At 68.7% G+C, this 57,351-nt stretch carries 48 protein-coding genes (2 of these 48 cut by a window edge); 22 read left to right on the top strand and 26 right to left on the bottom strand.

What is annotated here, in order from left to right; translation table 11 throughout:
• The 3 genes from BJ975_RS02285 to BJ975_RS02295 form a co-directional block, all read left to right on the top strand.
• A protein-coding gene (locus BJ975_RS02285; RefSeq protein ID WP_179423237.1) for an ATP-dependent Clp protease proteolytic subunit crosses the window boundary here: on the top strand, positions 1-53 show its final stretch. It extends 547 nt beyond the left edge of the window; the window shows 53 of its 600 coding nt (coding positions 548-600); its start codon lies off the left edge, out of view; its stop codon occupies positions 51-53.
• A 95-nt stretch (positions 54-148) separates the two neighbouring features.
• A complete protein-coding gene (clpX, locus tag BJ975_RS02290) occupies positions 149-1,417 on the top strand; it encodes an ATP-dependent Clp protease ATP-binding subunit ClpX (protein ID WP_179423239.1) in 1,269 nt (422 codons plus the stop codon).
• Positions 1,418-1,437: 20 nt separating this feature from the next.
• Positions 1,438-2,595, top strand: a complete 1,158-nt coding sequence (locus BJ975_RS02295; protein ID WP_179423241.1) for a saccharopine dehydrogenase family protein — start codon at positions 1,438-1,440, stop codon at positions 2,593-2,595.
• A 93-nt stretch (positions 2,596-2,688) separates the two neighbouring features.
• Here the strand turns inward: BJ975_RS02295 and BJ975_RS02300 are convergent, their stop codons facing one another.
• Positions 2,689-3,456: a DeoR/GlpR family DNA-binding transcription regulator gene (locus tag BJ975_RS02300; protein WP_179423243.1), complete on the bottom strand. Its 768-nt coding sequence runs from the start codon at positions 3,454-3,456 to the stop codon at positions 2,689-2,691.
• Positions 3,457-3,560: 104 nt separating this feature from the next.
• Positions 3,561-6,140: a valine--tRNA ligase gene (gene valS, locus BJ975_RS02305; protein ID WP_179423245.1), complete on the bottom strand. Its 2,580-nt coding sequence runs from the start codon at positions 6,138-6,140 to the stop codon at positions 3,561-3,563.
• Between the two features lie 82 nt (positions 6,141-6,222).
• On the opposite strand from valS, the gene BJ975_RS02310 reads away from it, so the two are divergent.
• Positions 6,223-7,197 (top strand): GNAT family N-acetyltransferase, encoded by a 975-nt coding sequence (locus BJ975_RS02310; protein ID WP_179423247.1) that lies wholly within the window; start codon positions 6,223-6,225, stop codon positions 7,195-7,197.
• Here BJ975_RS02310 and BJ975_RS02315 read toward each other — a convergent pair.
• Entirely contained in the window at positions 7,122-9,281 is a 2,160-nt protein-coding gene (locus BJ975_RS02315) for an MMPL family transporter (protein WP_179423249.1), read from the bottom strand. The genes BJ975_RS02310 and BJ975_RS02315 overlap by 76 nt on opposite strands.
• A gap of 156 nt (positions 9,282-9,437) precedes the next feature.
• Here BJ975_RS02315 and BJ975_RS02320 point away from each other — a divergent pair, with 156 nt between their 5' ends.
• The 4 genes from BJ975_RS02320 (at position 9,438) to BJ975_RS02335 (ending at position 12,719) form a co-directional block, all read left to right on the top strand.
• Positions 9,438-10,784 carry a bifunctional folylpolyglutamate synthase/dihydrofolate synthase gene (locus BJ975_RS02320; RefSeq protein ID WP_179423251.1) on the top strand — a complete coding sequence of 449 codons (1,347 nt, stop codon included), beginning with the start codon at positions 9,438-9,440 and terminating at the stop codon, positions 10,782-10,784.
• An 8-nt stretch (positions 10,785-10,792) separates the two neighbouring features.
• Positions 10,793-11,119 carry a DUF4233 domain-containing protein gene (locus BJ975_RS02325; RefSeq protein WP_179427962.1) on the top strand — a complete coding sequence of 109 codons (327 nt, stop codon included), beginning with the start codon at positions 10,793-10,795 and terminating at the stop codon, positions 11,117-11,119.
• A 75-nt stretch (positions 11,120-11,194) separates the two neighbouring features.
• Positions 11,195-11,866, top strand: a complete 672-nt coding sequence (locus tag BJ975_RS02330; RefSeq protein WP_179423253.1) for a metallophosphoesterase family protein — start codon at positions 11,195-11,197, stop codon at positions 11,864-11,866.
• Complete coding sequence (locus tag BJ975_RS02335) at positions 11,859-12,719, top strand: ParB N-terminal domain-containing protein (RefSeq protein ID WP_179423255.1); 861 nt, start codon at positions 11,859-11,861, stop codon at positions 12,717-12,719. Before BJ975_RS02330 ends, BJ975_RS02335 begins: the two co-directional genes overlap by 8 nt.
• A 31-nt stretch (positions 12,720-12,750) precedes the next feature.
• Here BJ975_RS02335 and BJ975_RS02340 read toward each other — a convergent pair whose 3' ends face one another.
• The 5 genes from BJ975_RS02340 to BJ975_RS02360 all read right to left on the bottom strand — a co-directional run bounded on the left by BJ975_RS02340 (position 12,751) and on the right by BJ975_RS02360 (position 18,777).
• Positions 12,751-13,920, bottom strand: coding sequence for an ABC transporter ATP-binding protein (locus BJ975_RS02340; protein WP_179423257.1), 1,170 nt, complete (start codon positions 13,918-13,920; stop codon positions 12,751-12,753).
• A gap of 11 nt (positions 13,921-13,931) precedes the next feature.
• Complete coding sequence (locus BJ975_RS02345) at positions 13,932-14,771, bottom strand: carbohydrate ABC transporter permease (RefSeq protein ID WP_179423259.1); 840 nt, start codon at positions 14,769-14,771, stop codon at positions 13,932-13,934.
• Between the two features lie 4 nt (positions 14,772-14,775).
• Positions 14,776-15,699, bottom strand: coding sequence for a carbohydrate ABC transporter permease (locus BJ975_RS02350; RefSeq protein WP_179423261.1), 924 nt, complete (start codon positions 15,697-15,699; stop codon positions 14,776-14,778).
• A complete protein-coding gene (locus BJ975_RS02355; protein ID WP_218845711.1) occupies positions 15,696-16,982 on the bottom strand; it encodes an ABC transporter substrate-binding protein in 1,287 nt (428 codons plus the stop codon). Before BJ975_RS02355 ends, BJ975_RS02350 begins: the two co-directional genes overlap by 4 nt.
• Before the next feature lie 118 nt (positions 16,983-17,100).
• Positions 17,101-18,777, bottom strand: coding sequence for a glycoside hydrolase family 13 protein (locus BJ975_RS02360; RefSeq protein ID WP_179423265.1), 1,677 nt, complete (start codon positions 18,775-18,777; stop codon positions 17,101-17,103).
• Positions 18,778-18,815: 38 nt separating this feature from the next.
• Here BJ975_RS02360 and ndk point away from each other — a divergent pair, with 38 nt between their 5' ends.
• Together ndk and BJ975_RS02370 are read left to right on the top strand one after the other, a co-directional pair.
• Positions 18,816-19,223, top strand: a complete 408-nt coding sequence (ndk, locus tag BJ975_RS02365; protein WP_179423267.1) for a nucleoside-diphosphate kinase — start codon at positions 18,816-18,818, stop codon at positions 19,221-19,223.
• A gap of 4 nt (positions 19,224-19,227) precedes the next feature.
• Entirely contained in the window at positions 19,228-20,007 is a 780-nt protein-coding gene (locus BJ975_RS02370; RefSeq protein WP_179423269.1) for a 3-keto-5-aminohexanoate cleavage protein, read from the top strand.
• A 6-nt stretch (positions 20,008-20,013) separates the two neighbouring features.
• Here the strand turns inward: BJ975_RS02370 and BJ975_RS02375 are convergent, their stop codons facing one another.
• A complete protein-coding gene (locus BJ975_RS02375; RefSeq protein ID WP_179423271.1) occupies positions 20,014-21,447 on the bottom strand; it encodes a CotH kinase family protein in 1,434 nt (477 codons plus the stop codon).
• Between the two features lie 111 nt (positions 21,448-21,558).
• Here BJ975_RS02375 and BJ975_RS02380 point away from each other — a divergent pair, with 111 nt between their 5' ends.
• Positions 21,559-22,866, top strand: coding sequence for a DUF2079 domain-containing protein (locus BJ975_RS02380; RefSeq protein ID WP_179423273.1), 1,308 nt, complete (start codon positions 21,559-21,561; stop codon positions 22,864-22,866).
• A gap of 54 nt (positions 22,867-22,920) precedes the next feature.
• Here BJ975_RS02380 and BJ975_RS02385 read toward each other — a convergent pair whose 3' ends face one another.
• From BJ975_RS02385 to glpX, 3 genes are read right to left on the bottom strand one after another with little or no spacing between them, the layout of a single operon-like run.
• Positions 22,921-24,315: a class II fumarate hydratase gene (locus BJ975_RS02385; RefSeq protein WP_179423275.1), complete on the bottom strand. Its 1,395-nt coding sequence runs from the start codon at positions 24,313-24,315 to the stop codon at positions 22,921-22,923.
• A gap of 48 nt (positions 24,316-24,363) precedes the next feature.
• Positions 24,364-25,287, bottom strand: coding sequence for an alpha/beta fold hydrolase (locus BJ975_RS02390; protein ID WP_179423277.1), 924 nt, complete (start codon positions 25,285-25,287; stop codon positions 24,364-24,366).
• A 4-nt stretch (positions 25,288-25,291) separates the two neighbouring features.
• A complete protein-coding gene (gene glpX, locus BJ975_RS02395; protein WP_179423279.1) occupies positions 25,292-26,299 on the bottom strand; it encodes a class II fructose-bisphosphatase in 1,008 nt (335 codons plus the stop codon).
• A gap of 77 nt (positions 26,300-26,376) precedes the next feature.
• On the opposite strand from glpX, the gene BJ975_RS02400 reads away from it, so the two are divergent.
• The gene (locus BJ975_RS02400; RefSeq protein WP_179423281.1) at positions 26,377-26,910 is read left to right on the top strand and encodes a DUF4245 domain-containing protein; all 534 of its coding nucleotides are present in this window, start codon (positions 26,377-26,379) and stop codon (positions 26,908-26,910) included.
• On the opposite strand, the gene BJ975_RS02405 is transcribed toward BJ975_RS02400, so the two are convergent.
• Both BJ975_RS02405 and xseA read right to left on the bottom strand, forming a co-directional pair.
• A complete protein-coding gene (locus BJ975_RS02405) occupies positions 26,877-27,101 on the bottom strand; it encodes an exodeoxyribonuclease VII small subunit (RefSeq protein ID WP_179423283.1) in 225 nt (74 codons plus the stop codon). The two genes, BJ975_RS02400 and BJ975_RS02405, sit on opposite strands and share 34 nt — an antisense overlap.
• Positions 27,094-28,317: an exodeoxyribonuclease VII large subunit gene (gene xseA / locus BJ975_RS02410; protein ID WP_179423285.1), complete on the bottom strand. Its 1,224-nt coding sequence runs from the start codon at positions 28,315-28,317 to the stop codon at positions 27,094-27,096. Before xseA ends, BJ975_RS02405 begins: the two co-directional genes overlap by 8 nt.
• Before the next feature lie 64 nt (positions 28,318-28,381).
• Between xseA and BJ975_RS02415 the strand changes: the two genes are divergently transcribed.
• Positions 28,382-29,371, top strand: a complete 990-nt coding sequence (locus tag BJ975_RS02415; protein WP_179423287.1) for a 4-hydroxy-3-methylbut-2-enyl diphosphate reductase — start codon at positions 28,382-28,384, stop codon at positions 29,369-29,371.
• Positions 29,372-29,389: 18 nt separating this feature from the next.
• On the opposite strand, the gene ggt is transcribed toward BJ975_RS02415, so the two are convergent.
• Complete coding sequence (gene ggt / locus BJ975_RS02420; protein WP_179423289.1) at positions 29,390-31,213, bottom strand: gamma-glutamyltransferase; 1,824 nt, start codon at positions 31,211-31,213, stop codon at positions 29,390-29,392.
• A 168-nt stretch (positions 31,214-31,381) separates the two neighbouring features.
• Between ggt and BJ975_RS02425 the strand changes: the two genes are divergently transcribed.
• Positions 31,382-31,777, top strand: coding sequence for a hypothetical protein (locus tag BJ975_RS02425; protein WP_179423291.1), 396 nt, complete (start codon positions 31,382-31,384; stop codon positions 31,775-31,777).
• On the opposite strand, the gene BJ975_RS02430 is transcribed toward BJ975_RS02425, so the two are convergent.
• Both BJ975_RS02430 and BJ975_RS02435 read right to left on the bottom strand, forming a co-directional pair.
• Entirely contained in the window at positions 31,761-32,201 is a 441-nt protein-coding gene (locus BJ975_RS02430) for a DUF6542 domain-containing protein (protein ID WP_179423293.1), read from the bottom strand. The genes BJ975_RS02425 and BJ975_RS02430 overlap by 17 nt on opposite strands.
• A gap of 2 nt (positions 32,202-32,203) precedes the next feature.
• Positions 32,204-33,280 (bottom strand): DNA recombination protein RmuC, encoded by a 1,077-nt coding sequence (locus BJ975_RS02435; protein WP_179423295.1) that lies wholly within the window; start codon positions 33,278-33,280, stop codon positions 32,204-32,206.
• A gap of 179 nt (positions 33,281-33,459) precedes the next feature.
• Here BJ975_RS02435 and BJ975_RS02440 point away from each other — a divergent pair, with 179 nt between their 5' ends.
• A complete protein-coding gene (locus tag BJ975_RS02440; RefSeq protein ID WP_218845712.1) occupies positions 33,460-33,909 on the top strand; it encodes a YdeI/OmpD-associated family protein in 450 nt (149 codons plus the stop codon).
• Positions 33,910-33,912: 3 nt separating this feature from the next.
• Here BJ975_RS02440 and BJ975_RS02445 read toward each other — a convergent pair whose 3' ends face one another.
• The 3 genes from BJ975_RS02445 to BJ975_RS16630 are packed head-to-tail and all read right to left on the bottom strand — an operon-like array spanning position 33,913 to position 36,321.
• Positions 33,913-34,248, bottom strand: coding sequence for an antibiotic biosynthesis monooxygenase family protein (locus BJ975_RS02445; protein WP_218845713.1), 336 nt, complete (start codon positions 34,246-34,248; stop codon positions 33,913-33,915).
• Positions 34,236-34,994 carry a methyltransferase domain-containing protein gene (locus BJ975_RS02450; protein ID WP_179423297.1) on the bottom strand — a complete coding sequence of 253 codons (759 nt, stop codon included), beginning with the start codon at positions 34,992-34,994 and terminating at the stop codon, positions 34,236-34,238. The genes BJ975_RS02445 and BJ975_RS02450 overlap by 13 nt, the downstream gene beginning before the upstream one ends.
• A 37-nt stretch (positions 34,995-35,031) precedes the next feature.
• Complete coding sequence (locus BJ975_RS16630) at positions 35,032-36,321, bottom strand: lipase family protein (protein ID WP_179423299.1); 1,290 nt, start codon at positions 36,319-36,321, stop codon at positions 35,032-35,034.
• 111 nt (positions 36,322-36,432) lie between these two features.
• On the opposite strand from BJ975_RS16630, the gene ychF reads away from it, so the two are divergent.
• Positions 36,433-37,521 (top strand): redox-regulated ATPase YchF, encoded by a 1,089-nt coding sequence (gene ychF, locus BJ975_RS02460; RefSeq protein ID WP_179423301.1) that lies wholly within the window; start codon positions 36,433-36,435, stop codon positions 37,519-37,521.
• 342 nt (positions 37,522-37,863) lie between these two features.
• Positions 37,864-39,735, top strand: a complete 1,872-nt coding sequence (locus BJ975_RS02465; protein WP_179423303.1) for a hypothetical protein — start codon at positions 37,864-37,866, stop codon at positions 39,733-39,735.
• A gap of 150 nt (positions 39,736-39,885) precedes the next feature.
• On the opposite strand, the gene BJ975_RS02470 is transcribed toward BJ975_RS02465, so the two are convergent.
• Positions 39,886-41,001 carry a tyrosine-type recombinase/integrase gene (locus BJ975_RS02470; protein WP_179423305.1) on the bottom strand — a complete coding sequence of 372 codons (1,116 nt, stop codon included), beginning with the start codon at positions 40,999-41,001 and terminating at the stop codon, positions 39,886-39,888.
• 58 nt (positions 41,002-41,059) lie between these two features.
• The gene (locus BJ975_RS02475) at positions 41,060-41,293 is read right to left on the bottom strand and encodes a helix-turn-helix domain-containing protein (protein WP_179423307.1); all 234 of its coding nucleotides are present in this window, start codon (positions 41,291-41,293) and stop codon (positions 41,060-41,062) included.
• 108 nt (positions 41,294-41,401) lie between these two features.
• Between BJ975_RS02475 and BJ975_RS02480 the strand changes: the two genes are divergently transcribed.
• Positions 41,402-42,004 (top strand): helix-turn-helix domain-containing protein, encoded by a 603-nt coding sequence (locus tag BJ975_RS02480; protein ID WP_179423309.1) that lies wholly within the window; start codon positions 41,402-41,404, stop codon positions 42,002-42,004.
• A gap of 5 nt (positions 42,005-42,009) precedes the next feature.
• On the opposite strand, the gene mobF is transcribed toward BJ975_RS02480, so the two are convergent.
• Positions 42,010-44,592 carry a MobF family relaxase gene (gene mobF / locus BJ975_RS02485; protein ID WP_317628219.1) on the bottom strand — a complete coding sequence of 861 codons (2,583 nt, stop codon included), beginning with the start codon at positions 44,590-44,592 and terminating at the stop codon, positions 42,010-42,012.
• Between the two features lie 438 nt (positions 44,593-45,030).
• On the opposite strand from mobF, the gene BJ975_RS02490 reads away from it, so the two are divergent.
• Both BJ975_RS02490 and BJ975_RS02495 read left to right on the top strand, forming a co-directional pair.
• Complete coding sequence (locus tag BJ975_RS02490) at positions 45,031-46,797, top strand: ATP-dependent nuclease (RefSeq protein WP_179423313.1); 1,767 nt, start codon at positions 45,031-45,033, stop codon at positions 46,795-46,797.
• 114 nt (positions 46,798-46,911) lie between these two features.
• A complete protein-coding gene (locus BJ975_RS02495; RefSeq protein WP_179423315.1) occupies positions 46,912-47,766 on the top strand; it encodes a DUF3883 domain-containing protein in 855 nt (284 codons plus the stop codon).
• A gap of 76 nt (positions 47,767-47,842) precedes the next feature.
• Here the strand turns inward: BJ975_RS02495 and BJ975_RS02500 are convergent, their stop codons facing one another.
• Genes BJ975_RS02500 through BJ975_RS02510 form a run of 3 tightly spaced genes read right to left on the bottom strand, consistent with a single transcriptional unit; the run spans position 47,843 to position 53,990 of the window.
• Positions 47,843-50,986, bottom strand: a complete 3,144-nt coding sequence (locus BJ975_RS02500) for a type I restriction endonuclease subunit R (RefSeq protein WP_179423317.1) — start codon at positions 50,984-50,986, stop codon at positions 47,843-47,845.
• Positions 50,986-52,254, bottom strand: a complete 1,269-nt coding sequence (locus BJ975_RS02505; RefSeq protein WP_179423319.1) for a restriction endonuclease subunit S domain-containing protein — start codon at positions 52,252-52,254, stop codon at positions 50,986-50,988. Before BJ975_RS02505 ends, BJ975_RS02500 begins: the two co-directional genes overlap by 1 nt.
• The gene (locus tag BJ975_RS02510; RefSeq protein WP_179423321.1) at positions 52,251-53,990 is read right to left on the bottom strand and encodes a type I restriction-modification system subunit M; all 1,740 of its coding nucleotides are present in this window, start codon (positions 53,988-53,990) and stop codon (positions 52,251-52,253) included. Before BJ975_RS02510 ends, BJ975_RS02505 begins: the two co-directional genes overlap by 4 nt.
• Positions 53,991-54,409: 419 nt before the next feature.
• Between BJ975_RS02510 and BJ975_RS02515 the strand changes: the two genes are divergently transcribed.
• Positions 54,410-56,029, top strand: coding sequence for an ABC-F family ATP-binding cassette domain-containing protein (locus BJ975_RS02515; RefSeq protein ID WP_179423323.1), 1,620 nt, complete (start codon positions 54,410-54,412; stop codon positions 56,027-56,029).
• Between the two features lie 470 nt (positions 56,030-56,499).
• Positions 56,500-57,351, top strand: partial view of a choloylglycine hydrolase gene (bsh, locus tag BJ975_RS02520; protein WP_179423325.1) — the 5' portion only. 96 nt of this gene lie beyond the right edge of the window; only the first 852 of its 948 coding nucleotides appear in the window; it begins with the start codon at positions 56,500-56,502; the stop codon falls past the right edge of the window.

The raw sequence follows: 57,351 nt of genomic DNA on the forward strand, positions 1-57,351 counted from the left end.
TCGAGTACGGGATCATCGACCAGGTCCTCGAGACGCTCAAGACCCCGGTCTGAGCGACACGTCCGGACGCAAACGCCGTTGACGGGTCCCTCACGATGCCTGCATGTGGCATCGTGGGGGGACCGCCAGGAAACGACAGGAAACACGCATGGCACGCATTGGTGAGACCGCCGACCTGCTCAAGTGCTCGTTCTGTGGGAAGAGCCAGAAGCAGGTCAAGAAGCTGATCGCCGGGCCTGGCGTCTACATCTGCGACGAGTGCATCGACCTGTGCAACGAGATCATCGAGGAAGAGCTCGCGGAGGGCGCCGAGGTCAGCCTCGGCGAGCTGCCCAAGCCCGCTGAGATCTACGAGTTCCTCAACACCTACGTGGTGGGTCAGGAGGGCGCGAAGAAGTCGCTCGCCGTCGCGGTCTACAACCACTACAAGCGCGTGCAGGCCCAGGCGTCCGGTCGGATCAACAAGGACGAGACCGTCGAGCTGGCCAAGTCGAACATCCTCATGGTCGGTCCCACCGGCTGTGGCAAGACCTACCTCGCGCAGACCCTCGCGCGGATGCTGAACGTCCCGTTCGCGATCGCCGACGCCACCGCGCTCACCGAGGCCGGCTACGTCGGCGAGGACGTCGAGAACATCCTCCTCAAGCTCATCCAGGCCGCCGACTACGACGTCAAGAAGGCCGAGACGGGCATCATCTACATCGACGAGATCGACAAGATCAGCCGCAAGAGCGAGAACCCCTCCATCACCCGCGACGTGTCGGGCGAGGGCGTGCAGCAGGCGCTGCTGAAGATCCTCGAGGGCACCACCGCCTCGGTGCCGCCGCAGGGTGGTCGCAAGCACCCGCACCAGGAGTTCATCCAGATCGACACCACCAACGTGCTGTTCATCGTCGGTGGCGCGTTCGCGGGCCTCGACCAGATCATCGAGCAGCGCAGCGGCAAGAAGACGCTCGGCTTCAACTCCGACCTCGCGCCCGTCGTCGACGAGAACGACGCGCAGAAGCTGTCGAAGGTCGTGCCGACCGACCTGCTGAAGTTCGGCCTGATTCCCGAGTTCATCGGCCGTCTGCCGGTCATCGCGGCGGTCAACAAGCTCGACAAGCCGGCGCTGGTCTCGATCCTCACCGAGCCGCGCAACGCGCTGACGAAGCAGTACATCCGCCTGTTCGCGATCGACGACGTCGAGCTGGAGTTCACCGAGGAGGCGTGCGAGGCGATGGCCGACCTGGCCCTCGAGCGGGACACCGGCGCCCGCGGCCTGCGCTCGATCGTCGAGGACGCCCTGCAGGACGTCATGTACGAGATCCCCAGCCGTGAGGACGTCGCCAAGGTGATCGTCACGGCCGAGACCGTCCGTGGTCACGCGAGCCCGACCGTGCTGACGCACGACGAGGCCGACAAGAAGGCGAGCTGACCGCGGTATAGCGTCGACCCATGGTCGATCTCACCCTCTTCGGGGCCACCGGATTCACCGGCGGGCTCACCGCCGACTACCTCGCGGTGCACCTGCCCGCCGACGCCACGTGGGCGATCGCAGGGCGCTCGCGCGCCAAGCTGGAGCAGGTGGCCGAGCGGATCGCCGCCACGGGCCGCACCGCGCCGGAGATCGTCGTCGCCGACCTGGCGAACGAGTCCTCGATGGCCGCGATGGCCGAGGGCACGCGCGTCCTCATCAGCACGGTCGGTCCGTACCTCGAGCACGGCGAGCCGGCGGTCAGGGCCGCGGCCGAGGCGGGCATCGACTACGTCGACCTCACCGGTGAGCCGCAGTTCGTCGACGAGATGTGGCTGAAGTACCACGAGACCGCCGAGGCCACGGGTGCCCGGCTCGTGCACGCCTGCGGCTTCGACTCCATCCCGTACGACCTCGGCGTCCTCTACACGGTCCAGCAGCTGCCGGCGGGCACGCCGATCACGATCAAGGGCTACATCCGCGCCAAGGCCAGCTTCTCGGCCGGGACCTATCACTCGGCGCTCGGGCAGATCGGCCAGTTCCGGGGCTCGCGGGCCGCGGCGAAGCAGCGCCGGGCGCGCGAGGGACGTCCCACCGACCGGCGCGTGCGCGGCGGGGGAGGCGTCGGCCGGGCCGAGCCGCCCGCCAAGGGCTTCGGCGTGCCGCTGCCCACGATCGACCCGCAGATCGTGCTGCGCTCGGCGCGCGCCCTCGACCGCTACGGCCCCGACTTCACGTACGAGCATCACGCGCACTTCCGCACGCGGCGCATGATGGCACTGGCCGCGCCCCTGCTGGGCGCGGTGGCCGTGGGCGCGCAGATCCCGCCCGTGCGGGCGCTGCTGGTCAAGCTCAAGTCGGCCGGCGACGGACCGAGCGAGGAGGAGCGCGCGAAGTCGTGGTTCACCCTCACGCTCGTGGGCACCGGCGGCGACACCAAGGTCGTCACCACCGTGCGCGGCGGCGACCCCGGCTACACCGAGACCGCCAAGATGCTGGCCGAGTCGGCGATGTGCCTGGCCTACGACGACCTGCCCGCGGTGTCCGGCCAGACCACCACGGCCGTCGCGATGGGCTCGGCCCTCATCAACCGACTGCAGAACTCCGGCATCGACTTCGCCACCCAGCCCGCCGAGTAGCCTCCGCCCGTCCCGAGATGTGCTCCATTCTCGACGTTTGAACGCCCTTCAATCGTGGAAAATGGAGCACATCTCGTCCCCCGGGGATGGCAGTCAGGCGACGACGACCTCGACGCCGAGCTCCTCGAGCATCGCGCGGCCGCGGTCGCTGACGCCATCGTCGGTGACGACGGCCGTGGCATCGGTGAGGGCCGCGAACGAGAACACCTGGTGCGGGCCGAACTTGGTCGAGTCCGCCAGCACCACCCGCGTGCGCGCCGACTCGACCAGCGCGTGCTTCACGGCGGCCTCCTCGGAGTCCGGCGTGCTGAAGCCGTGGTCGGGCGCGATGCCGTTCGTGCCGATGAAGGCGACGTCCGCGCGGGTGGCCCGCAGCGCCTCCACCGTGGTGTGGCCGACGGCCACGCCGGTGACCTCTCGCACGCGCCCACCGAGGGTGTGCAGGGCGATGCCCTCGTGCCCCAGCAGCTGGTGCGCGATCGCGACGCTGTGAGTGAGCACGGTGAGGCGGCGATCGGTGGGCAGCACCTCGGCGAGGTGGGCCACCGTGCTGCCACCGTCGAGCAGGACGCTGCCACCGGTCTCGGGGAGGAACTTCAGCGCGGCGGTCGCGATGCGCGCCTTGAGGTCGGGTCGCTCGCCCGTGCGCTGTGTCAGGCTCGCCTCGAGCCGTGAGTAGGACGAGGAGAGCACCGCACCGCCGTGCACGCGGCGCGCGGCGCCCGCGCGCTCGAGGACCGCGAGGTCGCGCCGGATCGTCTCGGTGGACACCTCCAGCTCGGCGGCCAGCTCGTTGACGGAGACCCGCCCCTGACTGGCCAGCCGTTCGGCCAACAGCACCTGGCGCTCAGCGGCGTACACGCGACCTCCCCCGACGTCCCTGTGGGACTGTGTGACTTTTCGTGGAAGTCTACGCGGCGCGGCGGACGCCCGACCAGTGTTCGACCGGACGGGCGTCCGAAGGCTCAGGCCTCGGCGAGCGTGGCGTCGACGACGAGGGCGCCCTCGCCGGCGGTGGTGACGACCTCGCCCACCACGCGGCCGGCGGCCCGCACGTCGGGCAGCGCGGCGTCGAGCAGCTCGAGCGCGGCGGCGTCACCCGTGACCGACACGGCCGTGACCTCGGTGCGCTGGCTGACCTTCGCCGTGGACTTGGCGCCGCGGATGCCCGCGAGGGCCTCGCCCGCGATCGCCAGCAGGCGCGCGTCGAAGGTCTCGACCGCGAGGTCGGCGTCGGGGGCGGGCCAGGCGGCGCGGTGGATCGAGCCCTCCTGCCACCACGACCAGACCTCCTCGGTCACGTACGGCAGGAACGGCGCGAGCAGGCGCAGCTGCACCGAGAGCGCCAGCACGAACGTGGCCTTGGCGGAGGTGCCGGCGGTGTCCTCGCCGCGGGCGCGCTCCTTGACCAGCTCGAGGTAGTCGTCGCAGAAGTCCCAGAAGAACTTCTCCGTGACCTCGAGCGCCGACGTGTAGTCGTAGGCCTCGAAGTGCGCGGTGGCCGTCTCGACGACGTCGCGCAGGCCCGTGAGCAGCGCGCGGTCGAGCGGCTCGGTGACCAGTGCGGGGTCCAGCAGCGAGGCGTCGGCGCCCAGGCCGTACTGCTCGACCGGCGCCACGACGAACTTGCTCGCGTTGAGCACCTTCATCGCGAGGCGGCGGCCGACCTTCATCTGCGTCTCGTCGAACGGCGAGTCGGCGCCCGGGCGGGCGCCGGCGGCACGCCAGCGGACGGCGTCGGCGCCGAACTTCTCGAGGATCTCGTCGGGGACGACGACATTGCCCTTGGACTTGCTCATCTTCTTGCGGTCGGGGTCGACCACGAAGCCCGAGAGCGCGGTGTGCTTCCACGGCGCCGTGCCGAACTCCTGGTTGGAGCGCACGACGGTGGAGAACAGCCACGTCCGGATGATGTCGTGGCCCTGGGGACGCAGGTCCATCGGGAACGTGCGCTCGAACAGGTCGAGGTCGCGCTCCCAGCCGCAGATCAGCTGGGGGGTCAGCGACGAGGTGGCCCACGTGTCGAGGACGTCGGGGTCGGCGATGAAGCCGCCGGGCTGGCCGCGCTGCGACTCGTCGAAGCCCGCCGGTGCCTGCGAGGCCGGGTCGACCGGCAGGTCGAACTCGGGCGCGAGGATCGGGTTGTCGTAGTCGGGCTCGCCGTCGGCGTCGAGCAGGTACCAGACCGGGAACGGGATGCCGAAGAACCGCTGGCGGCTGACCAGCCAGTCGCCGTTGAGGCCCTCGATCCAGTTCGTGTACCGCGACTGCATGTAGCCGGGGTGCCAGTCGATCTCGTCGCCGAGGCTCACGAGGTGCTGGCGCAGCTCGGCGTCGCGGCCGCCGTTCTTGATGTACCACTGGCGCGTGGAGACGATCTCGAGCGGCTTGTCGCCGCGCTCGTAGAAGTTCGCCATGCGCTGGGTGGCGCTGGGCTCGCCGTCGAGGTCGCCGGACTCCTTGAGCGCGGCGGCCATCGCCTCGCGCGCGCTGAACGCGGTCTTGCCGGCCAGCTCGGCGTACACGGCCTCGCCGGGGCCGCCCGCGATCCACTCGGGCGTCTCGCGCAGGATGCGGCCGTCGCGGCCGATCACGGTGCGGTTCGGCAGGTCGAACTCGCGCCACCACTGCACGTCGGTGAGGTCGCCGAAGGTGCAGCAGTGCACGATGCCGGAGCCCTTCTCGGGATCCGCGAGCGTGTGCGCCAGCACGGGCACCTCGACGCCGAAGATCGGCGAGTGGGCGGTGGTGCCGAACAGGTGCTGGTAGCGCTCGTCGTCGGGGTGCGCGATGAGCGCGACGGCGGCGGGCGTCAGCTCGGGACGCGTGGTCTCGATGTGCACCTTGCGGCCGTCGGCCAGGTGGTACGCCACCCGGTAGTAGTGGCCGGGGTAGTCGCGCGCCTCGAGCTCGGCCTGGGCGACCGCGGTCTGGTACGTGACGTCCCACATGGTGGGGGCGTCCTGGCTGTAGGCCTCGCCGCGCGACAGGTTGCGCAAGAACGCACGCTGGCTCGTGGCCTGCGCGTCGTGGCCGATCGTGGTGTAGGTCTGCGACCAGTCCACCGAGAGGCCGAGCGTGCGCCACAGCTTCTCGAAGACCTGCTCGTCGCGGACGACGAGCTCGTTGCACAGCTCGATGAAGTTGCGACGGCTGATCGGGATCTGCTTCTTCGGGTCGGGCTTGGCCGGCGGCGTGAAGTCGGGGTCGTACGGCAGCGACGGGTCGCAGCGGACGCCGTAGTAGTTCTGCACGCGACGCTCGGTGGGCAGGCCGTTGTCGTCCCAGCCCATCGGGTAGAAGACCTCGAGGCCGCGCATGCGCTTGTAGCGCGCGATGAGGTCGGTGTGCGTGTAGCTGAAGACGTGACCGACGTGCAGTGAGCCCGAGACGGTGGGCGGCGGGGTGTCGATCGAGTACACCTGGTCGCGGGTCTTGGTCCGGTCGAACGCGTAGGTGCCCTGATCGGCCCATACGCCGACCCACTTCTCCTCGAGGCCTTCGAGGACGGGCTTCTCCGGGACGCGGCTCTGTGGGGTGGTCACGAGCGTCGATTCTACGTGGCGCCCCGGGGGTGCGGCACCGCGCGGCCGTCCGTCCAGCAGGATGGTGCACGGAGGCGATCAGATGAGCGACGGCGACCGGCCCACGATCCACGTGGTGGCCGCATTCACGACGGACGCGCAGGGCCGGATCCTCATGGTCCGCAAGCACGGGTCCGAGGTGTTCATGCAGCCCGGTGGCAAGCCCGAGCCGGGGGAGGAGGCGGTCGGCGCGCTCGTGCGCGAGCTCGAGGAGGAGCTCGAGGTCCGCGTCGATCCCGACGAGCTCGCGTCGTGGGGTCGCTTCGAGGCCGACGCCGCCAACGAGCCCGACCACCACCTCGTCGCCGACGTGTTCGCGCTGCGCCTCGACGGCGAGGTCGTCGCCGCCGCCGAGATCGCCGAGGCGCGCTGGTTCACCCGCGAGGAGGCCCACGCGCTCGGCGACCGTCTCGCCCCGCTGGCGGGCCGGATGCTCGAGCTGCCCGAGGTCCGCACCCACTTCCGTCCCGCGAGGTTCGCCGCGATCGAGACCGAGCGGCTTCGGCTGCGGCTCATGACCCTGGCCGACGTCGACGCCGTGCACTCGTACCAGTCACGCGAGGACGTCTGCGAGTACATGCTGTTCGAGCCGCGCACCCGCGAGGAGGTCGCCGACCGCGTCGAGCACTGGGCGCGGGCCGACCGCATCGGCAGCGAGAGCGACTACCTCCAGCTCGCCCTCGAGCGTCGCGAGGACGGCGCGATGCTCGGGCACCTCTACCTGCGGGTGAAGTCCCTCGACGCGCTCACGGCCGAGCTCGGCTGGACCCTGCACCCCGACTTCCAGGGCGCCGGCTACGCCACCGAGGGCGCGACCGCGCTCATCCGGTGGGTGTTCGACCGGCTCGGCCTCCGGCGCGTGATCGCCGACCTCGACCCGCGCAATGAGGCCTCGATCGCGCTGTGCCGCCGGCTGGGCATGCGCCAGGAGGCGCACTTCCGTCAGGACGTCTGGTTCCGCGGCGCCTGGGCCGACACGGGCATCTTCGCCGTGCTCTCCGACGAGTTCGGCGGCTGATCCGGCGGGGCGCCGTCGTCGCGCCCCAGCCGGCTGGGCCACCAGATGTGGCGGCCGATGTCGAGGTTCAGCGCGGTCACCAGCACGGAGCGCACGATGATCGTGTCGAGCAGCACGCCGATCGCGACCGCGAAGCCCAGCTCGGCGAGGAACACGATCGGCAGCGTGGCCAGCGCGGCGAACGTGCCGGCCAGGACGAAGCCGGCCGAGGTGATCACGCCACCCGTGGCCGCGAGGCCGATGAGGGCGCCCCGGCGCGTGCCGTGCAGGAGCGACTCCTCGCGGACGCGGGTCATCAGGAAGATGTTGTAGTCGATGCCCAGCGCCACGAGGAAGACGAACGCGAACAGTGGGAACGAGGAGTCCGCGCCGGCGAAGTCGAACACGTAGTGGAACACCAGCGCGCTGATGCCCATCGCCGCGGCGAACGACAGCACGACCGTGAGGAGCAGGATCAGCGGCGCGGCCACCGACCGCAGCAGCATCATGAGGACCAGCAGCACGACGGCGAGGATGATCGGGATGATCAGCCGGTTGTCGGCGGCCGAGGCCTCCTGGACGTCGAGGTTCAGGGCGGTGTTGCCGCCGACGAGGGCGTCGGCGCCCTCCACGGAGTCGAGGTCGGCGCGGGCCGTCTCGACGATGTCGCGCGCCTCGGTCGAGTCGCTGGGGACCGTCATCGTCGCCTCGATGTAGGCCACGTCTCCCGAGACCTGCGGCTGCGTCACCGAGGCGGCGTCCACGCCGTCGATCCCGGCCACGACGCTGCGCACCTCGGCGGCCTGCGGCGCGTTCGAGATGATTTGCAGCGGGTCGCCCGCGCCGGCCGGGAAGTGCTCGGCGATCCGCTCCTCGGCCGCCAGCGAGGGCTGGTCGGTGGTGAAGGCCTCGGCGTTGCTCAGGCCCGTGGCGTCGAGCTTCACGATGCCGAACGACAGCGCGATCAGGACCAGCGAGGTCACGACCCACACGACGCGGGGTGCCCGCGCGATCCACGTGCCGACCCGGGCCCAGAAGCCCTTCGAGGTCCGCTGCGGGTCGCCGAAGTGGGGGATGAACGGCCAGAACACCCAGCGGCCGAAGATCACCAGCAGGGCCGGGAGCAGCACGAGCATCGCGAGCAGGGCCACGGCGATGCCCGCCGCGCCGACGGGACCGAGCCCGGCCGTCGAGTTCATCTGCGCGAACAGCAGGCAGAGCAGACCGATGATGACGGTGCTGCCGCTGGCGAACACGGCCGGAGCGGCGCGGTGGAGAGCGTGCGCCATGGCCTCGTGCCGGTCCTCGTAGTTGCGCAGCTCCTCGCGGTACCGGGCGACGATCAGCAGGGCGTAGTCGATGCCGGCGCCCAGCACCAGGACGCTGAGGATGCCGGCGCTCTGCCCGTTGACCGTGAGTCCGCCGTACTTCGCGAGCAGGTAGACCAAGCCCTGCGAGGCGAAGACGCTCATGAGGCCGCAGAACAGCGGGATCAGCCAGAGGATCGGGCTGCGGTACGTCAGCAGCAGCATCACGACGACGACGCCCACGGCGGCCGCGAGCAGGATGCCGTCGATGCCGGCGAACGCCTCGGCCTGGTCGGCGCCCAGGGCGGCCGGACCGCCGACGTCGACCCGCAGGCTCGTGCCCTCGACGGCGTCCTCGGCCGCGTCGGTCACCTCGTCGATGAAGTCGGGGAGGTCCTCCCAGCCCTCGTCGTCCAGGGTGATCGGCACGATGAGCTGCGCGGCGACGCCGTCCTCGCTCGGGATCGGACCGACGACCTCGCCAACCGGGACGTCCTCGAGCGCGCCGATGGCCTGAGCCGCCTGCTGCCCGGCTGCGAGGTCGGCGGGGGTCAGCGGGGCGTCCGAGGTCAGCAGCACGATCGCCGGGGCGGTGTTCTCGTCGTAGAACGAGCCCGCCTTCTCGATGACCTGCGTCGACTCGGCCTCCTCGGGCAGCCAGGACGCGATGTCGTTGTCCTGGACGCTCGTGAGCTTGGCCCCGAACGAGCCCAGCCCGCCCAGGATCACCAGCATGAGGGCCAGCACGACCCACTTGACCCACCGATGGGTGATCCACCCCGCGACCTGACGATTCATGCGTTCAGTCTCTTCCCGCTCCTCGGCCCTGAGAATGGGTGAGAACCCCGAGATTGGAATCATTCGCACCAGGGGTCACTGGTGGCTCCGGAGTCGCTGGGATGTCGGTGCCCCTGGAGGCAGACCCCTGCGGCACCGGCTGGGATACTGGCAGGGATGAGGCCCACCTATCCCGACGTCGAGCTCGCCCTGCTGTCCCGCTGGCCGGAGACCAGGCTCGAGCCGTCCCTCGACCGCATCCGCGCCATCTGCGAGCTGATGGGCGACCCCCAGGACGCGCAGCCGCTGGTCCACCTGACCGGCACGAACGGCAAGACCTCCACCAGCCGGATGATCGACGCGCTGCTGCGTGCCCTCGACCTGCGCACGGGCCGGTTCACGAGCCCGCACCTGCAGCGCATCAACGAGCGCATCTGCATCGACGGCGAGCCGCTCTCGGACGAGCTGTTCGTCGACGCCTACGCCGACGTCGCGGTCTACGCCGACCTCGTCGACCAGAGCCAGCCGCACCCCCTCAGCTTCTTCGAGATGCTCGTCGCGATGGGCTACGCGGCGTTCGCCGACGCCCCGGTCGACGTGGCCGTCGTCGAGGTCGGGATGGGCGGCGCGTGGGACGCCACGAGCGTCGCCGACGCCGACGTCGCGGTCATCACGCCGATCGACGTCGACCATGCGTCCTACCTCGGTGACACGCCCGCCGACATCGCCGTCGAGAAGTCGGGGATCATCAAGCGCGGCTCGCGCACCGTGCTGGCCTCGCAGTCCGAGGAGGTGCTCGAGGTGATGCTGACCCGCGCCGCCGAGATGGGCTCCCCGGTCGTGCTCGAGGGCGTCGACTTCCGCGTCGAGTCGCGCACGCCGGCCGTGGGCGGGCAGATGTTCACGATCCAGGGCGTCAAGGGCCGCTACGAGGACATCCTGCTGCCGCTGCACGGTGCCTTCCAGGCCCGCAACGCGGCGCTCGCGCTCGCCGCCGTGGAGGTCTTCACCGGTGACGCCGAGCTGGACCCCGAGCTCGTGCGCGCGGGCTTTGGCGCCGTCACGTCGCCCGGCCGCCTCGAGGTGGTCCGCCGCAGCCCCACGATCGTGCTCGATGCCGCGCACAACCCGCACGGGGTGCGCGCCATGGTCGAGTCGATCGGCGAGGAGTTCACCTTCAACCCGCTGATCGGCGTCGTCGGCGTCATGGCGGACAAGGACGCCGAGGAGATCCTGCGCGAGCTCGAGACCTCGGTCGCGCACCTGATCTGCACGCAGAACAGCACCGAGCGCTCGCTGCCTGCGGCCGACCTCGGCGAGCTCGCGACGGGCATCTTCGGATCCGAGCGGGTCACCGTGGTGCCCCGCCTCGACGACGCGCTCGAGCGGGCGATCGCCTTCGCCGACGCCTCGGGCGACGAGTTCGGCGACGCGATCGGCTCCGGCGGGGTCATCGTCACGGGCTCGGTCGTCACGGTCGGTGAGGCGCGCACCCTGCTGCGCGGCGCGGGGGAGGAGTCGTAGTGAGGCACATGTGCGCGGCGATGCTGTCGCTCCAGGCGATCATCCTGGGCCTCTCGGTCCCGGTCATGATCGCGGTCGAGGACGTCGATCCCGCGGTGGCCGGTGTGATCGGCGGAGGCCTCGCGGTCCTGTGCCTGCTCACGGCCGGGATGCTGCGGCGGCCGTGGGCCTACTGGGTGGGCCACGGGATCCAGGTGGCCACCTTCCTCACCGGCTTCCTCGTGCCGATCATGTTCTTCATCGGCCTGATGTTCGCCTCGCTGTGGCTCGGCGCGTTCTTCCTGGGTCGCCGGATCGAGGCCGACAAGGCCCGCTGGGCCGCCGCGGAGGAGTAGGTCGGCTGCTGCCAGCGCTTCCCTGACCGCCTGAGATGTGACGTGGCTCACCCGGTTCCCCGGTACGGTGGAGGCATGGTGCGCGTGCTCGTGGTCGCTGACGAGATCTCGCCGGTGATCCACGATGCCGGCGTGCGCCGCATGGACCCCGACCTCGTCCTCGGCGCGGGCGATCTGCCCTGGGACTACCTCGAGTTCCTGTCCTCCATGCTCGACGTCCCGGTGGTGTTCGTCCCGGGCAACCACGACCCCGAGGTGGACGCGCCGCTCTCGGGCTTCCGCGGCTGGCTGGCCGGCAACGGGCTGCCCCCGGAGGATCCTCGTCCGCTCGGCGGGACCAACGCCGACGAGTCGATCGTCGACGTCGCGGGACTGCGCATCGCGGGCCTCGGCGGCAGCATCCGCTACAACGAGGGGCCCAACCAGTACACGCAGGACGAGTTCGCCAAGCGGGCCAAGCGGCTGATGAAGGTCGCGGCCAAGCGCGGTGGAGGCGTCGACGTCCTGCTGACGCACTCGCCACCCCGCGGCCTCGGTGACGGCGACGACCCGCCGCACCACGGCTTCGAGGCGCTGCACGAGGTCATCGAGACGCTGCAGCCCACGTGGCACCTGCACGGCCACATCCACCCGTTCGGCCAGCCGCAGCCCGACCGCGTCGTCGGCGACACCACGATCCGCAACGTGGTGCCCTACAAGCTGCTCGAGATCGCGCCGGTGCTCGACCCGGTGGGCGGTCATGGCTGACTCCGGATCCCCCCGGATCGACGCCGAGAGCGACTTCATGCGGTCGCGTCGCCTGCAGACGCTGTCGGCGCTGGCGGCCCGCCTGCGCGGCGAGGGCGGTGAAGCCACGCGGGCGCTGTCGTTCGACGAGGTCGTCGACGCCCTCGGCCGACGCGGCGAGCGACGCCTCGGGCTGCAGCTGATCCCGCTCGACGCGATCATCGGCTCGGTCGACAAGGTGAAGGACTTCGACCGCCGCTTCCGGCCCACCTCCGACAAGAGCCGGGCGCGGTGGGAGCGCATCGCCCGTGCCAGCCGCGTCGGCGAGGAGATCCCGCCGATCGACGTCTACAAGCTGGGGGACTACTACTTCGTCCGCGACGGGCACCACCGCGTCTCCGTCGCCCGTGCCCTGCGGCTGCGCCTCATCGAGGCCGAGGTCACCGAGGTGCAGACCCTGCTCGAGCCGCGCGACATCGGCCGGCGCGACAGCCTCGAGCTCAAGCACTGGCGCAAGCTCTTCATCCAGCGCGTCCCGCTCCCGAGCACGGTCCGCGAGCGAGTCCGGGTCACCAAGCCCCACGGCTACGGCGTGCTCGCCGAGATGGTCGAGGCCTGGGCGGCTCGCACGATGATGGCCGAGGCGCAGCTGATGGACAAGAAGACGATGGCACAGCGCTGGATGGACGAGGAGTTCCTCCCCGTGCTCGAGCTCATCGAGGAGGCGGGCCTCCAGGGCGAGGACGAGACCGCCGGCGACGCCTACATGCGGGTCGCGGGGGAGCGGTACCGGCTGATCCGCGAGCACGCGTGGGACCGCGAGATCATGAAGCAGGTCGCCGCGGGAAAGAAGCGCGGCCGCAAGTCTCGATGACTCACGGCCGCGCCTGCTGCTGATCTGCGGGTCAGGACCCGTGCGCCAGGTTCTCCCCGGACTGGGCGTCGAACACCTGGATCTTGCTGCTGTCGACGTACAGCTCGGCGCCCTCGCGGGCTCCCACCTTCGACTCCGCGCTGAGGCGGGCGTTGATCTGCGTGCCCTCGCCGGCCATGTCCTGGCCGGTGTCCTTCGCGAGGTCGTCGAGGTCGGCGTTCGCCGCGCCACCCTGCACCGTGAAGTACGCGTAGACGTCCGAGCCCATCTGCTCGACCAGGTCGACGTCGACGTTGACCCGGGCGCCGGGGGCGTCCGCCGCGACGAGTGAGGCGTCCTCGAAGTGCTCGGGGCGGATGCCCACGATGACGTCGCGGCTCGCGCTGCCCGAGCGCAGGGCTTCGCGGTAGGCGTCGGGGACCGGCAGCTCGCCGATCGCCGTCGAGAGCGACTCGCCCTCGATCGTCGCGGGCAGGAAGTTCATCGACGGGCTGCCGATGAAGCCGGCCACGAACAGGTTGTTCGGGTGGTCGTACAGCTCGGTGGGGGAGCCCACCTGCTGGATCTTGCCGGCGCGCATCACCACGACGCGGTCGCCCAGCGTCATCGCCTCGGTCTGGTCGTGGGTGACGTAGACCGTGGTGGTGCCGAGGGTCTTCTGGATGCGGGCCACCTGCGTGCGCATCTGCACGCGCAGCTTCGCGTCGAGGTTCGACAACGGCTCGTCCATGAGGAAGGCCTTCGGGCTGCGCACGATCGCGCGGCCCATCGCCACGCGCTGACGCTGGCCGCCGGAGAGGTTAGAGGGCTTGCGGTCGAGGTGCTGCTCGAGCTCGAGCATCTTCGCCGCCTCGTCGACCTTCTGCTTGATCGTGGACTTGTCCACGCCGGCCAGGGTCAGCGGGAACGCCATGTTCTCGTAGACCGTCATGTGCGGGTAGAGCGCGTAGGACTGGAACACCATCGCGATGTCGCGGTCCTTCGGCGCCTTGTCGTTCACGACGGTGCCGTCGATCTTGAGGTCGCCGGTGGTGATGTCCTCCAGCCCCGCGATCATGTTCAGCGTCGTCGACTTCCCGCAGCCCGAGGGGCCGACCAGGATGATGAACTCGCCGTCGGCGATCTCGAGGTTGAAGTCCTCCACCGCGAGGGCTCCGTCGGGGTACCGCTTGACCACGTGGTCCAGGACGATTTCAGCCATGATGTTTCCTTTCAGCCCTTGACGGCGCCGCTGGTGAGGCCGGCAACGATCCGGCGCTGGAAGAAGAGGACGAAGATGACGATCGGGATGGTGATGACCACCGCGGCCGCGGCGATCGACTGCGTGGGCTTCTCGAACGTCGTGGCGCCGGTGAAGTAGCTCAGGGCCGCCGGCACGGTGCGGGAGCGCTCGCTGGAGGTCAGCGAGATCGCGAAGAGGAAGTCGTTCCAGCACGAGATGAACACCAGGATCGCGGTCGTGAAGACCCCGGGCATCGCGAGCGGGGCGATGACCTTGCGGAACGCCTGGTAGGGCGTCGCGCCGTCCATCTTGGCGGCCTTCTCCAGCTCCCAGGGGATCTCGCGGAAGAAGGCGCTCAACGTGTAGATCGCCAGCGGGAGGGCGAACGTGATGTAGGGGATGATCAGGCCGAGCCACGTGTCGAACAGGCCGATCCCGGTGAGGATCTTGAACAGCGGCGTGACCAGGGCGATCTGCGGGAACATCGCGATCATCAGCGACGCGCCGACCACGAACTTCTTGCCCGGGAAGTCCAGGCGCGCCACCGCGTAGGCGGCCATCGTGCCCACCACGATCGCCACGAACGTGGAGATCAGACAGATGCCGATCGAGTTGATCAGGGCCCGGGTGAAGCTGTCGTTCTGGAAGATCGCCTCGTAGTGCTCGCCCGTGATCTGGCTGGGCAGGAAGCGGCCGTCGTTGAGGGTCGCGTCGGGCTTGAGCGACAGCGAGATGATCCAGATGACGGGGATGAACGCGTAGAGCAGGACGATGGCGTTGACGCCCCACCAGATCGCCTTGCTCTTCGGCGTCTCGACTGCGGTGCTCATGACGTCACCTCTTCCCTTCGTCGGAGCCTGGTGCCGCTGCGCCGAACAGCTTCACGAAGATGATCGCGATGATGGCGATGGTGATGAAGATCAGCACCGACATCGTCGAGCCGATGCCGAGGTTGAGCCCTCGGATCAGGTTGTTGTAGGCCACGATCGAGACGCTGGACGTGTCGTTCGCGCCGCTGGTGAGGATGTAGATGTTGTCGAACACGCGGAAGGCGTCGAGGGTGCGGAAGAGGACCGCCACCAGGATCGACGGCTTGATCAGCGGGACCGTCACCTTCCAGAAGCGCTGCCACGGCGAGGCGCCGTCCATCGACGCCGCCTTCATGAGGTCCTCGGGGACGAGCGCCAGGCCGGCCATGAGCAGCAGGGCCATGAAGGGGATGGTCTTCCAGACCTCGGCCAGGACGATGATCCAGAACGAGCTCCACTGGCCGGTGAGCGGAGCGCTGTCGCCGGCGAGCCAGCCGATGTCCTGGCTCCAGGCGAAGCGCCAGCTGAACGCGGCGACGACGGTGACGATCGCGTACGGCACCAGGGCCGAGGTCCGCACCAGGCCGCGGCCCACGATCGTGCGGTGCATGACGATCGCCAGGCCCATGCCGAGCGCCAGCTCGAACGCCACGCTGACCACCGTCAGCAGGAGGGTGAAGCCGAACGCCTGCCACCAGATGTCGCTGGTCAGCACCGTGACGTAGTTGTCGAGGCCGACGAACTCGTTGTCGTCCGGTGTGCGCAGGTCGGCGCGGAACAGCGAGAGGTAGATCGCGTACGCGATCGGGTAGGCCGTGACCGCGATCATGAGGATCACGGCGGGCGCCACGAGCATCAGGCCCAAGCGGCGCTCGGCCTTCTTGCCCTCGCTGTGCCGCTGCCGCGCGATCTCCGCGCTGTCGTCCTCCACCTTGTCCAGAACGCTCATGGCAGGATCCCCTTCCCTTCGATGGCGTCATTGATCGAGGAGTCGAGCTCCTTCGTCGTCTCCTCGGGCTTGATGCTCGAGGGCGGCGAGAGCGTGGACGAGATGATCGTCGAGATGTTCTGGTAGACCGGCGAGATCGGTCGAGAGCTGGCGGTGTTCAGGGCGGAGAGGAGCACCTCGCCCTGCGGGTAGGCCTCCTTGAACTCCGGGTCCTCGAACACCGTCTCGTCGACCGGGGGCTCACCGGCGGTCAGCGAGTGCTTGAGCTGGTTCTCCGGCGACCGCAGGCACATCGCGGCGTCGAAGGACTCCTTCGGGTGCTCGCTGAACTTGCTGATCGCGAAGTTCATGCCACCGACCGTGACCTTGGAGGGCTCGCCCTCGACGGTGGACGGGAATGTCGTGAAGGCCAGGTCCTTGGCGATGTCCGGGTTGGCCTCGCGCATCGCGCTCAGCACGTACGGCCAGTTGAGGCTGAACGCCGACTGGCCGTTCTGCAGCTGCGCGAAGACCTCGGGCTCCTGCGAGTTCGACAGCGACCGGTTCGCCAGGCCCGACGTGGCCAGCTTGTTCAGCAGCTCGAGCGACTGGGTGGTCTTGTCGTCGATGGTGGTCTCGGTGCTGTCCTCGTTGACGATCGTGCCGCCGTACGACGACAGGATCGTGTTGAAGCCGACCACGAGACCCTCGTAGCGGGCTCCGGTGAAGCCGATCTCGTACGGATCGCCGGCGTCCTTGAGCTCCTGGGCCATCTCGAACATCTCGTCCCACGTCTCCGGCGGCTTGCCGTCGCCGACCTTGTCGACGAGGGACTTGCGGTACCACATGAGCTGGGCGTTGGTGTGCTTCGGAATCGCGTACAGCTTGTCCTTCCAGGTGGCCGTCTCCAGCGGCACCTCGAGGGTGTTCTCCGAGGCCTGGGCGGCCTGCTCGTCGGTGAGCGGCAGGATCCAGCCGGCCTCGGCGAACTCGGCGGTCCAGACCACGTCCATGCCGATGAGGTCCATGCCGGTGTCGCCGGCGGCGAGGCGCCGGACCATCTGCTCGCGCTGTCCGTCGGCGTCGCTGGGTACGAGGTTGCCGACGATCTCGTACGCGCCGTCGGCCTGCTCGTTGCAGCCGTCGATCAGATCCTGGAACCCCGTGGCGGACGCGCCACCGAAGAGGTTGATGGTGGGGACCCCGCCGTCGTCACTGCCGGCGCAGGCGGCCAGTGACGCGATGAGCGTCGCAGCCGCGGCCAGGCCGACGGATCGGCGGGTCTTCCTCGATCGCCTTGTCACGTGCACCACCCGACCTTCCCCCGAGACCATGCGGCGTGCGACTCGAAGAAATGTGACGCCGCTCACACGAAACTACGGCGGGCGGACGAACGCCGCAAGTCAGGCGGCGCCGGGTGGCTCAGCCGGGCGCGATCCAGGCGGTGGTGTCGCCGGGCAGGCGGTGACCGTCGAGCGGGCCGCTGACCGACAGCAGCTCACCGTGCGGGAGGTCCAGCGGCGCGGCACCGAAGTTCGTGACGACCTGCACCCGGCGCCCGCCGGAGCCCGTCACGGTGAACGCCAGCACGTCGTCGCCGGCCTCCTGCCAGTGCAGCTCGCCCCGGCCCAGGCCGTACTTGCGCCGCACGGCCAGCAGTCGCCTGTAGAGCTCGAGCGTGCTGCCGGCGACGCCGTCCTGGCGGTTGGGCGCGAGGTCGCCGTAGACCTCGGGCTGGGGCAGCCAGCTCTTGCCCGTGGGGCTGAACCCGAAGGCGGGCTGGTCGGCGTGCCACGGCACCGGCACGCGGCAGCCGTCGCGGCCCACGTCCTCGCCGTTCGTGCGAACGAAGGTGGGGTCCTGGCGGACCTCGGGGGGCAGGGTGGTCGCCTCGGGCAGGCCGAGCTCCTCGCCCTGGTAGAGGTACGCCGAGCCGGGCAGCGCGAGCATCACCGAGGTGGCTGCGCGGGCGCGGCGCAGGCCCAGCTCGTTGTCGGGCTGCGGGTGGTCGGGGCCGATGCCGAGCACGCGGGTGGCGCGCTCGATGTCGTAGGACAGGCGCGAGGCGTGCCGCGGGACGTCGTGGTTGGACAGCACCCAGGTCTGGGGCGCGCCCACGGCCGCGGTGGCCTCGAGGCCGCGGGTGATGGCCTCGCGCTGCTCGCGCGCCCGCCACGGGGTCATGAGGTAGCCGAAGTTGAACGACTGGTGCAGCTCGTCGGGACGGACGTAGCGCGCCAGCGCCTCGTCGGGGATGACCCACGCCTCCGCGACGAGGATGCGGTCGGCGTCCTGGCCCTCGACGCGGTACTCGTCCACGACGCGTCGCCAGTCGCGGTAGACCTCGTGCACGGCCGGCTTGTCCCACATCGGCTGGTGGCCCGTGGGGTGGATCGCGAGGTCGTAGTCCTCGGGGGAGTCGGGCAGGCCCTCCTCCTTGTGCAGGCCGTGGGCCACGTCGATGCGGAAGCCGTCGACGCCCCGGTCGAGCCAGAAGCGCAGGATCGAGCGGAACTCCTCCTGGACCTCGGGGTTGTTCCACTCGAAGTCGGGCTGGCTGGGGTCGAACAGGTGCAGGTACCACTGGCCGGGGGTGCCGTCGGGGTTCGTGGTGCGGGTCCACGCCGAGCCGCCGAAGTTGCTCTGCCAGTTGTTCGGCGGGAGATCGCCGTTCTCGCCCGCGCCGTCGCGGAAGATGTAGCGGCCGCGCTCGGCGCTGCCGGGCTCGGCGGCCAGCGCCGCCTGGAACCACACGTGCTGGTCCGACGAGTGGTTGGGCACGAGGTCGACGATGACGCGCAGGCCGAGCTCGTGGGCACGCGCCGCGAGGGCGTCGAAGTCCTCGAGCGTGCCGAAGAGCGGATCGACGTCGCGGTAGTCGGCGACGTCGTAGCCCGCGTCGTTCTGCGGGCTGGTGTAGAACGGCGACAGCCACACGGCGTCCACCCCCAGCGCGACCAGGTGGTCCAGGTGCGCGGTGATGCCCGGCAGGTCGCCGATGCCGTCGCCGTCCGCGTCCGCCCAGGACCGCGGGTACACCTGGTAGATCACGGCGTCCCGCCACCAGGCGGGGGTGGTGGTGTGCGTGCTGTCGACCATGGGAACTCCTTGGCGCGCGCGGAGGATAGGTTGGGCACATGACGCAGCGCACGCTTGTTCTCATCAAACCCGATGCCGTGGCCCGGGGCCTCGTGGGGGCCGTGCTCTCGCGGTACGAGACCAAGGGACTGCGCATCGTCGCGATGGAGCACCGCTCGATCGACGCCGACATGGCAGACGCCCATTACGCCGAGCACACCGAGCAGCCCTGGTACCCGCCGCTGCGGGCCTTCGCCACCTCCGGACCGCTCGTGTCGCTGGTCCTCGAGGGCGACGAGGCGATCGAGGTCGTGCGCGCCCTGAACGGCGCCACCGACGGCCGCAAGGCCGCGCCCGGCACGGTGCGCGGCGACTTCTCGCTGTCCAACCGCGAGAACCTCGTGCACGCGTCCGACTCCCCGGAGTCGGCCGAGCGCGAGATCTCCCTCTGGTTCCCGGAGCTGTGACTCCGTGGGCGGGCGCTCGTTGATCCAGGCCTGTCTCAACGGCGCGCGCCCTCCGGCCGCGCACCCCGCCCTGCCCGTCACCCCCGTCCAGCTCGCCTCCGACATCGTCCGTGCGGTCGAGGCGGGCGCCGACTGCATCCACCTGCACCCGAAGGACGTCGACGGACTCGACACCCTCGACGCCGACGCGGTCGACGCGGTGATGACCGCGGTGCGCTTCGTGTCCCCGTCGGTGCCGATCGGCGTCACCACGGGCGCCTGGGCGCTGCCCGACCCCGCCGCCCGCGTCGAGGCGATCCGCCGCTGGACCGTCCTGCCCGACCTCGCCTCGGTGAACTGGCACGAGACCGGCTCCGAGGCCGTGGCCGCCGCCGTGCTCGAGCACGGCATCGGCATCGAGGCCGGACTGTGGAGCCTCGACGCCGTCGAGGCGTGGGCGCAGTCCCCGTTGCGTGGCGACGTGGCGCGCGTGCTGATCGAGCTGCCCGAGGGGATCGGCGAGACCGAGCTGGTGATCCTCGCCCAGGACATGCTCGAGGCGGTGCGGGCCGTCGACCCGCGGGTGCCGGTGCTGCTGCACGGCGAGGCCCGCTCCGCGTGGCCGGCCCTGCGTCACGCGGTCGCGCTCGGGCTGGAGACCCGCATCGGACTCGAGGACACCCTGCGGCTGCCCGACGGCAGCACGACACCCGACAACGCCGCGCTCGTGCGCGCGGCCCGCGAGCTGGCCGACCGGCACACGATCCCCGTGGGACTGCCCGAGGAGGACGTCCCGCTGGCCTGAGTCTCCTCAGCCCTGCTCGAGCAGCTCTCCGTCGAGCCACGCGACGCGGCGCTCCAGCCAGCGATGCAGCAGCTCGACCTCGTTCCGCCAGCCCTCGCCGGGCTCCACCGCGGGGTCCTCGTTGGCGAAGACGAACGTCTCGGGGTCGCTGTCGAGGGGGCTCGCCGCGATCGGCAGTCCGGGACCGTCGACCTCGGGTGGGCTGAAGTTGTCCACCGCGTCGTCCTCGATCACGGCGGCCCGCTCGTCGACGAAGTCGCCGATCGTGCCGAGGTCTTCGGACACCTCGCTCCACCGCTGCGCCACGTGCTCCGCGAACTCCGGGTCTGACATCAGCACGTTGTAGTAGTGGCCCTGCCGCTGGTTCCACACCTGCGTGGGGGAGAAGGCGCGCCGCCACGCGGGGTCGTCGCTGATCCCGTACCAGGACCGCTGCAGCCACCAGCCCTTCGGATGGTCGAGGCGCCAGGAGCCGTTCTTGCGGTTGCCCTGCGAGGCGGTGAAGTCCCACGGCGGTCCCATCGCGAGGGTGTCGTCGCCGCGCAGCACGAAGTGGACGTCGTCCTGCAGGGGGCTGCCCAGGTTCTTGGTCAGCTCGTTCACGAGGTACCAGTCGGCGAACGAGTCGAGGTCGAGCCGGTCGCGGTAGCCGTTGTCCGGGAACGCCGGGTCGTACAGGAGGTCCTCGATCTCCTGGAAGCGCGCGGCGACCTCCTGGCGGTCGGCTGCGGAGCCCTCGTCGAGGTACACACGCAGGCCCCGCTCGGTGCGGAACCGGGGCCGGTCCGCGAGGTCGCGGGCGTCGGCCAGCAGCAGCTCGTCGGCGGCGGCGATCTCGATGCGACCGTCCTGGACGGTGGGGCGCTCGCCGAGCAGGTACAGGCCGCACGCGGTGCCGTTGATCTCGAGGTTCGCCGGCACGAGCCGCGGCACCCAGTCGAGACCGATCCGGCGGGCGATCTCCATCGCGGTGGCGCTGCGCAGCAGCGACCGGTCGGCGAACTCGTCCAGGAGGACCCAGTCGCGCGAGGCGGGCAGGCCCAGGACGGAGGCGACCTCGGAGAGCTCGAGGTCGTAGGGGCGCTTGAGGCTGTTGAAGGGATTCGCCGTCTCGGTCACGGAGACGGCGGCGGAGAGCTCCTGGCGCTCGTGCCCGGGCGCCGTGATCGCGAGCTCGACGTCGGTGGGGTCCGTGACGCTCGTGACGAGGTCGTGGCACGGTGCGGCCGGCTCGGTCGCGAAGTCGTCGGTCGGCACTGTGAGCCGCACGGTGGCGACGCCGTCGACCTCGACCTCCGGCTGCACGGTCGCGGACGTGGAGGGCTCGTTCCCGCCGTCGGCGTCTGGAGCGGAGCGCAGGTTGACCGCGATCACGAGCGCCATCAGCCCCAGCAGCGCGAGGGACACCACTGCCACCGAGACCGCCCGAGTCCTGCTCATGGACGAAACCCTACGTCCCACCACTCCCACCAGCCCGGCCCGGCACCGCCACGGCGAGACGACGCGCCGACGACCCGCAACCGAGGGTTACCGCCGGGTACGGTGTCGAGCGTGAACCGTTGGATGCCTTGGGCCTGGGGTGCGGTCGTCGGGCTGCTCTACAGCCTCGTCTCCGTGCTGTCGTGGCGGCGGCTGACCGTGAACTCGTGGGACAACGCGATCTTCGAGCAGGCCGTCAAGGCCTACTCGCGGTTCGAGGCGCCGATCGTGCCCGTGAAGGGTCCCGGCTACAACATCCTCGGCGACCACTTCTCACCGATCGACGCGCTGCTGGCGCCCGCGTACTGGCTGTTCCCGTACGGCCAGACGCTGCTGGTGGCCCAGGGGCTGCTCATCGGCCTGTCGGTCGTGCCGGTGACCCGCCTGGCCGTCGATCGGCTCGGCGCGCGCGTCGGCTGGACGATAGCGGTCATGTACGGCCTCGCCTTCGGCTTCGGCAACGCCGTCGTCGCCGACTTCCACGAGGTCGCCTTCGCGGTCCCGATCCTGGCGATGGCGGGCGTGGCGTTCGTCGAGCAGCGGTACGCCGCCGTCGTCTGGTGGTCGCTGCCGCTGCTGCTGGTCAAGGAGGACATGGGCGTCACGGTCGCCGCGGTCGGGGTGGCCCTGTGGCTGGTCGGGGAGCGTCGCCGCGGACTGATCCTGGCGATCGTCGGAGCCGTCGCGCTCGTCCTCGTCGTGTGGGTCGTCATCCCGGCGTTCAACACCGGGGGCGGGTACGACTACACGGGCAACCTCGGCGGCGAGGTCGGGCTATGGGAGACGCTGACCACCGAGGCCGACCGCAAGCTGCTCACCCTGCTGCTCACCTTCGGGGTCACGGGCTTCGCGGCGCTCTGGTCGCCGTGGGCCGTGGTGGCCGCGCCCACCTTCCTGTGGCGATTCCTCGGCGACGTCGAGTACTACTGGGGCACCGACTGGCACTACTCGATCGTCATCATGCCGATCGTCTTCGTGGCGATGATCGACGCGATCGGCAGACGGCCACGGCTCGAGTGGCCGGGCGTCGTGCTGGGCGCCGCCGTGGGCGGCTACCTGCTGGCCGGCGGTCCGGTCGTGAAGCTGCTCGAGCCCGAGACCTGGGAGGCGTCGCCCCGGCGGGAGGCGATGCAGGAGGCGATCGGGACGATTCCCGAGGACGCCGTCGTCGAGACCGACATCGCGGTGCTGAAGTACCTCACCGGCAGCCACGACGACGCCTACTGGATCGGGACGATCGGCGACGTCGTGCCCGACTACATCATCTTCGACCGTCAGCTGACGCAGACCGACCCCGTCCAGCACGGGGCCGAGCACGGCGCCTCGTACGAGATCGTCTTCGACCGCGACAACTACGTGGTCGCCCGCAAGGTCGGCTGAACGACGGACGCCGCCCGCCCCGAGGGGCGAGCGGCGTCCGAGCGAAGCCCAGCCTCAGGGGTGGGTCATGCTCATGACGTCGAGCGCGGCGTCGAGGTCGGCCTCGCTGATGTCGCCCCGCTCCACGTAGCCCTCCTCGATGACGACCTGGCGGATCGTCTTGCGCTCCTTGACCGACTTCTTCGCGATCGCGGCGGCGTTCTCGTAGCCGATGTGGCGGTTGAGCGGCGTCACGACCGACGGGCTCGACTCGGCCAGCTCGAGGCAGCGCTCCACGTCGGCGGTGATGCCGTCGATGCAGCGGTCGGCCAGCGTGGTGGAGGCGTTCGCCAGCAGGCGCATCGACTCGAGGATGTTGCGGCCGATGACCGGCAGCATGACGTTGAGCTCGAACGAGCCCGAGGCGCCGGCGAAGGCGATCGCGGCATCGTTGCCGATGACCTGGGCACACACCATGAGCGTGGCCTCGGGCAGCACCGGGTTGACCTTGCCGGGCATGATGCTCGAGCCGGGCTGCAGGTCGGGCAGGTGGATCTCGCCCAGGCCGGTGCGCGGGCCCGAGCCCATCCAGCGCAGGTCGTTGTTGATCTTGACCAGGCTCACCGCGATCGTGCGGAGCTGGCCCGACATCTCGACCAGGCCGTCGCGGGCGCCCTGCGCCTCGAAGTGGTCGCGTGCCTCGGTCAGCGGCAGGCCGGTGCGCTCGGCGAGGATCTCGATGACGCGCTGAGGGAAGCCCTTCGGCGTGTTGATGCCGGTGCCCACGGCGGTGCCGCCGAGGGGGACCTCGGCGGTGCGGGGGAGCGAGGCCTCGACGCGCTCGATGCCGCGGCGGATCTGCGCGGCGTAGCCGGCGAACTCCTGGCCGAGGGTGACGGGCGTGGCGTCCATGAGGTGGGTGCGGCCCGACTTCACGACCTCGGCGAACTCGGCGGCCTTGGCCTCGAGGCTCTTCGCGAGGTGGTCGAGGGCCGGGATCAGCACGGTGGTGGCCGACTCGGTGGCGGCGACGTGGATCGAGGTGGGGAACACGTCGTTGCTCGACTGCGAGGCGTTGACGTGGTCGTTCGGGTGCACCTCGATGCCCGACGCCTTCGTCGCGAGCGTCGCGATGACCTCGTTCGTGTTCATGTTGCTCGAGGTGCCCGAGCCCGTCTGGAAGACGTCGATCGGGAAGTGCGCGTCGTACGCGCCGGAGGCGACCTCGTCCGCCGCGGCGACGATCGCGTCGGCCATCGCCTGGTCGAGGATGCCGAGCTCGGCGTTGGCGGTCGCGCAGGCGGCCTTGATCTGCGCGAGGGCGCGGATCTGGGCCGACTCGATGGGCGTGCCGGAGATCGGGAAGTTCTCGACGGCGCGCTGCGTCTGGGCGCGGTAGAGGGCGTCGGCGGGGACCTTGACCTCGCCCATGGTGTCGTGCTCGATGCGCCACTGAGTGTTGTCGGTCATGCTTCGCACCCTAGTGGGCGCAGGTCGCGAGGCGGGTGCGAGGTCGGCTCAGCGGGCGCGGGCCGCCGTGGCCGCGATCGCGTCGACGAACGTGTCGTACAGCTGCGCCGGCAGGTCGTGCCCCATCCCGGCGATCTCGAGCAGGGTGGCGCCACGGATCGCATCGGCGGTGGCCCGTCCGCCGGACCGGTGCACGAGGAGGTCCTTCGTCCCGTGGATCACCTGGGTGGGCACCGTGACGGCGCCGAGTCTCTCGGTGCGGTCGGGCTGCGTCAGCACGGCCATCATGTGGCGCGAGACGCCGCTGGCGATCCAGCCGCGGTCGTAGGTCTCGAGCGCGCGGGCGTAGGCGACGTCGTCGGGCGTGGGGAACGCCGGCGAGGCCATGACCTTGCCGTTCCTGACCGAGAGCTCGGCGTACTCGGGTCGGGTACGGCCGGCGGGGGCGAGCATCGTGCGCATCACGAGCGGGTGGATCCAGCCGACGCGGCGGCGGCCCGTGGTGGACATGATCGAGGTCAGCGAGCGGACGCGGTCGGCGTGGTCGACCGCGAGGGTCTGCGCGATCATGCCGCCCATCGACACCCCGACGACGTGGGCGGACTCGATGCCCAGGTGGTCGAGCAGCGCCGCGGCGTCATCGGCGAGGTCGTCGAGACCGTAGGGCGCCGTGCCGCGGCCGAGGTACGCCTTGATGACGTCGGCCCGCGTGACCGGGTGGTGCCGCAGCTTCGTCGAGCGACCCGTGTCGCGGTTGTCGAACCGGATCACGTGGAAGCCGCGGCGCGCCAGTCGCGCGCAGAAGTCCTCGGGCCACCAGGTCATCGGGCCGCCGAGGCCCATCACCAGCAGGACGGGCTCGTCACGCGGGTCGCCGAACGTCTGGTGGCACAGGTCGAGCCCGTTGGGCAGGTGCGCGAACAGCTCGTCGGAGACCGCGACGGTCTCCTCGCCGGCCTGCCCGGGACCCATCGGCTCAGTGCTCGTAGTCGATGGAGGAGAACGCCGCGAGCTTGTGCAGGCGGTGCTCGCTGCGGATCGTGCGGATCGTGCCCGAGCGCGAGCGCATGACGATCGACTCGGTGGTGGCGCTGCCGGCGCCGTAGCGGACGCCCCGGAGCAGGTTGCCCGAGGTGATGCCCGTGGCGACGAAGAAGCAGTCGTCGGAGGTGACGAGGTCCTCGGTCGTGAGGATGCGGTCGAGGTCGTGGCCGGCGTCGATGGCGCGCTGGCGCTCCTCGTCGTCGGTGGGGGTGAGGCGGCCCTGGATGACGCCGCCCAGGCACTTCATCGCGACGGCGGTGATGATGCCCTCGGGCGTGCCGCCGATGCCGAGCAGCAGGTCGACGCCGGAGTCGGGACGGGCCGCGGTGATGCCGCCGGCGATGTCGCCGTCGGCGATGAACTTGATGCGGGCGCCGGTCTCGCGGATCTCCTGGACCAGCGCGTCGTGGCGGGGGCGGTCGAGCACGCACACCGTGACGTCCTCGACGTCGAGGCCCTTGGCCTTGGCGACGATCGCGATGTTCTCCGAGGCGGGGAGGCGGATGTCGACCTTGCCGGCGGCCTCGGGGCCCGCGATGAGCTTCTCCATGTAGAACACGGCCGACGGGTCGTACATCGAGCCCCGCGGCGCGACCGCCATGACCGAGATCGCGTTGGGGAGGCTCTTGGCCGTGAGGGTCGTGCCGTCGATCGGGTCGACCGCGACGTCGCACTCGGGACCGGTGCCGTCGCCGACGCGCTCGCCGTTGTAGAGCATCGGGGCGTCGTCCTTCTCGCCCTCGCCGATGACCACGACGCCGTCCATCGAGACGGTGTTGATCATCGAGCGCATCGCGTTGACCGCGACGCCGTCGGCGCCGTTCTTGTCGCCCCGTCCGACCCAGCGGCCGGCGGCCATGGCCCCGGCTTCGGTCACCCGGACGAGGTCCAGGGCGAGGTTGCGATCAGGGGCGGCCTCGGCGGGCTTCAGTGCGTCCACGCGCACAGCCTATCGGGCCGGAAGGCTAGGCTGGCCGAGGCGACCGAACGGTCGCCGCAGGCGCGGACAGGAGCAGGATGAGCGGGTACTCACGAGGCGTTCCGGCGATGGGCGACGTGCTGCGCTCGGTCCTGGTGCTGGGCGGCGTCGTGCTGGCGATCTTCCTGTTCGGCAAGCTCTTCACGCAGACGCCCGAGCAGCCCACCGCCGACGTCGACTGGCGCACCGCCGCGAGCGGCGTGGAGGTGCGCGCCGGTTTCGTGCCGCTCGTGCCCACCGAGCTGCCCGAGGGCTGGCGCGCCACGCGGGCCGAACTCATCGACGACCGCTGGCAGCTCAACGTGGTGACCGACGTGAACCAGTACGTGGGCCTCACCCAGCGCACCGCCGCGGCCGACGAGCTGACCAAGCTCGTCCAGGATCGTGCCGAGGGCAGCGAGCCCGACGGCGAGGTCGAGATCAACGGCGTCACGTGGCAGGTGTTCAAGGGACCCGACGGCGACACCACGCTCGGTCGCGCCGTGGAGTCCGAGATCGTCGTGGTCACCAGCAGCGCGCAGCGCGCCGTGGTGGAGGACTACGTCGCGTCGCTGGAGCCCTTCACGTCCTGAGCGGGATCCACCCGGGCCCGCGCCCCGTCGAGCCACCGCTGGCACGCCTCGGCGAGGGCCTCGCCGCGCTCCCACAGGGCGAGCGACTCCTCGAGCGTGGTGCCGCCGGTCTCGAGGCGCTGCACGATCGAGACGAGCTCGTCGCGCGCCTGCTCGTAGGAGAGCTCGGACGGGTCGGGCAGTTCACTCATGGGGATGCTCCTGCAGGTCGGTGACGCGGACGGTGGCGAGGCCGTCGGTGAGGTGGAGGACGAGGTCGTCGCCGGTGGCGATCGTGCCGACGGACGTGACCGCGCGGCCCTCGGGATCGAGGGCGACGGCGTAGCCGCGCTGCATCGTGGCCAGCGGCGACAGGGCGCGCACGCGCGCCAGGTGGTGGCCGACCTCGTCGTGGGCGCGGGCCAGCCGGGCTCGCATGGCCAGCCGGGCCCGTTCGCGCTGGGCCGAGACGACCTCCTGCTGGGTGTCGACGAAGGCGGCGGGGGAGCGCAGGACTGGGCGGCTGCGGAGGGCGTCGAGCCCCGCCTGCTCGCGGTGCAGCTGGGCGGCGATCGCCTGGCGCGCGCGCTCGCGGGCCCCGGCGAGCCCGGTCAGCTCGTCGCCCACGTGGGGCACGACGCGCTTGGCCGCGTCGGTGGGCGTGGAGGCGCGCAGGTCGGCGACGAGGTCGAGCAGCGGCACGTCGGGCTCGTGGCCGATCGCGCTGATGACGGGGGTGGTGGCGCCGTGGACGGCGCGCACGAGCGCCTCGTCGGAGAACGGCAGGAGGTCCTCCATCGAGCCGCCGCCGCGGGCGATGACGATGACGTCGACGTGGGCCGCGGCGTCGAGCTCGCGAAGCGCCGCGATGACGGCCATCGCCGACTGCGAGCCCTGCATCAGCGCGTGGCGGACCTCGATCGCGGCGCCCGGCCAGCGGTCGCGGACGTTCTCCAGGACGTCGCGCTCGGCCGCCGAGCCCTTGCCGGTGATGAGGCCGATCGAGGTGGGCAGCAGCGGCAGCGGTCGCTTCCAGCGCGCCTCGAACAGGCCCTCGGCGGCGAGCAGCTGGCGACGGCGCTCGAACTGGGCGAGCAGCTCGCCCTCGCCCGTGGGACGGATCTCGAGCAGGCGCAGCGACAGGCGGCCGTTCGGCGAGTAGAACTCGGGCTTCGCGTGCACGATCACGCGGGTGCCGTCGGTGATGGGACTGGCGCTGGACTCGACCACGCCGCGGAACGCGGTGGCGCTGACGCTCATCGTGGCGGTGAGGTCGCGCAGGGTGAGGTAGTACGTGTTGCCGCTCAGCTTCGGCTGCACGACCTCGGCCTCGACCCACACCGCGCCGAGGCGCGCGATCCAGCCCTGCAGCGCGAGCGAGACGGAGCGCAGGGGCGCGGGCTTGTCCGCGCTCGTCTCCAGGGCCATGCGCCCACCCTATGAGGCGGCGCCGACGCTGCGGTCCTCATCGCCGGGTCGGTAGGCTGGTGCCATGTCCACTCAGGTCGATCTCGGCATGCCCGGAACCTCGGGCCAGGTCCTCCTGGCCGACCCGCGCGGCTACTGCGCCGGCGTCGACCGGGCCGTCATCACCGTCGAGAAGGCGCTCGACCTCTACGGCGCCCCCGTCTACGTCCGCAAGCAGATCGTGCACAACAAGCACGTGGTCAACGACCTCGCGGCGCGCGGTGCGATCTTCGTGGAGGAGCTCGACGAGGTCCCGCACGGCGCCACCGTCGTGTTCAGCGCCCACGGCGTCTCGCCGGCGGTGCACGCCGAGGCCGCCGAGCGCAGCCTGAAGACGATCGACGCGACCTGCCCGCTGGTGACCAAGGTGCACCACGAGGCGCGCCGCTTCGCCGCCGACGACTACCGCATCCTGCTGATCGGTCACGCCGGTCACGAGGAGGTCGAGGGCACGGCGGGCGAGGCCCCCGAGCACATCACCCTCGTGGAGCACCCCGACGACGTCGCAGCCCTGGAGTTCCCCGAGGGCACCCGGCTGAGCTGGCTGAGCCAGACCACCCTGAGCGTCGACGAGACGATGGAGACGGTGCGCCGGCTGCGCGAGAAGTTCCCGCAGCTGGAGGATCCGCCCAGCGACGACATCTGCTACGCCACCCAGAACCGCCAGGTCGCGGTCAAGGAGATCGCCAAGGACGCCGACCTCGTGATCGTCGTCGGCTCGGCGAACTCGTCCAACTCGGTGCGCCTCGTCGAGGTCGCGCTGGAGGCCGGCGCCAAGGCGTCGTACCGCATCGACGACATCAGCGAGATCGACGAGGCCTGGCTCGAGGGCGTCAGTACCGTCGGCGTCACGTCCGGAGCCTCCGTGCCGGACGACCTCGTCCAGGACGTGCTGCTCTACCTCGGCGAGCGCGGCATCGGCGACGCCAAGGCGATCCGCACGGCCGACGAGTCGCTCATCTTCGCCCTGCCGCCCGAGCTGCGCCGCGACATCAAGGCCGCCGCGCAGGCCTGACGGCCCCGCCGCCCGCCCTCAGCGGCGAGCGGGCCTCACCACCAGGGCGGTGCCACCGCCACGGCGCTTCGGCTCGGCCGCGGCGGTGATGAAGCCGCGACGGTCCACCTCGATCGTGGCCGCGGCCCCGATCTCGGCGGCCGACGTGAACGTGTCGCCCGAGGGCACCAGCACCTGGCCGAACGGGCGCAGCGCGTCCTCGTACCGCGCGATGAACTCGGGCTCGGCCGGCGTGATCGCCGCGTTGCGCTGCGAGGCACGCGGCGCCGCCACCGCCTCGGGCAGCGTCATCCCGAGGTCGATCCGGTTCATGAGGATCTGCAGCACGGTGGTGATGATCGTGGCGCCACCGGGGGAGCCCACCACGTAGCGGACCTGCCCGTTCTTCGTGACGATCGTCGGCGACATCGAGGAGCGCGGACGCTTGCCCGGCTCGATCCGGTTCGGGTCGTTCGCGTCGTAGGCGGTGCTGAAGTCGGTCAGCTCGTTGTTGAGCAGGAACCCGCGACCGGGGACGGTGATGCCCGAGCCGCCGGTCTGCTCGATCGTGAGGGTGTAGGCCACCGCGTTGCCCCACTTGTCCACGACGGACAGGTGCGTGGTCGAGATGTTCTCGGTGTCCGCCTTCTCGTCGAAGGCCGCCGTGGCGCAGCCGCTGCCGTCGAGGGCGCCGGCCGGGACCGGGCGCGTGGACGCGCGGTTCGGGTCGATCGTGCAGTCGCGCGAGTCGGCGAACCGCTGGCTCAGCAGCGTGCGGGTGGGGACGTCGACGAACGCCGGGTCGCCCAGGTAGGCGGCGCGGTCGGCGAACGCGCGGGCCGAGGCCTCGAGGTAGAGGTGCAGGCTCTGGGCCGTGCGCGTGCCACCGCCGAGGCGGTGGTTCTCCAAGATGTTGAGCGCCTCGCCCACCGCGATGCCGCCCGACGAGGACGGCGCCATGCCGTAGACGTCGTGGCCGCGGTAGCTGACCTTCGTCGGCTTCTGGAGGCGGACCTCGTAGCCCTTCAGGTCGCGCGTCGTCATCGACCCGGGCGGCACCGGGAGCGTCGTCGTGGGGCTCTTCGGCGGGTCCTGCACGGTGCGGGCGATGTCCTCGGCGAGTGCGCCACGGTAGAACGCCTGGGCGCCACGTCGGGCGATCAGGGCGTAGGTGCGCGCCAGCTCGGGGTTGCGGAAGCGCGACCCGACGACGGGCGCGTCGCCGTTCGGCAGGAACAGCTCGGCCGTGTCGGGGAAGGCCGAGAAGCGGGTCTTGTTGTCGAGCGTCTGGTTGCGGAACGTCTGGTCGACCGTGAAGCCACGGGCGGCGAGCCGCGTCGCGGGGGCGAGGTTGCGTGCCAGCGAGCGCTTGCCGAACAGGCGCGACGCCTTGTCCCACGTGGCGACCGTGCCGGGCACGCCCACCGAGACGCCCGAGGAGACGAGGTCGGCGAAGGGGCGCGGCTGGCCCGTGGCCTCGTCGTAGAAGGTGCGGGGCGTGACGCCCGCGGGAGCGGTCTCGCGGCCGTCGATCGTGGTGACGCGTCCGCTGCGACCGTCGCGGAACATGAAATAGCCGCCTCCGCCGACGCCCGCGCTGTAGGGCTCGGTGACGCCCAGTGCGGCCGCGGTGGCCACGGCGGCGTCGGCCGCGTTGCCTCCCGACCTGAGCACGGCGAGGCCCACCTCGCTGGCGTCGCGGTCGACGGAGCTGACCGCTCCGCCGTAGCCGTAGGCGGTGGGGCCGGCGGCGACCGGCCGGTCGTGACCGCCCCCGCGCGCCTGCGCCGGGGACTGCAGGGCCACCGCGCCGGCGGCCAGGGTCAGAGCGGACAGGGCGGCGACGGAACGTCGGACGATCATGGTTTCCCCCCGGAAGAGTCGTCGTCCTGTCACGGTAGGTCGGGGATGCGCGCCCGGCAACCGGGTCGACTCCGGCGCTCTCCGGCGGCGTGGTCACGGGTCGGATAGTGTGGGGCGTCGCCTCCGCCGGGGGAGTCGCTTCGTCCGCACCACCCCCCAGAGGACCCCATGCGCCGCGACAAGGCCCTGCTCATGACCTCGGTCGTCTCCTCGATCCTGGCCGCCGGCGTGCTGCTCTACGTCCCCCTGCTGGTGGGCTCGCAGGACGACTTCTCGGCCGGGCTGATGTTCCTGACGCTGCTGGTCACCGGCCTGATGGCCGGACTCCCGGTGCTGGCCAGTGCGGTCGCGCACGGCTGGTTCGGGCTGCGCGACCGCTGGACGGCCGCCGTCGCCTCGATCGCCGCGGTGGTGGCGAGCGTGCTGCTGATCGGCGCGGGCGGGCGCACGGGAACCCTCGTCACGACGGCGGTCGTGCTGGTCGTGGTCTTCGTGGGCCTGTCGCTGGCGGGCTCGTGGGTGGCCTCGAAGGCCTCGGGACCGGGTCTCAGCGGCGGACGCTGACGATTCGCGCCACGATCACCGCGAGCGCGAGCGCGTGCCCGATCAGCAGGGGCACGCCGTGGGCGATCGTGGCGGTGAGGGTGCGGCCGAACAGGCCGGTGTCGGCGGGCAGCCCCTCGACGACGATGGCCTCGGGCACCTGCCACGCCAACAGGAGCAGCGACCCGACGAGCAGCACGGGCGGCATGACGCCGACGGTGAACAGCCCGCGCTCCTGCACCGCGGTGGCGGCCGTGAGCACGACGAGCACGAAGCCGACCGCGAAGGCCACGCCCAGCCGACCGTCGACGAGGTCGAGCCCGGTGACGGCGGCGAGGGTGAGGGCGGAGCACGCCACGGTCGCACGTGGCGTCAGGTCGTACCTGGACGCCACGGCCGGGGTCCTGGCCAGGGCCATGACGGCGCCGGCTGCCGGCGAGCTCATGCTCATGACGTTAGTTCATCGAGCAGCTCGGGCGCGGTCATGACGCGGGGTGTCGCCTCGATCACACGCGGATGGAACGGCGGCTGGTCGTCGACCTTGAGGTCGTGCAGCCTCCGCGCGCTGACGAGCAGGCGCGACTCCACCGACGCGACCGTGTCGTTGTAGGACCGGACGGCCCGCTCGAGCGAGGCGCCGAGCCGGTCGACGTGCCCCGCCACGGTGCCAAGCCGCTCGTAGAGCTCGCGCGCGACGCGGTGGATCTCGCGGGCGTTGTCGGCGATCGACTCCTGCGTCCACGCCAGCGCGACCGTGCGCAGCAGCGCCACGAGCGTGGTGGGGGAGGCCAGCACGACCTGCCGCTCGGCGGCGTGCTCGAGCAGGGCGGTGTCGGCCTCGAGCGCCGCGGAGAGGAAGGACTCGCCGGGCACGAACAGCACGACGAACTGCGGCGCGGCGTCGAACTGGCGCCAGTAGGACTTCGCCGCGAGCTGGTCGACGTGGCCGCGCAGTTGGCGGGCGTGGCGGTCGAGGTGGGCCTCGCGGACGTCGGCGTCGTCGGTGGCGGTGGCGTCGAGGAAGGCGTCGAGCGGCACCTTCGCGTCGACCACGATGTCGCGGCCGCCGACCAGCCGCACGACCATGTCGGGACGCAGCCGCCCGTCGTCGGTGCTGACCTGCAGGTCGAAGTCGCAGTGCTCGGTCATGCCCGCCAGCTCGGCGGTGCGGCGCAGGTGCATCTCGCCCCACCGGCCGCGCACCTCGGGACGGCGCAGCGCGGTGGACAGCGAGGCGGTCTCACGGCGCAGCGCCTCACCCGTGAGACGTACGGACTCGACCTGCTCGCGGAGCTGCGCGTGCCACTCGATGCGGCTGGACTCGAGGTCGCGCAGGCGGTTGTCGAAGCGGTCGAGGCTCTCGCGCACGGGCGCGACGGCGCGCGAGGTGGCGGCGGTGGCGACCTCGACGTCGTGGGCCGACGCGGGCCGGGCGCGGACGCCCAGCAGGTAGCCGAGCGCGCCGGCCAGGCCGGCGACGAGCAGGAGCAGCAGCAGGACGGTCAGGCTGGGGAAGGTGGCCATGCGGCCATGGTGGTGTCGGGGTCGGACAGTTCTGGTCCGAGGCGGTGCGCGCCGGAGATGCACGGATCTTTCGACCGTGTGGTCGTCCCAGCGACATCGTGGTACCAGGATCCGTCCGACAGGGTGGACAGGGTGCCGCCCCGGCGGAACGATCGGGTCACGCGCACCCAGGAGGCACCATGCCCAAGATGACCCTCGCGATCAGCACGACCCTCGAGCCGCGCGGCCCGGCGGCGGCCGTGGTCCTCACCGACGAGCAGGTCGAGTCGTTCGGCGCGGGCCGCTCGTTCCCCGTGCGGATCACGATCGGCTCGGTCACCGAGCCCGCCCGGCTCGCGCGGATGGGCGACGAGAACCTGATCGGGCTCAGCAAGGCGAAGCGCGAGGCGCTCGGGGTCGAGATCGGCGACGAGGTCGACGTGCGAATCGAGCTCGACGACGCGCCGCGCGAGGTGGACGTCCCCGATGCGCTGGCGACGGCGCTCGACGCGGCCGGCCTGCGGGAGGCGTTCGACGCGCTGGCCTACTCGCACCGCAAGGAGCACGCCCGCTCGGTGGCCGAGGCGAAGAAGGACGACACGCGCGAGCGCCGGGTCCAGAAGGTTCTCGACGCCCTGCGCGGGTCGTGAGGGTCAGTCGCGCGTGAGGTCGGCGACCTCGTAGCTCCAGACCTCGCTGTGGGTGGAGACGGGCTTGGGTGCCTCGCCGCCGGCGCGCTCGGACTCCGAGCGGTGGCCGTGCCCGAAGGCGGGCGAGCTCAGCCACGCCCGGAACGACTCCTCGTCGCGCCAGCGGGTGACGACGAGCCACTGCTCGCGGTCGTCGGTGGGCTTGAGCAGCTCGAAGCCCTCGAAGCCCTCCTGTCCGTCGACGGCGCCGGCGCGCTTGGCGAAGCGGTGGGCCAGCTCGTCGCCGGAGTCCTTCGGAACGGTGATGGCGTTGATCTTGATGACGGTCACGACAGCCATGCTGCCACTGCGCCCCGATCGAGGACGATCACGGAGTCGTCCTCGTCCTGCCACGCGATGCGGGCAGGGACGTGCGCGGCCTGCTCGGCCGAGAGCAGGGTGACGAAGGCGCCGCCGGGCGCCAGCCACTCGGCCATCGGGGAGACGACGGCGCGCAGGTGGTCGAGGCCGTCGCGGCCGCCGTCGACGCTGGAGCGCGGCTCGTGCGCGCGGAAGTCGCCATGGATGCCGTCGATCCGCGCGCTCGGCACGTGGGGGAGGTAGCCGACGGCGAGGTCGATGCGGCCGCGGAGCGCCGGCGGCAGGGCGTCCCACCACGACCCGTGATGGGTGGTGAACCCGAAGCGGCGACCGTTGGCCCGGGCGACCACGACCGACGCGGGATCGAGGTCGACCGCGTGGACCTGCGCGGTCGGAAGGCGGCGTGTCATGACCGCGGCGATCGCTCCGCTGCCGCAGCCGAGGTCGACGACGACCTCGGCGTCGGGGCGCAGGACGGCGGCCACCTCGGGGATCGCCTCCGCTCGACGGCGGGGGACGAACACGCCCTCGGCGACGGCGACCGTGACGCCGTCGAACTCGGCCACGCCGACCGCCTGCTCGAGCGGCACGCCCGAGGCACGGGCGGTCACCGCGCGCTCGACGTCGCCGGGGTCGATCAGGTGGCGGCGCACGAACGCGGCCTCGCGCTCGGCGAACACGCACCCGGCAGCACGCAGCCGGGCGACGATCGGGTCGCTCTCCACGACTCGATCATCGCCCGGCCACGTCATCGGACGCCCGTCAGGGCAGCAGCCACAGCGAGCTGCAGTTCGACTTCACGGCCTTGCCCGTGAGGCGATCCGCCAGCCAGTCGTGGGTCTGGCCGAGGCGCGTGATCGCCGGACCGAGGTGGTTCAGCGCGGTGCCGCCAGTGCCGACCAGCTGCACGACGGGCGTGTACGTGACGTTGACGCCCTGGGCGCACCAGTCCTTGGCCAGCTGCTTGGCCTGCGCGTGGTCGACGATGTCGTCCTTCGTGCCGGTGAGGACCTGGACGGGCACGTTCGGCTTGAGCCGGCCGATGCGCTGGGCGTCGACGGGGGCGCGCAGGGCGGCGTCGTTCTTGACGATGTCGTAGAGCGACTTGCCGTTGGTGGTCCACTTCGACGTCTTCTGGAAGCCGTACGAGAACAGCGTGCCGCCGATGCACTGCGTCTTGACCTTCTCCAGCGCCTCCTTGCCGGCGGGCGTGGCGAGCGTGTCGAGGGCGCTCTGCAGCTCGGGGAAGTACGGCGTGATGCCGTTGATCGCGTAGGCGATGACGCCGGTGAGGTCGGTGCCGTCGGCGGACTTCAGCACCTCGACGAGGTTGGCCGGGGGAGCGCCGGCGTAGGCGCCCTTGAGGTTCAGCTCGGGGGCGTAAGAGGGAGCCAGCTCGGCCGCCGAGCCCGCCGCGCCGCCGCCCTGGGAGTAGCCGTAGAGGCCGATGGGCGACGACGTGGTGACCGAGGTGTCGGGGAGCTTGAGTGCAGCGCGGGCGGCGTCGAGCAGCGCCTGGCCCATGTCGAGGCGGTTCGTGTACGTGTGGACGCGGTCGGTGGTGCCCAGGCCGATGTAGTCGGTGAGCACGACGGCCATGCCGCGGTTGAGGAAGTCGTGGATGCTCGGGATCTCGTAGCCGATGCCGAACTCGTCGCCCTCGACGTTGAGGAAGGTCTCGAGGGACTTGGAGGGGGCACAGGCGTCGCCCTGGCCCTGGGTGCCGGCGGCGACCGCGACCAGCGGGCGCGGACCCGTGCCGGTCCACTTCTTCGTCGGCTCGATGTAGGCGCCGCTGACGGCCGCGGGCTCGCCGGCCGCGTCGGTGGACGTGTACATAATGCGGGTGGCCTTGCCGGGCAGGTAGAGGCCGTTGAGCGTCAGCGCGAGCTTCATCGGCTCGGTGCGGATCACCGTGCCCTTGCCGGAGGGGAGGTCGGCGGGCGGGTCGTAGAACGTGGGCGCGGCATTGGCCGCCTGCGGGGCCGCGACGAGGCCGGCGAGCAGGGCGCCGGCGGCCGCGGTGACGAGGAATCGAGCGGATCGGAACACGGGGTACTCCCAAGTAATGTGACGCTGGTCACGCGAAAGGTATCACGGAGTTACACCTGCGCGACATGGGGATTCCCTGGTCGTGGGCACGCGGCAGTAGGCTGGTTCCCCGTGGCCCTCACCATCGGAATCGTCGGACTTCCCAACGCCGGCAAGTCGACGCTCTTCAACGCCCTGACCAAGAACGACGTCCTCGCGGCGAACTACCCGTTCGCGACGATCGAGCCCAACGTCGGCGTCGTCGGCGTGCCCGATCCGCGGCTGGAGAAGCTGGCCGAGATCTTCGGCTCCGAGCGCATCCTGCCCGCCACCGTCGAGTTCGTGGACATCGCCGGCATCGTGCGCGGCGCGTCCGAGGGCGAGGGCATGGGCAACAAGTTCCTCTCGCACATCCGCGACTCCGACGCGATCTGCCAGGTGACACGCGTGTTCCGCGACGAGGACGTCACGCACGTCGACGGCGACGTGAACCCCGCCAGCGACATCGAGACGATCTCGATCGAGCTCGTCCTGGCCGACCTGCAGACCGTCGAGAAGGCGCTGCCGCGCCTCGAGAAGGAGTCGCGCAAGGACAAGTCGCTCGTCTCGCAGTTCGAGGAGGCGAAGAAGGCCAAGGAGGCGCTCGAGGCCGGCACCGGCGTGCTCAATGCGGGCCTCGACCTGGCCGAGCTGCGCGACCTGCACCTGCTCACCGCGAAGCGCTTCCTGTTCGTCTTCAACTGCGACACCGACGAGCTGAACGACGAGGACCTCAAGGCGAAGATGCGCGAGCTCGTCGCGCCCGCCGAGGCCGTCTTCCTCGACGCCAAGAGCGAGGCCGAGTTGGTCGAGCTGGGCGACGACGAGGAGGCCGAGCAGATGCGCGCCGAGATGCTCGCGGACCTCGGCATCGAGGAGCCGGGCCTGGACCAGCTGGCCCGCGTCGGCTTCGACACCCTCGGCCTGCAGACCTACCTGACCGCGGGCCCGAAGGAGGCGCGCGCCTGGACGATCAAGAAGGGCGCCACCGCCCCCGAGGCCGCCGGCGTCATCCACACCGACTTCCAGAAGGGCTTCATCAAGGCCGAGATCGTGTCCTTCGACGACCTGATCGCCGCCGGCTCGATGAACGACGCCAAGGCCGCCGGCAAGGTCCGCATGGAGGGCAAGGACTACGTCATGGCCGACGGCGACGTGGTGGAGTTCCGCTTCAACGTCTGAATCGGCGCGTTTGCGCAGGTCAGCGACGGGTAGACCGCTGGCAGTCCGCACTGAGTCCGCAGGACGTCCGTCCATTCCCGCTTACCGTTGCTCGGATGGTGACCAGCGTCACCCACTAGCTTCGAACTGCCGTGGGGACCGACTGGCGATCAGCGCAACGCGTCCGAGACCGGTTTCCGAGCGCTTCGAGCATGCAGGTTTGTGCCTGTCGCAACCATGCAGTCGTGGTTGATGGGGGCGAGCCATTTGCAAGAGTGCGGGGCGTGGTCCCCAAGCTGCTGTCAGGATGGCTCTCAGAGCGGTCGAAGCAGGTCGCTGAACTGCGGAAACAAGGGGGTCTCGGTGGGACGAATCGAGTGGGCGGCACTGGGTGGCGACGAGGTCGAGACCGTGCTGGCGAACCTCCTATACAACGCGAACAGCCGCTCGATCCGGGTTCGACCGGCGCAGGGTGACTACGGCATCGATGTGCTTGTTCCCGCAGGAGCGGACGCTAAGCCCTGGGACGTCTACCAGATCAAGAAGTTTGCGACGAACCTCGGAGACACGCAAAAGCGCCAGATTGAGGGTTCATTCCGTCGTGTGCTTATCGGGCTCGTACGTGCTGGAATTCCGCTGAATCACTGGTACTTGGTTACGCCGCTCGACCCGACGCTTGCGAATTTGGAGTGGTTTGAATCTCTGCCCGAGGCGGCGATCGCTTGGTTGAAGGCAGTGGAGGAGGCGCCGCTCTCCGCAAATGAAGAAGCGGAAATCAGAGCTTGGTTAGACGCACCCGGGCGCCAGATTGAATGGAAGGGCCTGCCTTACTGCGAGTCCTTAGTCGCGGAGTACCCGTACGTAGTCGACTACTACCTTCACGGAGGCGAGAGACGAATCCGCGACGCGGTAAAGGACGTCGCCAAGTTGTTGCAGCGAGATGTGACACTGCCGAGGGGGGATGTACCCGATGCGCCGGGCGAGGGGTCGGCAGCCTTGCTGGATCCGGCCGACGTACGCGAACACTTTGAGCGACTCGACAAGGTTCTCGAAACCGACCCGCACTACAGCTACGGTTTCGGGATCGAACCTCACCGGCGACAACTCGCACCGGAGCCGGGCCTGGTCGCAGCGACGCAGGAGCAACTCGCAGGCGGCCGTTGGTTGACCTTCAAGGTGTTCCAGCGATCCGCGCAATCGGTCGACGAACGGCCAATCCCGATTCAATTGGAATTCAAGATCGAGACACCGGAAGATCGTGAGGCGTTTGAGATTTGGCGGAAGTACGGCAAGCCGACTGTAATGAACGCCGCATTCAAGATCGACCTACCCGGAGGCCTCGGCGGCGAGGGTGATTCAGCCCAAGTGCGGCTCTCGCCGGCGGCCGGTGAAGAGGTTTCCTTCCGTAACCGACTCCGCATTCTGAACCCGAACGGTGACGTCCTAGGGGAACTAGGGTTCGCGATGACTGCCACTCGAGGTATCGGAGGAACCGGGAATTGGTCACGAGGGATCGATGATTCGCGAACGCTTGAGACCGAGGGGTTTTTCCATGTAGAAACGGTCGACGGGCTCCCAGCCGGAGGCGGAAAGATGAACTTTTCGCTGCAACCTTTGGCCGGGCTGGAGGCCTTCAAGGCCGTCGCCGCCGTGACCTTCGGATCACATCTAGTTGCGCCCAACAGGCTCGAGGTGGCGGGTGAGTTCGGGCCATTTCAAGACTTCTGCGCGATCGAGGCCCTCGAGCCTCTCGTCCATCCTGCCGTCGCCCGCATCGTTCGCGCCCTAAGTGTCATTCAGTCTCGGACGCCGATACCAGTGACCATCCCAGACTTCTCTGCCCTTGAGCCCGAAGACGTGCGCGCCATCCGCGACGCCGCTTTCCTGATCGAGGGCAACACCACAGTGGGCACTTGGCCCGAGCTAGTGTTTGACATCGCTGGCGATATGGAGATCGACATCGGAGGCCATTACCAGTTCGCTGTCATCAAGCCCTTGGTGGTGCACCTCAATGGCCACGACCTGGCGCTCGGCGCTGTTGAGCACACCCTCCTTTCAGCGAACGTCTCGGCGATTGACGGCGACGTCGTGCATGCCACGCCGCACCTCAACGACACAGTTCATGCGAAGTTCGTCACCGACGTGCCGAGTGCGCCTGCGGGCAGGGACTTGGTTCGGGGACGGGCGGCGCCAGATCCGATCGTCCCGGCGGAAGAGGGCGACCACGATCGGTAAAGACGATTGCGTTTCTCGCGCTGTTCCCGCCTGTTTTATCAGCTGTCGAGACTTCCGGTGACTGCTCTCTTCGGGCACAGCAAATCTCTCGTTGTCTGCCTACTGTGTTCCCCCCTGGCGTTGACGTCGCCGGGCCGTGTCGAGATCGCTTCATCGGGTAGGCGTAGCTCCCCAATATGATCCATGCGAGGACGCCAATGAGGATTTCATCACGGACTCCGCCGCCTTGCGGGTGCGGTCCTCGGCACTCGGCCACAGGTGCGCGTAGGTGTTGAGCGTCGTCGTCGCTTTCGCGTGACCCAGTGAGCGTTGCACCGTCACCACGTCGCAGCCGGCAGCGATCAGTCCGGAAGCGTAGAAGTGCCGAAGGTCGTGCAACTTGACGCCGGACAGCCCCGCGTCACGCAAGGTCTTGCGCCACCAGTACCCCACGGTGTTTTGATGAGGAGGATCGCCACCATCACCCACGAAGATCCACTGGCATGGCCCGTGGTTGCCGTGGACGGCGATGTGCTGGGCGAGCAGCTCGACAAGACTGTTGGCGAGGTACACGGCTCGCTCGGAGCCGTACTTCGGTTCCCGCACGTCGACGGCGCCTCCCGCGACGCGCTGAACCTGTCGACTCACTGACAACGACTTGCGCAGGAAGTTGATGTCGCCAGCTTGGACGGCCGCCGCCTCGCCCAGTCGGAGTCCAGCGAACGCGCACAGCGCGATGAACGTCCTGAACCTGTCGTCGGCGACGGTCAGGAGTTGTCCCACCTCCTCGGGTGTTGGGATCGACATGGCGGCCTCGGGACGACGGCCCCGGGGGAGCCGTACGCCATCGGTCGGATCGGACCCGATCACCCGGTCCTTCAGCGCGGCGCGGAAGACCGAACGGACGTTCACGTAGCGCGTCTTGATGGTTCCTGGGGCGAGCCGAGCCGAGTCCATCGATTTGATCCACGCTTCGACCTCGGACCGGCGCACGTCCTTTATCGGCTTGTCGCCGAACGGCACCGACCGCGCGGCGAGCGACATTGCAAGCACTGTGCCCGGCACCCGTACCTGTCGCGATGACCACTCGCCGTAGAACGCGGCGAACGTGATGCGACCGGCCTTGGGGTCGGCGTAGTTGCCAGTGAGCACCGATGCCGACGTTTCGTCAAGCCAGCGTTGCGCGTCGATCTTTCGCTCGAAGTGCCGAGCGTGCTCGTTGCCGCCATCGTCGCGGTACCTGGCCCGCCACTTGCCGTTGGGCCGTTTCGCGATGTTTCCGGCCATGGTGATGCTCCTTCCGGACTGATTCCATCGTCTCTCTGGGATCGGACACCGATGCTGTTCAGCGGTGGTCCTGTGGACGGTTGGTCTGCTCGGTGAGCCACAGGATGAGCTCGGCGCGCCAGTAGCGGACATGACGGCCGACCTTGAAGCTGCGGGGCCCGCAGCCGAGGTGCCGCCAGTAGCGCAGTGTGCCTTCAGGGACGCGGAGGAATCGGCATGCCTCCTGGAGGCTGAGCATCTCGTCGCCCAAGTTCGGGGCGGGGCGGTTGAAGGGGATCGGTTCTGCGGTCATGGTGGTGCTCCTCGATGAGATCGACCCGATCGGGCCCGGGGTCGGCATGTCCGACCTCGTACCGAAGGTGTTCAGCCGAAACCATCGATCATGAGCGATAATTTGAGGATGCAGCCCGAGACCGTGATTCAGACCGCGCGGAAGGCGGCAGGGCTGACGCAGGGTGAGCTCGCAAGACTCGCGCAGACACAGCAGTCGTCGATCTCGGAGTACGAACGGAAGCGCAAGTCGCCGACACTGGACGTGGTGGAACGGCTCGTCGACGCCGCCGACGCGAAACTGGTGGTCGAGCCGCTCCCGCTGTGGGACGAGGACGAGTCCGAGACGTGGATCTTCCCGGAGCGGTTGTGGCGAGTGCCCGCACCTCAGTGCTTCGCTCGGGTTGAGGTCTGGTTCTTCAGATCCGTGACGGGCGGTAAGGACACGTGGGACCTTGCCGATCGCCAAGACCGGATCGAGTTCTACGAGATTGCGCTGCAAGAGGGCTTCTACACCATCATGGAGCCCACTGTGGACGGGGCCCTACTCGTTGAGGCGTGGCCGGACATGGACATCCCGGATGAACTCCGGGCGGTGTGGCAGCCGGCGATCGACGCCGCGAGTGGTGTGTCACGGCGCGACGAACCGCCGCTGGACCCCGGCGGCTACAACGCAGAGATTGCGGCTAAACGCGGATGGCGTTACCCGCCGACGAAGCGTCGGAGGGCTTAGTCCGGTCACCTCAGGCTCCGAGCCTCTGGGATGGGGACTTGGCTGCGGGCGGGCGGTGTCGGTCGATGCCCGAGTTGTGGTCCGTAGCGATCGATGGCGTCGATCGCCTGTCTGCGGGCGTGGGCAGGTCCGAGGTCGGCGCGGTCGCGGCTGAAGACGTCGATCCATTGCTTTCGGGCGTCGTCCACGGATTCGGCGACCAGGTGGGCGCGGTTGGATGCGCGGCCTCGGGTCATGGCGACGTAGGCGGCTGCGGCTCCTGTGGTGTCGTCGATGGCGACGTGCGCGGAGTCAACGGTCTCGCCCTGGGCGCCGTGCACGGTGCGGGCGTACGCGAGTTCGACGAACCGCGCGGCGTAGTCAGCCGGGATCTCGCGATCTCGTCCGCGGCCGCGCAGGAGCAGGCTGCCATCGTTCCGGATCCTGGCCACGGTCCAGGTTTGACGGTTCGCGACCTGGAGACTCGGATCGTTGCGGCGGGTGGCGACCCGGTCGCCGAGCCCGATCTGCTCGCCGTGCGTGGTCGTGACACTGGCTGCCGGTGGGGCGTGCCTTCGGTCTCGGATGGCGGCGTTGAGCTCGGCGATCTGCTCACGGGTGTCGGCGATGACCAGGTCGCCTGACGCCCCAGTCTCGGCGAGGGAAGCGGTTCGTTCCGTTTCGGAGTGGTGGACCTCGATCCGTCCTCGGCGGTGGAGTGCATCGAAGATCGCGCCCGGGTCCTCTCCGGTGCGCATCCGCAGGCTCAACGCGGCGTAGTCGGGGTCGGTGAATCGGTGCACCTTCTCGAGCCTCGTGACGGCTGTCGGGTGGGCCCAGGCGATGGCGTGGTCGAGGACACCGCCGCGACCGACGGCGGGCAGTTGATGTCGGTCGCCGACGAAGGCCACCCGAGCCCCGGCCTCGTCGGCGAGGGCGAGAAGCGCGCGAGCGGTGTCCTGGTCGAGCATCCCGGCCTCGTCGATGAGCAGAAGATCGCCGACGCTGAGCCGAGCCGCGGCGGATGGCGCCGGGTTCGCCTGTCGGGTCCAGACTCCGTCGGCCGTCCAGCGCCACCCATGTTGGTGGATCAGCCACGCCGCGGAGTGACCCGCGGCCCCGGCTTCGGCGGCAGCGACTTCGGCGGCTTTCAACGTCGGCGTGACCACCATCAGTCGGTGGCCCTGCCGCGCCAGCGCGTCCTTGGTCGAGCGCAGGGCGGTGGTCTTCCCGGCGCCGGCTGCACCTTCGACCACGACCAGTGGCCCGTCGCCAGCCAAGACGCCGACCACGGCAGCGTGGGTCGGATCGATCCGCACCAGACCACGCCGGACGATGCGAGCCTTGCGGGCCGGATGAGTCCCCCGCCGCGCAATCCGCGTGACGATGTCGTCTTCGACGTCGAGCACCGTCCGTGAGCACAGGGATCGGACGTGCTCGGGCACTTCCGCCCCGCTGAGCAGCTCGACGCACCGGTCGACGGCGCGAGCGGTGATGTCCTCGGCGAGTTCGGCCCTGGCGGCCGGGTCGGAGATGAGCCCGGACTTTGCGAGCACGACCTCGGTCTTTCCGCGGATGTCGGCGGAGTTCCATGCCGACCGTTTGGCGCCGAGCATCGTGATCACGAGCCCGGCGGCGGCATCGGGGTCGATCCATCCCGAGTGGGTCCCAGTGAGCGAGACCGAGCCGGTAGGGTCCTCGTAGCCCAGGTCAAGCAGTTCGGCGTTCCAGCGCGCCACGAGTTCTCTGCCGTCCTTCGGCACGACCTTGTCGGGGCGGGCTGTCGCCCAGGCGCGCCTGTCCCAAGCCTCGCGGAGTCGAGGACCGGGTTCTTCACCGTGGTGATCACAGCGCCAGTCGGCTTCGTACCGATCGACGTTGCGGCGGATCTGCGCGGTCCTCGTGCTGAACGCGCCGACGTAGGGGAGAAGTTCGCGGATCTCGCTGGTCTCGGCGTCGAGCGCGAACCCGTGCGACGCGAGGACCGACCGGAAGTGCGGGTCGGTGGCGACCGCCGCGTGTCCGATCCCGTTGATGGCTTCGATGCTGTCGCGGATCCCGACCGAGTGGATGCCCCGCCATGTGCCGGCCGCCCGGACCCGGGCATTGATCTGCAAGTGGAGGTGCCGGTGCGGATCGCCGGCTCGCGAGGTGTAGTGCCGGATCACCGCGGCTTCGATCGTCCCGACCGGTACCTGCACCTGGCGTCCGCGCGGACCCACTCGGGTGGTCGCGTGGTCGGCGACCCAGCCCACGATCTGGTTCGCCGCTCGGTCCTGCGCGGCATCCAACGCTGCCGAGATCTCCGGATGGAGCGCGGCGGCCAGCGACCAGGTCTTGGGTCCGTTGACGGTGACCTCGACGAACCGCAGCGCGTTCGCGTCGTCGCGAAGCCGGCCCTTCTCGGCGCCCGTGTCGACGTCGATGCCGGCGACCCATCGCTCGTAGGTCGCACCGTCCATCGGGCCGGCCTGGTCGACGCGGCCTCTGGTGGCGCTGAGTCGTTCAGCGACTCTGGTGCCCTCGGCGAGGTAGTAGTCGTCGGCGCGGGAGCGATCGCGTTCCACGTAGGCGCGCGCGGCCTTCGCTTCGCCGCGGTAGAACTTCACGCCGCCGTGCACTCGAATCACCGCCCCAACGGGGTCCGTCGACAACCAACGGACCCCTAAAATTGACTGAGAGGCCGCCCGTTTCCGGACAACCCCATCTACGTCCTTCGTAGCATGCGTGCCGCGCAAAGTTAACGAGGGAGGGAAGCCGAGAAGCTAGATATGTGATCGCGTTTCTCATACTCGACGACGCTCAACGATGTTCCTCGATCTAGAACGTGGTTGCGCGGAAACGGCGTGGCACTGTGAGGCGACCTGATCCTGCGCCCACGGCATACGGCTGTGGGTGGTTGTCTCATGACCGACTTCCGCGTAGCTCCTATTCGACCACCTCCCTCGTTTCAGTCATCCGTTGATGCAGATTCTCCAGACGCCGACGCTGGACTCGCATATCGTGATCCGGACGTGGCGCAGTTGACTTGCATGTAGGGGGCTCGCTTGAAACTCATTCGCGCACGGGTGAAGGACTTCCGCAGTTTCGTTGGCGAGCACGATTTTGATTTGTCGTCTGGAGTGAACTACTTCGTCGGCCCCAATAACTGCGGGAAATCCAATCTCATAGCCGCGCTCGTGTTGGCTCTCGATCCCGATGCTCGATACGACTCAGCTTTGGATAGGCCAGCACAAACGGCCGGCATGGGTGCCCCCCCGAAGACGCGGATCACGCTGACAGTGCTGGTGGGCTCAACACCCGTCGAAAAGACGCTTCTCGCTCGTGCGCGTGCCTACGAAATGGCGGTCCGAGAGTCACGCGGGATAGCGACTACCGGGAACGTCCAGACGTATGCGGATGAGAAGGAGGTTCGCCTTGTCGTCACGTTCACTGGTGCTGGGGCTCGGCAAGTCGCATTCCAGGCGAAGGGGCAAGGGGCTGCCTCCTTGACCGCGGATGCGGACGAGTCACAAAAGCTCTATGAACAGTTCAGCAAGTCGATCCGCCTAGTGGTGCTTCACAGTGGGGAAGACTTGGCTCAGGTCCTCCAGGGTCGGTTTCGGGATATCCTTCACTACGTCATCCGGGACCACCTAGCCACAGAGGTCGGAACCGCAGAGGCGGCGCGTGAGACGTACATTCGAGCGTTGCAGGAGCAGTTGCTTGGGCCGCTTCAAAAGCAGGTGGAAGGCCTAGTGAACGGCCTGTTTCCCGAGATCGAGATCGCGGAACTCGTCCCCGATATCCCTGGGCTGATGGAGACGCTTTCAAGCGTGGACGTGCGGCTGCACGATGCTGCGCTCACCCAACTCGCTGGCAAGGGAACCGGCGTCAGGGGGGCCGTCCTAGTTGCGATGCTTCAGTACCTGGTCGAACAAAGCCGGCGATCGCTCGTACTTGCAGTTGAAGAACCGGAGGCGTTCCTCCACCCTGCCGCCCAAGAAGCTGTCATGACGCGACTGGAGTCGCTCGCCCAGCGCCCGGACGTCACCCTCGTTGTGACGACGCATTCCCCCTACGTGGTCTCGCAAAAGCCAGAGGCTCGCGTGTCTTCTCTCCGGAAGGATGCCGAGGGTCGAACAACCCTCGCCGACAGCGTGTCGGGTGATGGCGACTTGACCCAGGTTCTTGGGCCGCTCTTTCGAGATAGTGGATTTGCTCGTGTCATTCAAAAGGCCACGGCCGTACCTCCGGGAACCCGGGGCGTTGTCATCACCGAGGGTTACACGGACGGGTTCTTCGTGCAGACAGGTTGCAAGGTGGCGTCTCGCGAGCAACTGCTAGACGGGATCCATTTCATCCCGGCTGGAAAGGCCGCCCAGGTCGTAGTTCAAGCCATTCTCGCTACTGCGGCGTCAGATCTCCCAGTTGTGGCCCTCCTGGACTTCGATGACAACGGTCGCGCCGCACGCGACCGACTGAAGGATATGAACTGGAATCCGAAGCGAGAGCTGCTGATGCTCTCGGACTGGCCGAACAAGTGCAAAAAGGGACACGACGTCGAAATCGAGGACCTCATCCCCAACACGGTCGTGGAGAAACTGATCGCGAAATCTGGAGGCGAAGCTGCTGCGATCGACGGGAAAGAGAACTGCGATGTTGGTTGGCATTACCGCCCGAACGTGATCTGGAAAGAAGCCGCCATTGATCACTTGGGAGGGACTCTCAAGAAGGCCGACTGTTCCGGGCTGATCTGGGTTGCAGAGGCGATCGATTCCAGAGTGAGTGCAATCGCCGCGGCGAAAGCCAAGTCAGCCACTCATAAGAAGTGAAGTACCGCCTGACGCCATTTCGCATTGGACGACAACGTCCGTCCCGACTACCCAAGCGCCAAACCAAGAGCTGGAGATCCCAGCCCCCTGTTCTCGAAACTCCGAGGTCGCCCCATGTCGCTCGATGTCGAACAACCAGCAGCCTACGTCTTCACGCTGGAGTACGCCGACGCCTCGAACTGGGAGATTTGTAAAGCCAGGGGATTGGTCGGAGTGCGCCAGAGTCCTCAAGGCCAAGCCACCGCACGGCTTGTCAAGGAAGGGGATGTGCTCTACGTGTGGAGGGGCGGGGGACAAAGGTCGGGAGCGGGTCTGATCGCCAGGGTCCTCGTCGCGGGCGCGGCCTACGAGCCAGTTGCCGGTGAGGCGCCTTGGCCCAACCCGGCGTCATTCACTTACCTGATTCCGATCGTCTTGGACGAGGAGCTCGTCGAACCAATTACTGACAGGTTCCCTGGCAACCGAATGGGAGCGCGTTTCAAGCTCCAAAATACGGCACTTCAGAAAGGCCTGATGAGGGTCTCGGACGAATCACGGGACCTGCTCGAAGCCTGCTTCTCAAGCCGGTCACGGGATCTGCTCGAGATGCTTCCCGTCGTCACGCGCGGGAGATGGTCGACCGACCAGGACCTGATCCGAAAGGTGGAGCACGCGGCCGTCGAAGCGGCGCGGGACTTCCTGGGGGATGAGGGCTGGCGTGAGATTCGCGATTGCCAACTCGACGGATGCGGTTACGACTTCATCTTCCGAGACCACTACGGGCGCGAGCGCTTTGTCGAAGTGAAGGGTACGACCTCCGACCAGCCGCATTTCCAGTTGACTCGACTTGAGCACCAGATCGTGTCGAACGACCCAAGGGCACGGATCTGCGTCGTTACGAGAGCCCTAACAGCACCACGGATTCATCTGCTCGAATGGCCGGACGTACGCGATCTCGGCGTCAAACCCGTCGTGTGGCAGGTCGGCTGACGCACCCGGATGACGCGGCGCGCGCCCTGATCAGCGCCGTGAGTTGTATCGGGCGACTGTCACGGGATCCGCCTCTTCAGACGGCGTCTCGATTGACCCTCGTGTGCAGTAGCTCACCGACCAACTTCACGAACTCGACTTGGAAGTTCTCGTTCGTGAAGAACATGTCGGCCAGCGTGTTGTGGCTGGCGGTCTCGGCGTTCGTCTCGGTGTTGCTGGTCAGGACGGCGCCCGTCACAGCGTCGTTAAGATCGGGTGACGCGATGAACTGCTGGGAGGAGTTGGAGGCGGCCTGTGTGGTGACGGTCGCGTTCTCCACCAAGACCGTCATGACACCCTCCACCCAGCTCGACGTGTGGTTGATGTCCCAGTCCTCGCCTTCGAAGAGCGCGTTGATTCTGGACAGGATCTCGTTGAAGAGAACCAGATTCGGGTCGCGGGACTGGCCCGACCCGGTGGCCGAAGCCGGCTTGAGAGCGATGACATCGCCGGACGCCAGGTCGAGTGACTGGTCAGCGGCGCGGGCCTGCTTGATGTGGGTCAGCTCGACGGTGGACAGGTCGATGATCTCTGCGCCTTCGGCGCGCACGAGGCGCGGTCTTAGCAGCCGCAGGAACAGCGAGCGCTTCTCGAGTTCGACGTCTTCGTAGTTCACGATCTGACTCAGGAAGTCATACAGGCGAACGAAGGAGCCGACGTCCTTGCGAAACAGTTCGAGGTCATCAACCTTGGCCTTGTCGCTGGACGCCTGCGCGGCGTGCCAAGCGTCCGCGAACCGGGCTGCCGAGGACGTCAACGGTGCAGTGATCGCACCATGCCTCTTGGCTAAGTACGCCTCGGTGAACGCGTCGATCTCCGCGTCGGTGTAGATGCCAGCGGCGTCGAGCTTGGCACGGATATCGTGCACGAGGTCGGGGTCGGTGTTCCGTTCGATGCTCGCGTCCTTGTAGTAGGGAAGGAACGCATCGAGGATGTCCTGCGGTTCGTTGACGAAGTCCAGGACGTAAGTGGTGTCCTTGCCGCCCTTGGCGTACGTGCGGTTGAGCCGCGAAAGGGTCTGGACAGCGGTAACGCCGTCGAGTCGCTTGTCGACATACATCGCGCAGAGCAGAGGTTGGTCGAAGCCGGTCTGGTACTTGTTCGCCACGATGAGGAGCTGGAACTCGTCGCTGGCGAAGGCCCGCGGGATCGTGCGACCACGCAGGCCCTTGTTCAGGTTCGATTCGGAGTACGGCGGCTCGACCCCCGCGAACGCGACCCCGGGCACTTGCTCGCTCGTCATGGTGCCCGAGAACGCGACCAGGGTCGCGACGTCCTTGTAACCGGCCTTTGAGATGTAAGCGTCGATCGCTTCCTTATAGCGGATCGCGTGTTCGCGCGAACCCGTGACGACCATCGCCTTGGCGTGCCCGTCGAGCAGGTGCCGCACGTTCGTCCGGTAGTGCTCGACGATGATCTGCACCTTCTGGGCGATGTTTGTCGGGTGCAGAGACACCCACTTCATCAGGTGCTTGGTGGCCTCGGACTCGTCCACGAGGTTCACTGCCGACAGGTGGCGGTCCTTCGTCGCACGCTGGGCGATCTGGAACGCGGTGTCGTAAGAGGTGTAGTTGCGCAGCACGTCGAGGATGTAGCCCTCCTCGATGGCCTGCTGCATCGTGTAGACGTGGAACGGCCGCGGGGTCCCGTCACCGTCCGCCCGGCCGAACAACTCCAGCGTCTTGGCCTTCGGGGTGGCGGTAAACGCGAAGAACGACAGGTTCGGTGAGGCAGCGCGTCCGGCCATCTCGGCGGCGAGCACGGCTTCGGTGTCGATCTCGCCACCGTCGTCGAGGTCGGCCAGTTCCTCCGCGGTCAGCACCTGCCGCAACTGCTGGCTCGTGCGGCCGGTCTGGGACGAGTGCGCCTCGTCGGCGATGATCGCGAACTTCTTGCCGGCCAGTCCGGTGTCCTGCTGGATCGCCTCCAACGCGAATGGGAAGGTCTGCATCGTCACGATGACGATCAGCTTGCCTGAGAGCAGTTCCTCGGCCAGCAGCGCGGACTTCGACTTCGCGCCCGCCTTGCGCGCTTCGTCGATGTTGATGGTGGCGACGGTGCCGTCGACGCCCTCGATCTGTTTGATTGCGGCCTGGAGTTGGTCGTCCAGGACGGTGCGGTCGGTGACCACGATGACCGAGTCGAAGACCTTTTCGTCGTTCTCGTCGTGCAGGGTGGCCAGACCGTGGGCGGTCCAAGCGATCGAGTTGGTCTTGCCGGAACCGGCGGAGTGTTGGATCAGATAGTTGTGGCCTGGCCCTTCCTCACGAACGGCGGCGGTCAACCCGGTGACGAGGTCCCATTGGTGGAACCGCGGGAACAACAGAGTCGACTTCTTGGAGATCTCACCGGTGATCGGGTCGGTCTCGGTGGTGGTCTCGAGGTGCATCAACCGGCCGAGGACGTGCAGCCATGCGTCGCGCTGCAGGACTCGTTCCCAGAGGTAGGCCGAGGCGGCCTTGCCGGGCACGGCGGGGTTGCCGGCGGCACCCTCTCGACCTGTGTTGAACGGCAGGAAGTGCGTGTTCGCTCCGGCCAGTTTGGTGGTCATGTGCACTTCGTCGTTCGAGACGGCGAAGTGCACAAGGCAACGGTTGCCGAACCCGAGCATCGGCTCACCGGCCGGGAGGCGGTCTTGTCGGTACTGCTGCAGGGCGTGGTTGATCGACTGGGTGTTGTCGGTCTTCAACTCCAGCGTCGCGACGGGGAGCCCGTTGACGAACAGCACCAGGTCGATGCTGTTGGAGTTCTTCGACGAGTAGTACACCTGCCGCATCACCCGCACCCGCACTGCCTCGTAGCGTGCGGTCGCCGAGGCGTTGAGCTTGGTGGCGGGCTTGAACTCGGCCATCTGGAACTTCGCCGGAGTCTTGTCGAAGCCCTTGCGGAGCACGTTCAATGTGCCGCCACCCTGATCGAGCGGTTTGTCCAGCACCTTCACAAGCCGGTCGAGGATCCCGTCGATCCCCTTGACCTGCTCGGCCTCCGACATCGAAGGCTTGACGACCTTGGCCCACTGCTCGGGCTGCGTCTCACGAAGCCACGCGATGACGTCGGGGGTGAAGAGTGCGCGCTTCCTGTCGTAACCGGCGCGCTCGTTGTCCCTCGTCCACAGCCACCCACTGCCACCGAGGGCCGCGAAAATCTCGTCCTCGAATGCCTTCTCATGCACTGCGGCCATCAGGCTGCCTCGCTCACGTCGACCTGACCCGTCACGGCAGCGGTGATCAGAGCCGAACGACGCTCCTTGGATAGTTCGATAAAGCGCTCGGCCTCAGCGATGATTTCCTCGATGACACGATCGGTTCGTGCTGAAGTCTCTGAGACGATGTCTTGCTCGTACTGCGGCGGGACGGGGATCAGTACATCTCGCACAACGGCTGTGTTAAGGCGTGCCCTCGTTGATCCCCTTGAGAGAAGTGCCATCTGAGTTCGAGCACTGGGGGAAGAGAGAGCCCACGCAAGATACGCAGGCGACACGAGACTATTTGGTCGTAGCCGATAGCAGTCGGCCTTCACGATGGCGGGTCCAATCTCCGGGACGACTGTTGCTCGTCCGAGTGGCCAGCGTTCGTCCCCGAGTCCTGCAACGACCACGTCGCCAGCGGTGACGGCGTGCTGTGACAGCTCAGTCGCGTAGTCCATCGGAATGAACGCCTTGTCCTGATCACGCCAGTCATTGACGCCAATGTTTCCGAGCCGGATCACTCGAGTTCCCTCGTCGCTGTAGTGGGAGGACGTCAGTGATGATCCGAACGGGCCGTCGACGATCGATTCAATCACGCGCCGAAGCGGCAGCACTGGATATGACGCGTGCAATCGGTCATATGCCGTACCCCATGCTGCATCGGTGCGTTCACGAAGCAGGTCGATCAAGCACTGCTGTGCGTGGATGAGGTTGTCGATCTGGGAGGTCTCGCGGTCGAGGTAGTCCGCGATCGCTCGTTGGACACTCAACGCGGTCGGTACCGCGACCTCGACGCGTGCCAAGTCGCCGCTCTTGATTCCGACCCGAGTAACGCCGGTTGCGAGCAGGCTCCACTGACGCATCGTTGGTTCCGATGAGAGTGCCCAGTAGAGGTACTTCGGATCAATCCGCCGAGTTGGTCGCACCATTGCGAGGTGGTAACCGCATACTAAGTCGTTCGCTTCAGTCTCGACGAAGGCTGGAATGCCAATGTCGTCGGCGGTCTCCGAGTCCTTCGTGATCAACGTGTCCCCCCTGCAAAGCCGGAATCGATCGACTTGCTCTTCGGTTGCGGTGGCTCGCATGAACTCGAGTTCAGAGGTGATCGCCGAGTTCTTGTAAACATCGGTGTAGTTGCAGAGCCGGACGGCTGGTTGGCCCTCGACCGAGTGCTTGTCGACGTTGCTCGGCCAACTTCGAGCCACTCTGTCGAGCCGCGTTGATTGCCAGCCGTGGGGAAGACCCCTGAACCAGGCGCTCACGCCTCCACCTCCCGCAACAGCTCCAGAATCTTGGCGACCTGTTTCTCGAGGTCCGCGTCTATCGCAGCCAGCGGTCGGGGCGGCACGTAGGTGTAGAAGTGGCGGGTGAAGGCGATCTCGTAGCCGACCTTGGTCTTCTTCTCGTCGAGCCAGGCCTCGGGCACGTGGGGAAGGACCTCAGCTTCCACGTATGCCTTGATGGTGGCGTCACGGCCGTCGGCGCCCATCGTGTTGCCGCCGTACGTGAAGGGCACGTTCTCGGTGTCGCGCAGTTTGCTGTCGGGCCTGGGCGAGCCCTTGCGATCGGTGGCCGGCAGGCCGTCCTCGTCGAGCAGGGGACGTTCGACGGTGATGGTCCAGTAACCGAATTCGTCCGTGCTGAAGATCTTCGAGTGCTCGGTCTCGGAGTAGTCCGCATACAAGTGGACCAGTTCCTCGCGCTGCTCCGGACTGATCTCCCGGCGCTTCGAGCCCAGGCTCTTTCGCATCTTGGTGAAGAAATCAGTGCCGTCGATCAGCTGCACCTTGCCGACGCGTTCTCTGGGCTTGTCGTTGTCGAGGATCCAGACGTAGGTGGCGATGCCGGTGTTGTAGAACATCTCGGTCGGCAGCGCGACGATCGCGTCGACCTTGTCCGACTCGAGCAGCCAGCGGCGGATCTCGGACGGCCCTGATCCGGCACCGCCGTTGAACAACGGCGAGCCGTTCAGGACGATGCCGGCGCGTCCGCCACCTTGTTTGACCGGTCGCATCTTGGCGACCAAGTGCTGCAGGAACAACATCTGGCCGTCGGAGACGGCCGGCAGGCCGGCGTGGAAGCGGGAGGCCACGCCGAGGTTCTGCACCTCGGCCTTGATCGCGGCCTGCGAGGCCTTCCAGTCCACACCGTACGGCGGATTCGACAGGCAGTAGTCGAAGGTGGTGCCCGCGAACTTGTCGGAGGCCAAGGTGTCGCCCAGCTTGATGTTCTGCGCGTCCTGACCCTTCGCGATCATGTCGGACTTGCAGATCGCGTACGACTGGTCGTTGATCTCCTGGCCGTACAGCCGCAGTCGCGCGTCGGGGTTCTGGCTGCGCAGGTGCTCATCGGCGATCGAGAGCATCCCGCCGGTGCCGGCCGTCGGGTCGTAGACCGTCCGCACGACGCCCTCACCGGCCAACGCGTCGTTGTCCCCAGCGAACAACAGGTCCACCAGCAGTCGGATCGCATCGCGCGGGGTGAAGTGCTCACCGGCCGTCTCGTTGGAGGCATCGGCGAACTTGCGGATCAGTTCCTCGAACAGGTCGCCCATCGCGGCGTTGTCGATGACGGTGGGGGATAGGTCGATCTTTGCGAAGGCCTGCACCACGATCAGCAGCCGGTCCTTGTCGGCGAGCTCGTGGATGGTCTGCTCGAACTTGAACCGCTCGAACACGTCGATGTTGGCCGAGAATCCGGACAGGTAGTCGACCAGGTTCGCCGCCAGTCCCTCGGGATCGCCGAGCAGTTTCGCGAACGTCCACTTCGAGGTGTTGAAGAACCCCAGGCCCAACTGTTGCTTGATCCGAGCGGCCGCGATTTCAGGGCTGGGGTTGGCCGCCACCAGCTCGCGGACCTCGTCGCGCGTCGGCTCGAGAATCGCATCCAGCCGCCGCAGGATCGTCATCGGCAAGATGACATCACCGTACTGATGGGGCTTGTAGGGGCCGCGCAACTGATCTGCGATTCCCCACACGAAGGTGCCAAGGCTGCTCATGCAGTGATTCTCCCGATCCGCGAGCCAGGGCCGGCACGCGCGTCTATTGTCGCTGACCGACGAGCCGGATTCAGTCGAACGCGGCGAGACCCTGTGGCAGCGGCCTGTGCGCGGCTACTGGCGTCTAAGTTCCACGAAATGCTCAACGAAGCACGGGTGCTCGCGGTCCGCAATTAGTCCGCAAGAATGCCACCGACCGCCGTTTAGTGCCGAAGCCAACCAACGGTCGTAGAGGGATCAATTCGCTGGAAACTCAGCAGAGTTCGGCAGTTCTCAACGATCATCAAGAGTGGCCGCGATGCCCCGCGACAGTTCCGCTTCAACGTCTGAGCCTCGGGCGCCCGCCCTCGGTTCAGGGTGGAGCTGTTGCGCGCGGACCCCTGGGCTGAGGGGTGGCTTCACCCTGACAGGCTTCTGTCATGGGTCACGTCGACGTCGCACACCTGGAGTACGTCCTGCCGGACGGGCGGTTGCTGCTCGGTGACGTGTCGTTCCGGGTGGGGGAGGGTTCCGTCGTGGCGCTGGTCGGCCCGAACGGGGCCGGCAAGTCGACGCTGCTCCGGCTGATCGACGGCTCCCTGACGCCCGACTCGGGCACCGTGAACGTCTCCGGCGGCCTGGCAGTGATGCCGCAGTTCGTCGGGACGGTTCGGGACGGCTCGTCGGTGCGTGACCTGCTGGTGAGCGTGGCGCCTGACCGGATCCGCGACGCCGCGCGAGCGGTCGATGCCGCCGAGGCCGCGCTGGCCTCGAACGACGACGAGGCCACGCAGATGGCCTACGCCCAAGCGCTCTCGGACTGGGCCGAGGCCGGCGGCTACGACTACGAGAACACCTGGGACATGTGCACGATCGAGGCGCTCGGTGCCTCGTACTACTCCGTCATGGACCGTGAGGCCGTGACGCTGTCGGGCGGTGAGCAGAAGCGGGTCGTGCTGGAGGCGTTGCTGCGCGGACCGGCCGAGGTGCTGCTTCTCGACGAGCCCGACAACTACCTCGACGTGCCCTCCAAGCGCCGGCTGGAGCAGCAGCTGCGCGAGACCCGCAAGACCGTGCTGCTGGTCTCGCACGACCGCGAGCTGCTGTCGGAGGCCGCTGACAAGATCCTGTCGGTCGAGCCGTCGCCGGCCGGAGCGGACGTGTGGGTGCACGGCGGCGGCTTCGCGTCGTTCCACGAGGCCCGCATGCAGCGGTTCGCGCGGTTCGAGGAGCTGCGCAAGCGCTGGGACGAGCAGCACGCGCGGTTGAAGAAGCTAGTGGTGAGCCTGCAGCAGGCCGCCGCCGTCAGTCATGCGATGGCGTCGCGGTACGCCGCGGCGCAGACCCGGCTGAGGAAGTTCGAGGAGATCGGGCCGCCCCCCGAGCCGCCGCGCGAGCAGGACATCACGATGCGCCTCAAGGGCGGCCGCACCGGCGTGCGTGCGATCACCGTCGAGAAGCTGGAGCTGACGGGTTTGATGGCGCCGTTCGACCTCGAGGTGTTCCAGGGCGAGCGAGTGGCCGTGCTCGGCTCGAACGGCTCCGGCAAGTCGCACTTCCTGCGCCTGCTGGCGGGCCAGCCGGTCGACCACTCGGGCGCTTGGAAGCTCGGCGCGCGGGTCGTGCCGGGTCACTTCGCGCAGACCCACGCCTACCCCGAGCTCGAAGGCCGCACGCTGCTGGACATCCTGTGGGCCGAACATGCCCTGCAGCGCGGGCCGGCGATGTCGTCACTGCGGCGCTACGAGCTGGAGCAGCAGGCCGAGACCACGTACGAACGGCTCTCGGGAGGGCAGAAGGCACGGGTGCAGATCCTGCGCCTCGAGCTCGGCGGAGCGACGTCGCTGCTGCTCGACGAGCCCACCGACAACCTCGACCTGGAGTCGGCCGAGGCGCTGCAGGCCGCGCTCGAGTCGTACGAGGGCACCGTCCTGGCCGTGACTCACGACCGTTGGTTCGCCAAGACCTTCGACCGATTCCTGGTCTTCGGGGCCGACGGCGTGGTGCGCGAGAGCTCGGAGCCCGTGTGGGACGAGGGACGCGTGCAGCGCGACCGCTGAGACACTGGACCGTCCGGAACCGCTGCCCACGCGCACCCTCACTCCCAGAGGGCCACGTACGTCCAACCGCTCAGCTAGCAGCGGAGGGAAGTCAGACGCCTCGCCCCTCCACGCATCGCGCAGGGACCCGAACTCCAGACGGCCCATCGTGTGGTCAGTCATCCGTGGCTTCTTGGAGTCGAACGAGAGAAAGCAGCATGGCAGGCCGCGCTGAGCGTCGGGCGCTAGTTCTTGCGCGAACGATAGACGTCCGCGCGGCGCCAGGGTGATCGTTCGCGATGTTCTGGCGCTGAGGCCCGGGTACGGGCCCAACCATCTCAAGATCCGCGACGAATGGCGGGTACTTCCCGACGGGTCCATCCTGAGAAGGACAGCACGCCGGGTGGATCCGACCTCGGCGACCGGACGATGGAAGCCGGCGGCGACTGCGATGCACGGCCACGCGGCCACTCCCGGCGGGGGGCGGCACCATGTGCACGAGCATCAGATTCTCCGACGGGAGCGGCCATCTGTACCTGGCCCGCAATCTCGACTGGACGCAGGGCTACGGCGAGCGGGTGGTGGTGACGCCCACCGGTGTCGAGGTGCCCTCGCCCTTCGGGGCGGTGCCGAGCATCCGGCACGCCGTCATCGGGATGGCGATCGTGGAGGAGGGCACGCCCCTCTACTTCGACTGCGGCAACGACGCGGGTCTGGCGGTGGCCGGACTCAACTTCCCGGGCTACGCGCGCTACGCGCAGGAGCCGGTCGAGGGCGCGACCAACGTCGCTGCGTACGAGTTCCCACTCTGGGTGACGTCCCAGTTCTCCAGCGTCGACGAGGTCGAGGCGGCGCTGCGGAGTCTGGTCATCGTGGACAAGCCCATCAACGATCGGTACCCAAGCTCGCTGCTGCACTGGATCATCGGCGACGCCACACGCGCCATCGTGGTGGAGGCCACGGACGAGGGGGTGCAGGTCTTCGACGACGACGTCGACGTCCTGGCGAACCAGCCGGGCTTCGGCTGGCACCACGAGAACCTGCGCAACTACCTCAACGTCGGCCCGGAGTTCCCCGAAGAGTCCGAGGTCGGCCGAGCGCGCCTCGCGCCGTTCGGCTCCGGGTCGCACATGCGAGGGATTCCCGGGGACTACTACTCGCCGTCCCGGTTCGTGCGCGCGGCCTACGTGAACGCGCACTACCCGCAGAAGCCGACGGAGGAGGAGAACGTGAGCCGTGCGTTCCACACGCTCCAGCAGGTCGCCATGGTCGACGGGAGCGCGGCCATGGGCTCCGGTGAGTTCGAGACGACCATCTACACCGGGCTCTTCTCGGCGCGGACC

It is taken from the genome of Aeromicrobium tamlense (assembly GCF_013408555.1).
Classification (GTDB): Bacteria; Actinomycetota; Actinomycetes; order Propionibacteriales; family Nocardioidaceae; genus Aeromicrobium; species Aeromicrobium tamlense.

Bases quoted from the DNA above. Each gene is read 5' to 3' on its own strand.
- clpX (WP_179423239.1), top strand. From the start codon at position 149: ATGGCACGCATTGGTGAGACCGCCGACCTGCTCAAGTGCTCGTTCTGT.
- BJ975_RS02295 (WP_179423241.1), top strand. From the start codon at position 1,438: ATGGTCGATCTCACCCTCTTCGGGGCCACCGGATTCACCGGCGGGCTC.
- BJ975_RS02310 (WP_179423247.1), top strand. From the start codon at position 6,223: ATGAGCGACGGCGACCGGCCCACGATCCACGTGGTGGCCGCATTCACG.
- BJ975_RS02315 (WP_179423249.1), bottom strand. From the start codon at position 9,281: ATGAATCGTCAGGTCGCGGGGTGGATCACCCATCGGTGGGTCAAGTGG.
- BJ975_RS02320 (WP_179423251.1), top strand. From the start codon at position 9,438: ATGAGGCCCACCTATCCCGACGTCGAGCTCGCCCTGCTGTCCCGCTGG.
- BJ975_RS02325 (WP_179427962.1), top strand. From the start codon at position 10,793: ATGTGCGCGGCGATGCTGTCGCTCCAGGCGATCATCCTGGGCCTCTCG.
- BJ975_RS02330 (WP_179423253.1), top strand. From the start codon at position 11,195: ATGGTGCGCGTGCTCGTGGTCGCTGACGAGATCTCGCCGGTGATCCAC.
- BJ975_RS02335 (WP_179423255.1), top strand. From the start codon at position 11,859: ATGGCTGACTCCGGATCCCCCCGGATCGACGCCGAGAGCGACTTCATG.
- BJ975_RS02340 (WP_179423257.1), bottom strand. From the start codon at position 13,920: ATGGCTGAAATCGTCCTGGACCACGTGGTCAAGCGGTACCCCGACGGA.
- BJ975_RS02345 (WP_179423259.1), bottom strand. From the start codon at position 14,771: ATGAGCACCGCAGTCGAGACGCCGAAGAGCAAGGCGATCTGGTGGGGC.
- BJ975_RS02350 (WP_179423261.1), bottom strand. From the start codon at position 15,699: ATGAGCGTTCTGGACAAGGTGGAGGACGACAGCGCGGAGATCGCGCGG.
- BJ975_RS02360 (WP_179423265.1), bottom strand. From the start codon at position 18,777: ATGGTCGACAGCACGCACACCACCACCCCCGCCTGGTGGCGGGACGCC.
- ndk (WP_179423267.1), top strand. From the start codon at position 18,816: ATGACGCAGCGCACGCTTGTTCTCATCAAACCCGATGCCGTGGCCCGG.
- BJ975_RS02375 (WP_179423271.1), bottom strand. From the start codon at position 21,447: ATGAGCAGGACTCGGGCGGTCTCGGTGGCAGTGGTGTCCCTCGCGCTG.
- BJ975_RS02385 (WP_179423275.1), bottom strand. From the start codon at position 24,315: ATGACCGACAACACTCAGTGGCGCATCGAGCACGACACCATGGGCGAG.
- BJ975_RS02390 (WP_179423277.1), bottom strand. From the start codon at position 25,287: ATGGGTCCCGGGCAGGCCGGCGAGGAGACCGTCGCGGTCTCCGACGAG.
- BJ975_RS02400 (WP_179423281.1), top strand. From the start codon at position 26,377: ATGAGCGGGTACTCACGAGGCGTTCCGGCGATGGGCGACGTGCTGCGC.
- BJ975_RS02405 (WP_179423283.1), bottom strand. From the start codon at position 27,101: ATGAGTGAACTGCCCGACCCGTCCGAGCTCTCCTACGAGCAGGCGCGC.
- xseA (WP_179423285.1), bottom strand. From the start codon at position 28,317: ATGGCCCTGGAGACGAGCGCGGACAAGCCCGCGCCCCTGCGCTCCGTC.
- BJ975_RS02415 (WP_179423287.1), top strand. From the start codon at position 28,382: ATGTCCACTCAGGTCGATCTCGGCATGCCCGGAACCTCGGGCCAGGTC.
- ggt (WP_179423289.1), bottom strand. From the start codon at position 31,213: ATGATCGTCCGACGTTCCGTCGCCGCCCTGTCCGCTCTGACCCTGGCC.
- BJ975_RS02425 (WP_179423291.1), top strand. From the start codon at position 31,382: ATGCGCCGCGACAAGGCCCTGCTCATGACCTCGGTCGTCTCCTCGATC.
- BJ975_RS02430 (WP_179423293.1), bottom strand. From the start codon at position 32,201: ATGAGCTCGCCGGCAGCCGGCGCCGTCATGGCCCTGGCCAGGACCCCG.
- BJ975_RS02435 (WP_179423295.1), bottom strand. From the start codon at position 33,280: ATGGCCACCTTCCCCAGCCTGACCGTCCTGCTGCTGCTCCTGCTCGTC.
- BJ975_RS02440 (WP_218845712.1), top strand. From the start codon at position 33,460: ATGCCCAAGATGACCCTCGCGATCAGCACGACCCTCGAGCCGCGCGGC.
- BJ975_RS02445 (WP_218845713.1), bottom strand. From the start codon at position 34,248: ATGGCTGTCGTGACCGTCATCAAGATCAACGCCATCACCGTTCCGAAG.
- BJ975_RS02470 (WP_179423305.1), bottom strand. From the start codon at position 41,001: ATGGCCGGAAACATCGCGAAACGGCCCAACGGCAAGTGGCGGGCCAGG.
- BJ975_RS02475 (WP_179423307.1), bottom strand. From the start codon at position 41,293: ATGACCGCAGAACCGATCCCCTTCAACCGCCCCGCCCCGAACTTGGGC.
- BJ975_RS02480 (WP_179423309.1), top strand. From the start codon at position 41,402: ATGCAGCCCGAGACCGTGATTCAGACCGCGCGGAAGGCGGCAGGGCTG.
- BJ975_RS02495 (WP_179423315.1), top strand. From the start codon at position 46,912: ATGTCGCTCGATGTCGAACAACCAGCAGCCTACGTCTTCACGCTGGAG.
- BJ975_RS02500 (WP_179423317.1), bottom strand. From the start codon at position 50,986: ATGGCCGCAGTGCATGAGAAGGCATTCGAGGACGAGATTTTCGCGGCC.
- BJ975_RS02510 (WP_179423321.1), bottom strand. From the start codon at position 53,990: ATGAGCAGCCTTGGCACCTTCGTGTGGGGAATCGCAGATCAGTTGCGC.
- BJ975_RS02515 (WP_179423323.1), top strand. From the start codon at position 54,410: ATGGGTCACGTCGACGTCGCACACCTGGAGTACGTCCTGCCGGACGGG.